General features: G+C 72.7%; 45 protein-coding genes and 2 tRNA genes. 16 read left to right on the plus strand and 31 right to left on the minus strand.

The window, feature by feature from the left end; all coding sequences use genetic code 11:
• The first annotated feature begins 78 nt into the window (after positions 1-78).
• On the plus strand, positions 79-402 hold the full coding sequence (locus ABZ842_RS00990) for a multidrug efflux SMR transporter (protein WP_361529442.1): 324 nt from the start codon (positions 79-81) through the stop codon (positions 400-402).
• 17 nt (positions 403-419) lie between these two features.
• Here the strand turns inward: ABZ842_RS00990 and ABZ842_RS00995 are convergent, their stop codons facing one another.
• The gene (locus tag ABZ842_RS00995) at positions 420-1,100 is read right to left on the minus strand and encodes a helix-turn-helix domain-containing protein (RefSeq protein WP_361529445.1); all 681 of its coding nucleotides are present in this window, start codon (positions 1,098-1,100) and stop codon (positions 420-422) included.
• A 172-nt stretch (positions 1,101-1,272) separates the two neighbouring features.
• Between ABZ842_RS00995 and hisN the strand changes: the two genes are divergently transcribed.
• Positions 1,273-2,076, plus strand: coding sequence for a histidinol-phosphatase (gene hisN, locus ABZ842_RS01000; protein WP_361529448.1), 804 nt, complete (start codon positions 1,273-1,275; stop codon positions 2,074-2,076).
• Between the two features lie 154 nt (positions 2,077-2,230).
• Positions 2,231-2,632 (plus strand): CBS domain-containing protein, encoded by a 402-nt coding sequence (locus ABZ842_RS01005; RefSeq protein WP_361529451.1) that lies wholly within the window; start codon positions 2,231-2,233, stop codon positions 2,630-2,632.
• A gap of 104 nt (positions 2,633-2,736) precedes the next feature.
• On the opposite strand, the gene ABZ842_RS01010 is transcribed toward ABZ842_RS01005, so the two are convergent.
• Complete coding sequence (locus tag ABZ842_RS01010) at positions 2,737-4,209, minus strand: catalase (protein WP_361529454.1); 1,473 nt, start codon at positions 4,207-4,209, stop codon at positions 2,737-2,739.
• Positions 4,210-4,335: 126 nt separating this feature from the next.
• Between ABZ842_RS01010 and ABZ842_RS01015 the strand changes: the two genes are divergently transcribed.
• A complete protein-coding gene (locus ABZ842_RS01015; protein ID WP_361529457.1) occupies positions 4,336-4,746 on the plus strand; it encodes a Fur family transcriptional regulator in 411 nt (136 codons plus the stop codon).
• 115 nt (positions 4,747-4,861) lie between these two features.
• Here ABZ842_RS01015 and ABZ842_RS01020 read toward each other — a convergent pair.
• From ABZ842_RS01020 to ABZ842_RS01035, 4 genes are all read right to left on the minus strand, one after another.
• Positions 4,862-4,935, minus strand: a tRNA-Met gene (locus ABZ842_RS01020).
• Between the two features lie 96 nt (positions 4,936-5,031).
• A complete protein-coding gene (locus ABZ842_RS01025; RefSeq protein WP_361529460.1) occupies positions 5,032-7,113 on the minus strand; it encodes a tetratricopeptide repeat protein in 2,082 nt (693 codons plus the stop codon).
• Between the two features lie 241 nt (positions 7,114-7,354).
• Positions 7,355-7,428, minus strand: a tRNA-Met gene (locus ABZ842_RS01030).
• 59 nt (positions 7,429-7,487) lie between these two features.
• Entirely contained in the window at positions 7,488-10,472 is a 2,985-nt protein-coding gene (locus tag ABZ842_RS01035; protein ID WP_361529975.1) for a UPF0182 family protein, read from the minus strand.
• Between the two features lie 207 nt (positions 10,473-10,679).
• On the opposite strand from ABZ842_RS01035, the gene ABZ842_RS01040 reads away from it, so the two are divergent.
• The gene (locus ABZ842_RS01040; RefSeq protein ID WP_361529463.1) at positions 10,680-11,294 is read left to right on the plus strand and encodes a PPA1309 family protein; all 615 of its coding nucleotides are present in this window, start codon (positions 10,680-10,682) and stop codon (positions 11,292-11,294) included.
• 71 nt (positions 11,295-11,365) lie between these two features.
• On the opposite strand, the gene ABZ842_RS01045 is transcribed toward ABZ842_RS01040, so the two are convergent.
• The 4 genes from ABZ842_RS01045 to ABZ842_RS01060 all read right to left on the minus strand — a co-directional run bounded on the left by ABZ842_RS01045 (position 11,366) and on the right by ABZ842_RS01060 (position 14,888).
• A complete protein-coding gene (locus ABZ842_RS01045) occupies positions 11,366-12,454 on the minus strand; it encodes a PDZ domain-containing protein (RefSeq protein WP_361529466.1) in 1,089 nt (362 codons plus the stop codon).
• A 205-nt stretch (positions 12,455-12,659) separates the two neighbouring features.
• Complete coding sequence (locus ABZ842_RS01050) at positions 12,660-12,839, minus strand: hypothetical protein (protein WP_361529469.1); 180 nt, start codon at positions 12,837-12,839, stop codon at positions 12,660-12,662.
• 344 nt (positions 12,840-13,183) lie between these two features.
• Positions 13,184-13,642 carry a molybdenum cofactor biosynthesis protein MoaE gene (locus ABZ842_RS01055; RefSeq protein WP_361529472.1) on the minus strand — a complete coding sequence of 153 codons (459 nt, stop codon included), beginning with the start codon at positions 13,640-13,642 and terminating at the stop codon, positions 13,184-13,186.
• Positions 13,643-13,760: 118 nt separating this feature from the next.
• Complete coding sequence (locus ABZ842_RS01060) at positions 13,761-14,888, minus strand: SDR family oxidoreductase (RefSeq protein WP_361529475.1); 1,128 nt, start codon at positions 14,886-14,888, stop codon at positions 13,761-13,763.
• Positions 14,889-15,083: 195 nt separating this feature from the next.
• Here ABZ842_RS01060 and ABZ842_RS01065 point away from each other — a divergent pair, with 195 nt between their 5' ends.
• Positions 15,084-16,586, plus strand: coding sequence for a zinc-dependent metalloprotease (locus tag ABZ842_RS01065; protein WP_361529478.1), 1,503 nt, complete (start codon positions 15,084-15,086; stop codon positions 16,584-16,586).
• On the plus strand, positions 16,583-17,152 hold the full coding sequence (locus ABZ842_RS01070) for an NUDIX hydrolase (RefSeq protein ID WP_361529481.1): 570 nt from the start codon (positions 16,583-16,585) through the stop codon (positions 17,150-17,152). Before ABZ842_RS01065 ends, ABZ842_RS01070 begins: the two co-directional genes overlap by 4 nt.
• A 97-nt stretch (positions 17,153-17,249) precedes the next feature.
• Here the strand turns inward: ABZ842_RS01070 and ABZ842_RS01075 are convergent, their stop codons facing one another.
• The 4 genes from ABZ842_RS01075 to ABZ842_RS01090 form a co-directional block, all read right to left on the minus strand.
• Positions 17,250-17,990 (minus strand): AIM24 family protein, encoded by a 741-nt coding sequence (locus ABZ842_RS01075; RefSeq protein ID WP_361529484.1) that lies wholly within the window; start codon positions 17,988-17,990, stop codon positions 17,250-17,252.
• Between the two features lie 19 nt (positions 17,991-18,009).
• The gene (locus tag ABZ842_RS01080; protein WP_361529487.1) at positions 18,010-18,690 is read right to left on the minus strand and encodes an AIM24 family protein; all 681 of its coding nucleotides are present in this window, start codon (positions 18,688-18,690) and stop codon (positions 18,010-18,012) included.
• Positions 18,691-18,704: 14 nt separating this feature from the next.
• Entirely contained in the window at positions 18,705-20,333 is a 1,629-nt protein-coding gene (locus ABZ842_RS01085; RefSeq protein ID WP_361529490.1) for a TerD family protein, read from the minus strand.
• Between the two features lie 137 nt (positions 20,334-20,470).
• On the minus strand, positions 20,471-21,067 hold the full coding sequence (locus tag ABZ842_RS01090; protein WP_361529978.1) for a M48 family metallopeptidase: 597 nt from the start codon (positions 21,065-21,067) through the stop codon (positions 20,471-20,473).
• 405 nt (positions 21,068-21,472) lie between these two features.
• Here ABZ842_RS01090 and ABZ842_RS01095 point away from each other — a divergent pair, with 405 nt between their 5' ends.
• Both ABZ842_RS01095 and ABZ842_RS01100 read left to right on the plus strand, forming a co-directional pair.
• Positions 21,473-22,627 carry a ThiF family adenylyltransferase gene (locus ABZ842_RS01095; RefSeq protein ID WP_361529981.1) on the plus strand — a complete coding sequence of 385 codons (1,155 nt, stop codon included), beginning with the start codon at positions 21,473-21,475 and terminating at the stop codon, positions 22,625-22,627.
• Positions 22,628-22,689: 62 nt separating this feature from the next.
• Entirely contained in the window at positions 22,690-24,144 is a 1,455-nt protein-coding gene (locus tag ABZ842_RS01100) for an AarF/ABC1/UbiB kinase family protein (protein ID WP_361529493.1), read from the plus strand.
• 19 nt (positions 24,145-24,163) lie between these two features.
• Here the strand turns inward: ABZ842_RS01100 and ABZ842_RS01105 are convergent, their stop codons facing one another.
• From ABZ842_RS01105 to ABZ842_RS01125, 5 genes are all read right to left on the minus strand, one after another.
• The gene (locus ABZ842_RS01105) at positions 24,164-24,361 is read right to left on the minus strand and encodes a hypothetical protein (RefSeq protein WP_361529496.1); all 198 of its coding nucleotides are present in this window, start codon (positions 24,359-24,361) and stop codon (positions 24,164-24,166) included.
• Positions 24,362-24,470: 109 nt separating this feature from the next.
• A complete protein-coding gene (locus ABZ842_RS01110) occupies positions 24,471-24,797 on the minus strand; it encodes a hypothetical protein (RefSeq protein WP_361529499.1) in 327 nt (108 codons plus the stop codon).
• On the minus strand, positions 24,794-25,171 hold the full coding sequence (locus ABZ842_RS01115; protein ID WP_361529502.1) for a WhiB family transcriptional regulator: 378 nt from the start codon (positions 25,169-25,171) through the stop codon (positions 24,794-24,796). The genes ABZ842_RS01110 and ABZ842_RS01115 overlap by 4 nt, the downstream gene beginning before the upstream one ends.
• A gap of 188 nt (positions 25,172-25,359) precedes the next feature.
• Entirely contained in the window at positions 25,360-25,716 is a 357-nt protein-coding gene (locus ABZ842_RS01120) for a hypothetical protein (protein WP_361529505.1), read from the minus strand.
• Between the two features lie 165 nt (positions 25,717-25,881).
• Positions 25,882-28,050: an ATP-dependent DNA helicase UvrD2 gene (locus ABZ842_RS01125; protein ID WP_361529508.1), complete on the minus strand. Its 2,169-nt coding sequence runs from the start codon at positions 28,048-28,050 to the stop codon at positions 25,882-25,884.
• 205 nt (positions 28,051-28,255) lie between these two features.
• Here ABZ842_RS01125 and ABZ842_RS01130 point away from each other — a divergent pair, with 205 nt between their 5' ends.
• Positions 28,256-28,513, plus strand: coding sequence for a mycoredoxin (locus ABZ842_RS01130; protein ID WP_361529511.1), 258 nt, complete (start codon positions 28,256-28,258; stop codon positions 28,511-28,513).
• An 89-nt stretch (positions 28,514-28,602) separates the two neighbouring features.
• Here ABZ842_RS01130 and nudC read toward each other — a convergent pair whose 3' ends face one another.
• From nudC to ABZ842_RS01155, 5 genes are all read right to left on the minus strand, one after another.
• Positions 28,603-29,553, minus strand: a complete 951-nt coding sequence (nudC, locus tag ABZ842_RS01135; protein ID WP_361529514.1) for an NAD(+) diphosphatase — start codon at positions 29,551-29,553, stop codon at positions 28,603-28,605.
• Between the two features lie 131 nt (positions 29,554-29,684).
• The gene (locus tag ABZ842_RS01140; protein WP_361529517.1) at positions 29,685-31,082 is read right to left on the minus strand and encodes a dipeptidase; all 1,398 of its coding nucleotides are present in this window, start codon (positions 31,080-31,082) and stop codon (positions 29,685-29,687) included.
• A 54-nt stretch (positions 31,083-31,136) separates the two neighbouring features.
• Entirely contained in the window at positions 31,137-34,652 is a 3,516-nt protein-coding gene (locus ABZ842_RS01145; protein WP_361529520.1) for an ATP-dependent DNA helicase, read from the minus strand.
• Between the two features lie 440 nt (positions 34,653-35,092).
• Positions 35,093-38,470: an ATP-dependent DNA helicase gene (locus tag ABZ842_RS01150; RefSeq protein ID WP_361529523.1), complete on the minus strand. Its 3,378-nt coding sequence runs from the start codon at positions 38,468-38,470 to the stop codon at positions 35,093-35,095.
• Positions 38,471-38,745: 275 nt separating this feature from the next.
• Entirely contained in the window at positions 38,746-39,168 is a 423-nt protein-coding gene (locus tag ABZ842_RS01155) for an MGMT family protein (RefSeq protein WP_361529984.1), read from the minus strand.
• A 271-nt stretch (positions 39,169-39,439) separates the two neighbouring features.
• Between ABZ842_RS01155 and ABZ842_RS01160 the strand changes: the two genes are divergently transcribed.
• The 3 genes from ABZ842_RS01160 to ABZ842_RS01170 all read left to right on the plus strand — a co-directional run bounded on the left by ABZ842_RS01160 (position 39,440) and on the right by ABZ842_RS01170 (position 45,862).
• A complete protein-coding gene (locus tag ABZ842_RS01160) occupies positions 39,440-42,475 on the plus strand; it encodes a lysylphosphatidylglycerol synthase transmembrane domain-containing protein (RefSeq protein ID WP_361529526.1) in 3,036 nt (1,011 codons plus the stop codon).
• 90 nt (positions 42,476-42,565) lie between these two features.
• Positions 42,566-44,179 carry an alpha/beta hydrolase gene (locus ABZ842_RS01165; protein ID WP_361529529.1) on the plus strand — a complete coding sequence of 538 codons (1,614 nt, stop codon included), beginning with the start codon at positions 42,566-42,568 and terminating at the stop codon, positions 44,177-44,179.
• An 87-nt stretch (positions 44,180-44,266) separates the two neighbouring features.
• Complete coding sequence (locus tag ABZ842_RS01170) at positions 44,267-45,862, plus strand: alpha/beta hydrolase (protein WP_361529532.1); 1,596 nt, start codon at positions 44,267-44,269, stop codon at positions 45,860-45,862.
• Positions 45,863-45,937: 75 nt separating this feature from the next.
• Here the strand turns inward: ABZ842_RS01170 and moeZ are convergent, their stop codons facing one another.
• The 7 genes from moeZ to ABZ842_RS01205 all read right to left on the minus strand — a co-directional run bounded on the left by moeZ (position 45,938) and on the right by ABZ842_RS01205 (position 55,646).
• On the minus strand, positions 45,938-47,116 hold the full coding sequence (gene moeZ / locus ABZ842_RS01175) for an adenylyltransferase/sulfurtransferase MoeZ (protein WP_361529535.1): 1,179 nt from the start codon (positions 47,114-47,116) through the stop codon (positions 45,938-45,940).
• 63 nt (positions 47,117-47,179) lie between these two features.
• Positions 47,180-47,962, minus strand: coding sequence for a spherulation-specific family 4 protein (locus ABZ842_RS01180; protein WP_361529987.1), 783 nt, complete (start codon positions 47,960-47,962; stop codon positions 47,180-47,182).
• A 77-nt stretch (positions 47,963-48,039) separates the two neighbouring features.
• Positions 48,040-49,122 (minus strand): NAD-dependent epimerase/dehydratase family protein, encoded by a 1,083-nt coding sequence (locus ABZ842_RS01185; protein ID WP_361529538.1) that lies wholly within the window; start codon positions 49,120-49,122, stop codon positions 48,040-48,042.
• A 344-nt stretch (positions 49,123-49,466) separates the two neighbouring features.
• Positions 49,467-50,894 carry a hypothetical protein gene (locus ABZ842_RS01190; protein WP_361529541.1) on the minus strand — a complete coding sequence of 476 codons (1,428 nt, stop codon included), beginning with the start codon at positions 50,892-50,894 and terminating at the stop codon, positions 49,467-49,469.
• Complete coding sequence (locus ABZ842_RS01195) at positions 50,891-52,798, minus strand: DUF3492 domain-containing protein (protein ID WP_361529544.1); 1,908 nt, start codon at positions 52,796-52,798, stop codon at positions 50,891-50,893. Before ABZ842_RS01195 ends, ABZ842_RS01190 begins: the two co-directional genes overlap by 4 nt.
• 304 nt (positions 52,799-53,102) lie before the next feature.
• A complete protein-coding gene (locus ABZ842_RS01200) occupies positions 53,103-54,671 on the minus strand; it encodes a DUF3152 domain-containing protein (RefSeq protein ID WP_361529547.1) in 1,569 nt (522 codons plus the stop codon).
• A gap of 9 nt (positions 54,672-54,680) precedes the next feature.
• Positions 54,681-55,646 (minus strand): alpha/beta hydrolase, encoded by a 966-nt coding sequence (locus tag ABZ842_RS01205; protein ID WP_361529550.1) that lies wholly within the window; start codon positions 55,644-55,646, stop codon positions 54,681-54,683.
• A 254-nt stretch (positions 55,647-55,900) separates the two neighbouring features.
• Between ABZ842_RS01205 and ABZ842_RS01210 the strand changes: the two genes are divergently transcribed.
• From ABZ842_RS01210 to ABZ842_RS01220, 3 genes are all read left to right on the plus strand, one after another.
• Complete coding sequence (locus ABZ842_RS01210; RefSeq protein WP_361529553.1) at positions 55,901-56,167, plus strand: hypothetical protein; 267 nt, start codon at positions 55,901-55,903, stop codon at positions 56,165-56,167.
• Between the two features lie 211 nt (positions 56,168-56,378).
• Positions 56,379-57,032, plus strand: coding sequence for a TetR/AcrR family transcriptional regulator (locus ABZ842_RS01215; RefSeq protein ID WP_361529556.1), 654 nt, complete (start codon positions 56,379-56,381; stop codon positions 57,030-57,032).
• A gap of 149 nt (positions 57,033-57,181) precedes the next feature.
• The gene (locus tag ABZ842_RS01220; protein WP_361529559.1) at positions 57,182-57,409 is read left to right on the plus strand and encodes a DUF3107 domain-containing protein; all 228 of its coding nucleotides are present in this window, start codon (positions 57,182-57,184) and stop codon (positions 57,407-57,409) included.
• The last annotated feature ends 262 nt before the right edge of the window (positions 57,410-57,671 follow it).

Raw genomic sequence — 57,671 nt, forward strand, 5'->3', positions numbered from 1 at the left:
GGGCTACTGATGTTGGTAAGTGCATAATCGCATCAAAGTCCGACGAAGCAGTCACAGACTGTTGGGGAGGCACTGTCCATGGCGTGGCTGCTGGTGGTGGTCGCCGGGATTCTCGAAACCGGCTTCGCGGTCTGTCTGAAGCTCTCCCACGGATTCACCCGACTGTGGCCCACCGTCGCCTTCGCCGCCTTCGCCCTCGGCAGCTTCGGCCTGTTGACGCTGGCGCTGAAGCGGCTGGACGTGGGTCCGGCGTACGCGGTGTGGACCGGCATCGGCGCGGCCGGCACGGCGATCTACGGCATGATCTTCCTCGGCGACCTGGTCTCCACCCTGAAGATCGTCTCCATCACGCTGGTGATCGTGGGCGTCATCGGCCTCCAACTCTCCGGTTCCACGCACTGACCCTGGGCGCCCCGCGCTCAGAAGGGGCGCCCCACCGCGGTGCGCACGATCGAGCCGACGCCGTCGCCGTCCGGGGCCATCACGTACGACAGCGCCAGCCGGACCGCGACCTCGCAGCGGTACGCGAGCACCGCGACCTCCTCCGGCGTACGACCGCTCCCGCCGGCGTCCCAGCCCCCGCCCCGCACCTTGGACAGCACCGCCAGCGACCGGTCCCGTATCGCCGCGGCCAGGTCCGCGGGGTCGGGCGGGCCCGCGTCGGCACGGCGCTGCGCGGGAGCCCCGCCCGGCGGCGCACCGGGGCCGACGGGTCTGGGGACCGGCAGCCGTTCGCCCCAGCAGCCCGTGAGCAGCGCGTGCAGCAGGGGTCTGGAACGCGCCTGGGCGACCGTCCACTCCGCGACGGCGACCAGCCGGTCGACCACACCGCCGCCGTTGGCTCCGTCGAGGGCGGCGGTGCCCGGGAGGCCGCATCCGGGCCGGTCGTGCAGCAGGCGGTCCACCCCGTGGAAGTACGCGTCGGCCTCCCGCCGCACCAGCGCACGCGCCAGGCCGTCCTTGCCGCCGAACTCGTTGTACAGCGTCTGCCGGGACACCCCCGCGGCTGCCGCGACGTCCACCATCCGCACCGCCGACCAGGGCCGTTCGTCGAGCGCCAGCAGTGCGGCACTCAGCAGGGACTCTCGCGCTGTGGGCACCGGCACCTCCAGACCGCAGGGCACTGCGCCCAGAGTTGACGGGCCGTCGGTGGGTGTCAAGGGCCGCGGCGGGGGCGGAGGGGGGCCTGCGGGAGCGACCCCGGGCGGCCTCCGCGCGACCCCCGCGACGAGCGCCGGCGCGGGGCCGCAAGGGGTCGATAGAGTGAGGATCATGGCCGATTACCACGATGACCTGCGCCTCGCCCACGTGCTCGCGGACGCGGCCGACGCCGCCACCATGGACCGCTTCAAAGCGATCGACCTCAAGGTCGAGACCAAGCCGGACATGACCCCGGTGAGCGAGGCCGACCGCGCGGCCGAGGAGCTGATCCGCGGCCACCTCCAGCGGGCCCGGCCGAGGGACGCCGTCGTCGGCGAGGAGTACGGCACCGAGGGCACCGGCCCGCGCCGCTGGGTCGTCGACCCGATCGACGGCACGAAGAACTACGTCCGCGGCGTGCCCGTGTGGGCGACGCTGATCTCCCTCATGGTGCAGGGCGACGACGGGTACGAGCCGGTCGTCGGGGTGGTCTCCGCGCCCGCGCTGGGGCGGCGCTGGTGGGCCGCGCGGGGCGCCGGCGCGTACACGGGCCGCTCCCTGACCTCGGCGTCCCGGATCCGGGTGTCCCGGGTGGGCCGGATCGAGGACGCCTCGTTCGCGTACTCCTCGCTCGCCGGCTGGGAGGAGCGGGGGCGGCTGGACGGCTTCCTCGACCTGACCCGCACCTGCTGGCGGACCCGCGGGTACGGCGACTTCTGGCCGTACATGATGGTCGCCGAGGGCTCGGTGGACATCTGCGCGGAGCCGGAGTTGTCGCTGTGGGACATGGCGGCGAACGTGATCGTCGTGCAGGAGGCCGGCGGCACGTTCACCGACCTCGACGGCCGCCCCGGCCCGCACGGCGGCAACGCCGCGGCGTCGAACGGCCTGCTCCACGGCGACCTGCTGCGGTACGTGGGCAGCGGCGGCGCCTGACAAACGCCCCGGACGTGTCGTGGGCCCGGTCGGAAAGGCCGGGCCCACCCCCTTGCTGCCGCCTTCCTGACCTGCGACTCTGAAAGTCACCCCACTTGTGAACTTGTGAATCGGTTCTCTAGGGGACCGATCCCCCTAGGAGGTGGCTCCATCCATGCTCGTCCGTGACGCCATGAGCACGGTGGTCCTCACCATCGGGCCAGCTCACACCCTCCGTCAGGCCGCCCGCCTGATGGCCGCGCGCCGGGTCGGCGCGGCCGTCGTCCTCGACACCGACGCCGAGGGCATGGGCATCATCACCGAGCGCGACATCCTCACCTCGGTCGGCACCGGGGAGAACCCGGACCTGGAGACCGCGGGCGCCCACACCACCACCGACGTCGTCTTCGCGGCGCCCTCCTGGACCCTGGAGGAAGCCGCGGAGGCCATGTCCCACGGCGGCTTCCGACACCTGATCGTGCTGGACGACGAAGGGCCCGTCGGCGTCGTCTCCGTGCGCGACATCGTCCGCTGCTGGGCCCCGACCCGTCGCCACCACACCACCCTGGTGGGCTGAGCCCGGCCGTAGGGAGTGCCTTCGAAGTAGCGGCGCATGCGGGAGGGCCGGGCCCCGTCGCGATCCGACGGGCCCCGGCCCTCCCCTCCTACGACAAGCGCCCGTCAGCCGCGCAGGGCCTGGACCGCGGCCTCCAGCCGCTTGCCGAAGTCACCGTCCGCCTGGCGGAAGTTGTTGATCGCGCGCTCGGCGATGTCGTCGCGCGACACCCCGGCGATCCCGCCGGCCAGGTTCTCGATCAGCCGGGCCTTCTCGTCCTCCGACATCAGCCGGTAGAGGTTGCCCGCCTGGACGAAGTCGTTGTCCTCGGCGTGGCTCGGCGCCTCGTGGGTCCCCGTCGCGCCGGCGACCTGGGTGGCCGCCCACAGCGGACGGTCGGTCTGGAACGGGCCGCCGAAGCTGTTCGGCTCGTAGTTCTTCGCTCCCTTGTGCCGGCCGTCGTAGAGGAAGCCGTCCCGGCTGTTGGTGCGCGCCTCGGTGGCGTGCGGACGGTTCACCGGCAGGTGGTCGGCGTTGATGCCGACGCGGTAGCGGTGGGCGTCGCCGTACGCGAAGAGGCGACCCTGGAGCATCTTGTCCGGGGACGGGCCGATGCCCGGCACGAAGTGCGCGGGGCTGAAGATGGACTGCTCGACCTCGGCGAAGATGTTCTCCGGGTTCCGGTTGAGCTCCAGCTTGCCGATCTCGATCGGCGGGTAGTCCTCGTGCGGCCAGACCTTGGTCAGGTCGAACGGGTTGAAGCGGTAGTTCGCCGCCTCGTCCGCGGGCATGACCTGCACCTGCACGGTCCACGACGGGAACTCGCCGCGCTCGATCGCCTCGCGCAGGTCGCGCTGGTGGCTGTCCGGGTCCTCACCGGCGAGCTTGTTGGCCTCGGCCGCGGTGAGCGTCTTGATGCCCTGGTCGGTCTTGAAGTGGTACTTGACCCAGAAGACCTCGCCGGCCTCGTTCGTCCACTGGTAGGTGTGCGAGCCGTAGCCGTTCATGTGGCGGTACGAGGCGGGGATGCCGCGGTCGCCGTGCAGCCAGGTCACCTGGTGCGTCGACTCGGGCGACAGGCCCCAGAAGTCCCAGACGTTGTCCGCCTCCTGCGAGCCGGTGTACGGGTCCCGCTTCTGGGTGTGGATGAAGTCCGGGAACTTGATGGCGTCCTTGATGAAGAAGATCGGGGTGTTGTTCCCGACGAGGTCGTAGTTGCCCTCTTCGGTGTAGAACTTCAGCGCGAAGCCGCGCGGGTCGCGCACCGCGTCCGCCGCACCGAGGTTGCCCGCGACCGTCGAGAAGCGGAGGAACGTCTCCGTCTCCTTGCCGACCTCGGAGAGGAACTTGGCGCGCGTCCACTGCGAGACGTCCCTCGTGAGCGTGAAGGTGCCGTAGGCCCCCGCGCCGCGCGCGTGGACGACGCGCTCCGGGATGCGCTCGCGGTTGAAGTGCGCCAGCTTCTCCAGCAGCAGCTGGTCCTGGACGAGAACAGGCCCGCCGACGCCCGCGGTCTCGCTGTTCTGATTGTCGGCGACCGGCGCCCCGGCCTCCGTGGTAAGCGGTCCCTGCGTCGTCACGTGCGCCTCCTGCGTCATCCGCGTGTGTACCTGTCCCTTGGCGTTCGCCGGTCTCGATCCTACGATGGACTTTGTCTAAGTCAAGTGAGCTTCCAAAGTCACACCCGTTCGGGACTTGTTCCCACCACTGTTAGGCTGGTCCTTATGAGTGACCTGTTGGAACGACTCCGCGGACGCGGCTGGCGCATGACCGCGCAGCGGCGCGTCGTCGCGGAGGTCCTCGACGGCGACCACGTCCACCTGACGGCCGACGAGGTGCACGCACGGGCGACGGAGAAGCTGCCGGAGATCTCCCGCGCGACGGTCTACAACACTCTCGGTGAGCTGGTCTCGCTGGGCGAAGTCCTGGAAGTGGCCACGGACCGCCGCGCCAAGCGGTACGACCCGAACGCCCACCGCCCGCACCACCACCTGGTCTGCGCCCGCTGCGGCGCGATCCGCGACGTGCGCCCGGCCGGCAATCCGCTGGCGGACCTGCCCGAGTCGGAGCGCTTCGGCTTCACGGTCTCGGACGTCGAGGTCACGTACCGCGGCGTCTGTCCGAACTGCGCGTAGCGCCCCCGACGGAAACACCCTCCGCGCCGCACCCGCGGCGCGGCGCTGACGTGTGCCCGCACGCACACATGACTCAGGCCCGGTACTCGTTGGAGTACCGGGCCTGAGTCTTCAGTAGCGGGGACAGGATTTGAACCTGCGACCTCTGGGTTATGAGCCCAGCGAGCTACCGAGCTGCTCCACCCCGCGTCGGTGAACACCACACTACGTGGATCCGACCGGCCAGTGCAAATCGCTTCGATCGGCCCGACCGGCCGGACACGGCACGCCCCGCTCACGGCGGAGCTACGCGGTGAGCTCCTGGTGCAGCGCCTCCCGGAGGCGGGCCGCCCGCTCCGCGACCTCCGCAGGGCCCAGCTCCACCGCCCGGGCGCACCAGCGCTTGCCCTCGGCCAGCTCGCCGCGGCGGGCGGCCAGCAGCGCCAGGCGCAGCGCGGCACGGCCGTGGCCCGCGCGGGCGGCCCGGGTCCACCACAGGGCGGCCTCCCGCTCGTTCCCCTCGCGGGCGAGCAACAGCCCGAGGTTGAACGCGCCGTTGCGGCTGCCCGCCTCGGCGGCCTCGCGGTACCACCGCGCGGCCTCGGTCAGATCGCCCCGCCCGGCGGCGAGCATGCCGACCCGCACCTGCGCCCGGCGGTGCCCCTGCTCGGCGGCGCGCTCGTACCACTCCTCGCACTCGGTCTTCTCGCCCACCGCCGCCTCGCCCAGCACGGGCCGGCTCTGCGGCGGCTGGCGCGCGTCCAGGAGCGTGGCGAGGCGGAACGCCGCCTCCGCGCTCCCGCCGCCGGCGGCGCACCGCAGATGGCGCTCGGCGGTCCGCTCGTCGCCGTCGCGCAGCCGCGCTATGCCGACCTGGAGCGCGGCCTCGGTGTGCCCGGCCGCCGCGGCGCGCTCGTACCAGACCAGCGCGGTGCGGTCGTCGTCCCGGCCGACGTAGAGGATGCCGAGGTTGAACGCCGCGTCCACGCTGCCGGCCTCCGCCGCCTTGGAGAACCAGGGCTCGGCGCCGAGCGCGTCGCCCGCCTGCAGCAGCAGCACGGCGATCGCGTTCGCCGCCTCGCGGTGGCCGGCGTAGGCGGCCTGGCGGTACCACTGCTCGGCCTGCGCTATGCGGCCCTGGGCCGCGCAGAGCAGACCGAGGTTGTACGCGCCGTTGACGTCGCCCGCGGTCATGGCGGCGCGGTACCAGCGCTCGGCGGTCTGGGGCTCGCCGCGGGCGGCGTGCAGCGCGCCGAGCGCATTGGCGGCGTTCCCGTCGCCTTCCTGCGCGGCGCGCAGCCACCAGATCGCGGCGCTCTCCTCGTCGCCCGCGTCGCGCAGCAGGAAGCCGAGGGCGCAGGCGGCCCGGGCCTCGCCGTCCTTGGCGGAGGTGAGGTACCAGCGACCGGCCTCCTTCAACTCCCCGCGCTTCTCCAGGATGGCGCCGAGGTGCAGCGCGGCGCGCCGGTGGCCGCGCGCCGCGGCCTGCCGGTACCACTGCGCGGCCTCGTCGAGCGGGGAGAGCGGTCCCTTGGGCCGGTTCCGGGTGGACGTGTCCGTGTTCGCGTCCGTACGGTCCTTGTCGCCCTCGACCGCCACGGGAGCGGGCGCGTGGACCGGGATGTCGGTACGGGATCCGGGCTCGCCGCGGAAGCCGGTCTCGGCACGGAAGCCGAACTCGGTGCGTATCCCCGACTCGGTGCGAACACCGAGCGCGGCGCGGGACGCGGGCTCGGTGCGGCCGAGAGCGCCGGGCCGGACTTCCTCGGCCGCCCGCTGCTCCAGGATCCGGGCGAGACGGTACGAAGCCTCCCGGTGCCCCCGCTCGGCGGCGGCGCGCAGCCAGCGCTCGGTCCCCACGTCACCGCGGTGCTCCAGGAGGTCGGCGAGGGCGTACGCGCCCAGGGCGTGCCCCTGCTCGGCGGACTGGCGCAGCCAGTACTCGGCGGCGGGCTCGTCGCCGCGCTCGCGGAAGTGCCGCCCGAGTGCGTGCGCCGCGGCGGCGGACCCGGCGACGGCGGCGACCCGCCACCAGCCGGCCGCCTCCTCCGGATAGCCCCGCTGGTGCAGCAGGACACCGAGGTTGTTCGCGGCGGCCCGATCGCCCGCGGCCGTCGCGGACCGCAGATACGGCTCGGCGTCGTCGAGGTCGCCGCGGCGCAGCAGCAGCGCACCGAGCACGCTCATGGAAGCGGTGTCGCCGCCGTCTGCCGCACGGCGGTGCCGCGCTTCCGTACCGGCGGTCTCCACAGCGTCAACACTGGCACCGCCAGCATCAGGAGCACCAGTGTTCGTCGTCACATGCGGTGCATCTGCTGCGGTTCCAGCATGACGCTGCACAAACCGCCCTGTCTCCAACAGAGTTGCCCTGTCCCCCATAAATTCCATCGTCGCACCACCCGCAACCCGCGTACATCTGGTATATCGCAGCCAGTGAGGTCACTTCAGCGTTTTGTCGACATGCCCACAGAGAGATAAGTCAAACACTCTCGGGCCCAACTTGCCCGTCGGCGCGCGCAGTTCTCGGTGTCGAGTTCTCCGCTTCCGACCCCCGCACCCTCCCGTTCGAGTGCACATACGCACGAAGAGGGCCCGGATCCTCAAAGGATCCGGGCCCTCTTCGATTCAGTAGCGGGGACAGGATTTGAACCTGCGACCTCTGGGTTATGAGCCCAGCGAGCTACCGAGCTGCTCCACCCCGCGTCGTTGTGTTCTGACACTATCACGACGCGGGGTGGCGCCTGCTCACGGCATCGGCGTCGCTATGACGCCTTGGTCGGCGGTGGCGACTTCCCGTCCGGAGACTTGCCGTCCGACGGCGTCGAGGCCGGCGGTGCCGCCGCGCCCCGTTGGGCCGCGGCCAGCCGCTCCAGCGCCGCGTCGAGTTGGTCCTCCGCCCGACCGACGGCCTCACGGTCCGTCGGGTCCTTCTTCAGGACGGAGTTCACCTCGTCGTACGCCTTCAGCACTTCCTCGATCGCCTTCTTCGTCGCCGGGTCGCTCGCCCCGGGCGGCGTCGTCGGCGGCGTGGTCGGCGGCTTGGTCGTGTCCTCGCCCGGTGGTGGCTCCTCGGCCGTCTGCTGTCCGAAGGCCGCGTCCAGCGACTCGGTCAGGCTGTCCTTGAAGACCGGTTTGCCACCGCCGTAGGCGACGGCCACCTTCTTCAACAGCGGATAGTTGGCGCTGCCACCGCGTGCGTACACCGGCTCGACGTACAGGAATCCGCCGTCCAACGGGATCGTCAGCAGGTTTCCGTACTCGATGTCCGAGTCGGTGCCTCTGAGGTCACGGACGAAGGTGGCGACTTCGGGCACGCCGTTCAACTCGCTCTGCACCTGCGAGGGACCCTGGACCGTCCCGGTGACTCTCAGGAGTCTGATGGAGCCGTAGTCGGGACTGTTGGCGTCCGCGTCCACCGCCATGTACGCGCTGAGGTTCGGGCGGCCGGACGGCGTGAACGTCGTCGTCAGCGAGAACTTCTGTTCCTTGTCGCCCGGCATCTTCAGGCTGAGGTAGTACGGCGGGACCGCGCTGGTGTCCTTCTTGTTCGTCGGGTCGTCCGGCACCTGCCAGGCGTCCGAGCCGCTGTAGAACTGGTCGGGCTCGGTGACGTGGTACCGGGTCAGCAGCTCGCGCTGCACCTTGAACATGTCCTGCGGGTAGCGCAGGTGGGACTTCAGCTCCGGGCTGATGTCGCCCTTGGGCTTCACCGTGCCGGGGAACGCCTTCATCCAGGTCTTGAGCACCGGATCCTTGGTGTCCCACTGGTACAGCTTCACCGAGCCGTCGTAGGCGTCAACGGTGGCCTTGACGGAGTTCCGGATGTAGTTGACCTGGTTCTGCTGGGCCACGACCGCGCGTTGGCTGGTGGTCAGCGAGTCGGCGGTGGTGTCGCCGAGGGTCGTCCGGGAGGCGTAGGGGTAGCCGTTCGTCGTGGTGTACGCGTCGACGATCCACTGGATCCGACCGTCGACGACCGCCGGATAGGCGTCTCCGTCGATCGTCAGCCAGGGGGCGACCGCCTCCACCCGCTCCTTGGGCGTGCGGTTGTAGAGGATCTTCGAGCCCTCGCCGATGGCGCCCGAGTAGAGGATCCGGGGCTCGCTGAAGGACACCGCGTACGCCGCGCGGTTCAGGGTGTTGGAGAGGCTCACGCCGCTCTTGCCCTTGTAGCTGGTGTACTGCGTGTCACCGCCGGTCGGCTCGTAGTCCAGCTCCCGCTGGGGGCCGCCGACGATCGAGTACTGCGCGGTCTTCTCGCCGTAGTAGATCCGCTGCTCGTGCTTGGGCAGCTGGCCGGTGGTCGGCAGCCCGGCCTCGGTGAAGTCCGGCGACCCCACCGTGCCCTTGTTGGGATCGGTGACCACGCTGGTGCCCTTGGCCGCGATCGCACCGTAGCCGTGGGTGTAGTTGAAGTGGTCGTTGATCCAGTTCCGCTTTTCCTTCGGAATGGCGTTGAGGTCGAGCTCGCGCAGACCGATGACGGTGTCCTGCGGCTTGCCGTCCGGGCCCGGGTAGCGGTCGACGTCCAGCGTCGTCGGGAACTGGTAGTACTCGCGCTGCTGCTGGAGCTGCTGGAAGGCGGGCGAGACCACGTTGGAGTCCACGACGCGGTAGCTGGCGGCGGAGTTCGCCGCGGCCCGCTGCTGCGCCTTGCGGTTCGGATCGACCTTGCCGTCGTAGTCCTGTTGCTTCGCCTGGTCGATCCCGTACGCCTCGCGCGTGGCATCGATGTTCTTCTGGATGTACGGGCTCTCCTTGGCCAGCTCGTTCGGCTGGACCTGGAACTTCTGCACGATGGCCGGGTACAGCCCACCGATCAGGATCGCGGAGAGGACCATCAGGCCGAAGCCGATGACCGGCAGCTGCCAGGTGCGCCGCCACAGCGTCGCGAAGAAGAGCACGGCACAGATGACGGCGATGCAAAAGAGGATCGTCTTCGCCGGGAGGTAGGCGTTGGCGTCGACGTAGCGCAGGCCCGTCCAGTTGTCCGTGGACTTGATGTCACTGGACTTCACGGCCAGGCCGTAGCGGTCGAGCCAGTACGCCACGGCCTTCAGCGAGACGAAGAGGCCGAGCAGCACCGACAGGTGCCCGGTGGCCGCGGCGGTGGCGCGCGCGCCGGGGCTGGTGATCCGCAGCCCGCCGTAGAGGTAGTGCGTCAGCGCGGCGGCGATCAGGGAGAGCACGACGGCCGCGAAGCCGAAGCCCAGCATGAAGCGGTACCAGGGCAGGTCGAACGCGTAGAACGACACGTCCATGTCGAACTGCGGGTCCTTCTGCCCGAACGACACTCCGTTGACCCACTGGAGCCAGGTCTTCCACTGGCCGGTGGCGGAGGCGCCGGCGATCAGCCCGACGAGGGCGGTGATCGCGAGCAGCACCCACTTCTTGTACGGGGCGATGCCCATGCGGTACCGGTCGAGGCTCTGCTGCTCCAGCGACATCGCGCTCAGCGGCGGGCGCAGCCGGTGCGCGAGCCAGATGTTGAGGCCGACCGCGATCGCCATCAGCAGGCCGAAGACGGCGAACAGGCCGATCTTGGTCCACAGGGTGGTGGTGAACACCGACGAGTAATTGACGGAGCGGTACCACAACCAGTCCGTCCAGAACCCGGCGAACATGACGAACGCCATGGCCAGCACCGCCAGCACGCCGAGTGTCATGAGCAGGGTGCGGATGCGCCGGGAGGGCCGGCCCACTCTGATCCGTGGCCCGGTCGGGGGGCCTCCGCCGCGGTCCGGCATCTGGAAAGCCAACGTGCGCACCTCGAAGTTCGCGGTCGTATGACCGCCCGGCGCGCTGCCGGACGGTACGGGTCAAGCGGGCCCCGCGATCGTAGAGCCCATTACTGCAACTTACTGAGGCTTTACCTAGTTCCCGTACCGGGGGTCCAGTTCGCCCCGAGCGTGGCCGATTCTCGCCACCGGGGGGAAAGGAGGCAGGATGAGGCCATGCCGAACGAATCCCCCACGTCCCCCTCCGCCTCCGCCGCGTCCTCCCGGCCCACCGGCCCGTCCGGTCCGGGGGCGGGCGGCCCGATCGCCGCTTCTCCGCTGACCAGGGCCGTGCTGGAGATCGACGAGTACGCGGCCAGGCTCGGCTGGGACCAGCCCGCCCGGCTCTTCGCCCTCGTCGACACCGCGCGGCTGCGCACCCAGGAGCCCGCCCTCGCGCAGCAGCTGGGCCTGGACGGCGACGAGGAGGCGGCGCCGCTGACGCCGATCGAGCAGGACGAGATCCCGGCCGGCGCTCCGCTCGACGAGTTCCTCGCCACGATCGCGTGGCCGGACGCGGTGGCCGGGTGCGCGCTCACCGTGGAGCGCCAGATGCTGCCGCCGTCGGCGGAGGCGTCCGTGCCGCAGGACCTCAATCAGGCGGCGCTGGCCCGCTGGGTGGCCAAGCACCCCGACCGGCAGGAGGTACGGATGACGGTGGCGGTGCTGCGCGACGGTGCGCGCGAGTCCGCGCTGCGGCTGCGCGAGAAGGACTCGGCGACGGACGTCCTGACCGGTTCGGACCTGGTGCCGGGGCTCGCCGAAGCGCTGGCGGCGACCTTCGAGGCGTGAGAGCGCATCCCTGAAGCGCAGTCCCCCGGGCGCCTCGGGCAGCTCAGGCACCTCGGGCGGCGGGCCCGGGGTCAGCCCTTGGCGCAGGTGGGCAGGTCCGCGGTGTCGCCCGCCTTGATCTTCGCCAGGGAGTCGGTGGCGTCGGCGATCGTGTCGACCTTCACCAGCTTCAGTCCACTGGGGATGTCGGAGGCCGCGGTGGCGCAGTTGTCCGCGGGCGTCAGGAAGTACTGGGCGCCCGCGTTCCGCGCTCCGACCAGCTTCATCGCGATGCCGCCGATGGGGCCGACCTTGCCCTCGTCGTCGATCGTGCCGGTGCCGGCCACGAACTTGCCGCCCGTCATGTCGCCGGGGGTGAGCTTGTCGACGATGCCCAGCGCGAACATCAGGCCGGCGCTGGGGCCGCCCACGTCGGCGAGGTTGATGTCGATGGTGAAGGGGAAGGTGTGGTCCGTCCCGGCCTGGATGCCGACGACGGCCCGGTCCCCCGACTCCGCCTTCGCGGTGGTGATGGTGACCTGCTCGGTGGAGTCCGGCTCCCGGCCGGCCTTCTCGGCCGCCGCCGCTTCCTTCGCCGGGACGATGGTGAAGACGACGTCCTCACCGGGCTTGTGCTTGGTGACGAGCTTCGCGACGTCGCCGGGCTGCTTGACGGCCGTGCCGTCGACGGCCTTGATGACGTCGCCGGCATGCAGCGCGTCCTGCGCCGGCGAGTCCTTGAGCACCGTGGCCACCACGACCCGGGACTGCACCGGGATGTCCAGCTCCTTCAGGGCGGCGACCTTCGCGCTCTCCTGGGACTGGCTGAACTCCTCGGCGTTCTCCTGCGTGGACTGCTCCTCGGTCTGGCCGTCCGGGTAGAGCGTGTCGTGCGGTACGACCACGTTGTCGTGGGCCAGCCAGCCGTACAGCGCCTCGACGAGGTTCATCCGGTAGTCGGCGCCGGTGACCCGGACCGTCGTCATGTTGAGGTTGCCGGAGGCGGGGTACGTCTTGCGCCCGGTGATCCGCAGAACCGGTTCCCCGCCCGCGTCGCCGAGGGTGTTCACCGTGGGCCCGGGAGACATCTCCGAGTACTTCACCGGGATGAGGATCCCCGCGAACAGCAGCGCGACGAAGATCAGCGTGGCGGTGAGCATCGTCGTAGTGCGGCGTGGCATGGAACGACAGTACGGGACGAGGCCGTCAGCGCACCGTCCGGGCCGGTCCGTCCGGGGGCGGCCCTGGGGAAGTCGACGAAATCGGATCGGTCGGCGCGCGCCCGCGGTGGAGCGGGGCGTGCCGCGGTGGTCCGGCCGGGTGGTGATCCGCCCCGCCGGCCCCTGCGGAGGGCCTCCCGGCCCCCGCTCCCCCGCGGCGTACGACCTACTGGCCGGAGCCGCTGCCGGCGCCTGCGCCGGCCTTCTCCATGGCGTCCCGGAACCGCGCGTAGCCGGCGAGTTCCGCCACGTCCCCGGCCGTTCGACTGCGCGAGGCCCAGCCTCCCCATATCGCGGCTCCGACGACGGCGAACAATGGAATCAGCAACCAGGCGAGCGCTGCCATCGCGACCTCCCTACCCCAGAAAAGAAACGCAACCGGACCGAGCCCGGCTGAGTGATCAACAGATTAATCATCCACTGCTCCAACGCTCGGCGCAGGGACCTGGTTACGCAAATCGGGCGCCTTGGGCCGATCGGGGCCGGACCGATGCCGGGACGTGACCCGACTCGGCCCGCACGGGGCCCCGTTGGGCTTCGGCGCGGTGACGCATCGCGGCGGGATCGCCGCGCCGTCGGAGTGTCGCGCGGTACGCCTCGCCGGTTCCGCTACTCGCCGAGGTCCGCTCTCCGCCGGGTCTGCTCACGGCCGGGTCTACTCACGGCCGGCGCGGGGCCGGCACGGGCCCCTCAGACGCCCACCCACTCCTCGGTGCCGTCCGAGAACGTCTGGTGCTTCCAGATGGGAACCTCGCGCTTGAGGTCGTCGATCAGCCTGCGGCAGGCGTCGAACGCCTCCGCCCGGTGCGGACACGACACCGCCACGATCACGGCCAGGTCGCCCACGGCCAGCTCGCCCACCCGGTGGACCGCGGCCATGGCCCGTACGGGGAAGTCCGCCGCGACCTTCTCCGCGACGCGGCGCAGCTCCTCCTCTGCGCTGGGGTGCGCCGAGTACCCGAGGGCGGCGACGTCCGCTCCGCCGTCGTGGTTGCGCACGGTGCCGACGAAGAGGGCGGTGCCGCCCGCCGCGTCGTCGCCGACCGCGCGGAAGACCTCGTCCACCGAGAGCGGCGTGGCGCGGACGGCGAGGAGGCGCAGGGGATCGCCGGCCGCCCGCTCCCCCGGGTGATCGTGGGTGCTGGTCATGGTCTCATCGTGCCGCACGCCACTGACAACGGGAAACGGCCGTCGCCACGGACCCGGTGGGCGCGGGGTGGGAGCTTCCTCCGGGGCCGCCGCGCCGAGTCGAGTCACGTCGCCTCGTTCACAGCCGCCGGCGCGCCTTGCGGGCGCGGCGCACCAGGGCCGCGGTGCCCAGGAGGGCGACGGTCGCCCCCGCGGCGCCCGCCGCGGCGGCGTCCTTGCGGCCCAGCCGTCGGCCCGCCACCGTGTGCCGGCCCTCCACCTCCTCCAGGAGGGCGGCCAGCACCTCCTCGTTGGTCCACTGCGGGCGCCAGCCCGCGTCGTGCAGCCGGCTGACGCTGACCACCCAGGGGTGCATGGTGTACGCGAGGTCCCCGGCCGGCGAGGGCGTGACGCCGATCCGGTGCAGTCGCGCGGCGGCGCCCAGGGCGACTGCGGACGGCAGCTCCATGCGCCGGATGCCGCTGAGCTCCTCGACCTCCTCCTGCTCCAGCCAGCCGTCGCAACCGACGGCCAACTCGCCCTCCACCTTCTCCAGGGCGGCGTACTCCAGCGCGCTGACCAGGTCCTCGACGTGGCAGAACTGCCAGGTGGGCCGGGATCCTGCGACCACCAGGAGGCGCGGCGACTCGAAGTAGCGGGTGAGCGCGGTGTCCGTGCCGCCGACCAGGACGGTGGGGCGCACCACGGTCACGTTGAGGCCGGGGTGGGCGCGCGGCGCGCGGCGGCCCAGACGTTCGATCTCCAGCAGGTCGCCGAGGGCGGTGGCCTCGGCCGTGGCCCGGAGCTCGGCGTCCTCGGAGAGCGGGATGTCGTTGTCCGGCAGCGCGCCGTACACCATGGCGGAGGTGCACAGCACGACCCGGCGCACCCCGGCGGCGGCAGCGGCCGTCAGCACGGTCTGGGTGCCGCGTACGTTGTACGCGGTCCGGGCGGCGTCGTCCGTCTCCAGGTCGAGGTCGAGGGCGAGGTGCACGACCACGTCGACGCCGCGCAGCTTCTCGGCGATGGCCGGATCGCGAACGTCGAGGATGTGCCACTGCGCCTCGGGGACGTCGCCCAGTCGTTCGTCGACAGCGATCACCCGCTTGACCTCGTCGGACGCGACGAGCCGCCGGGTCAGCAGTTCGCCGGTGCCGGTGGCGGCACCGGTGACCGCGACGACGGGTCCGCGTCCCGCGGGTCCGTCGCCGGGGGTCGGGGTTGAGCGGTTTCGCGCTCCGCGAACCTGCGGATCTGGGGAACTCACCAGGCGTCTCCAGCGGTTGTCTTTAGTACGTACTCGAATGACGCGTACGGACCAGGTGGCGTCCATCCTGCCGCAGGCCGCGAGCCGACGGAGCACCGAGCCCATATGCGGGCCGGGATGTCTACGCTGGGTGGTGTTGTGGAGGGCATTTCGCCGTCGGCCCGGAGCCGGCGGCCCTAGGAGCCGAGGAAACCCGTGAGTGACACCCCATTCGGATTCGGCCTTCCGCCGGAGGAGCCGGAGCCCGGCGACGAGGGCAAGAAGAAGGATCCCGCTTCCGGTGGCAGCGGCGCCGGCGGTTCCTCGCCCCAGAATCCCTTCGGATTCGGCACGGGGCCCGGCGGCGGGGACAATCCGTTCGCGGCCATGTTCGGGTCGTTGAACCCCAATGACCTGGGCGCCGCCTTCCAGCAGCTCGGCCAGATGCTGAGCTATGAGGGCGGCCCGGTGAATTGGGACATGGCCAAGCAGATCGCCCGCCAGACGGTCTCCCAGGGCACGTCCGACGGCGTCAAGGACGAGTCCGTGAGCGCCACCGACCGCACGGCGGTCGAGGAGGCCCTGCGCCTGGCCGATCTGTGGCTGGACGGCGTGACGTCCCTGCCCTCCGGTGCGAACACCGCCGTGGCGTGGAGCCGCGCCGAGTGGGTCGAGGCGACGCTGCCGGCGTGGAAGCAGTTGGTCGACCCGGTCGCGGAGCGCGTGGGGACCGCCATGGGCGGGGTGCTCCCGGAGGAGATGCAGGCCATGGCGGGCCCGCTGATCGGCATGATGCGCTCCATGGGCGGCGCCATGTTCGGCCAGCAGATCGGCCAGGCCATGGGCGTGCTCGCCGGTGAGGTCGTCGGCTCGACGGACATCGGGCTGCCGCTGGGCCCCGCGGGCAAGGCGGCGCTCCTCCCGCTGAACGTGGCGGCGCTGGGCAAGGACCTCGGCGTCCCCAAGGAGGAGGTGCGCCTGTACCTCGCCCTGCGGGAGGCGGCCCACCAGCGCCTCTTCGCCCACGTCCCGTGGCTGCGCTCGCACCTCTTCGGTGCCGTCGAGGGGTACGCCCGCGGCATCAAGGTCGACACCAGCAAGCTGGAGGACGTCGTCGGGCAGTTCGACCCGGCGAATCCGGAGCAGCTCCAGGAAGCGCTCCAGCAGGGCATGTTCCAACCGGAGGACACCCCGCAGCAGAAGGCCGCCCTGGCCCGTCTGGAGACGGCCCTGGCCCTCGTGGAGGGCTGGGTGGACGCAGTGGTGCACGAGGCCGCTGCGAGCCGGCTGACGTCCGCGGGGGCGCTGCGGGAGACGCTGCGGCGCCGGCGTGCGTCCGGTGGGCCCGCCGAGCAGACGTTCGCCACGCTGATCGGCCTCCAGCTGCGTCCGCGGCGGCTGCGGGACGCCTCCCGGCTGTGGGCCTCGCTCACGGACGCCCGCGGTGTGGACGGCCGTGACGCCCTGTGGGAGCACCCGGACATGCTGCCGACGGCCTCGGACCTGGACGATCCGGACGGTTTCGTCCACCGCGAGCAGTTGGACTTCTCCGAGCTGGACAAGATGCTCGGCGAGGCGGCGTCCGGTGGCACCGGCGCCCAGGGCGCCCAGGACTCCAAGGGCAAGGCCGAGGACAGCGCCGAGGACAAGGCCGAGGAGAAGAAGGACGACGAGGGCGGCCAGGACGGTCCGGCCGGTCAGGGCGGCTCCGATCGATGAGCCTGCACGATGACGCCGTCCTCGTACTGAAGGGTTACGAGGGCGAGGGCGAGGGGGACACGGCCCAGGCGGCGCTGCGCCAGCAGTATCTGGACCACCTGACGGCCCACCCGGACGGCATGTGGAAGGCGTGCGGGGCCGGTCATGTCACGGCCAGTGCCCTGGTCGTGGACCTGGCGCGCGAGCGGGTGCTGCTGACGCTCCACAAGAAGCTCGGCATGTGGCTCCAGATGGGTGGCCACTGCGAGCCCGAAGACTCGACGCTGGCTGCCGCGGCGCTGCGGGAGGCCACGGAGGAGTCGGGCATCGAGGGGCTGACGCTGCTGGGCGTGGGCTCCGACGCCGCCACCCCGATCAGCCTGGACCGGCATGCGATCCCGGCCCCGTGCCACTGGCACCTGGACGTGCAGTACGCGGCGCTCGCCCCGGCCGGCGCCCTCGCCGCGATCAGCGACGAGTCCTTGGACCTGCGCTGGTTCGGGTACGACGAGGTGCCGGACGTCGCGGACGGCTCCGTCGTGCGGCTGGTCGAGCGGACCCGAGCGGCGCTGGAGCGACGGCGCTGACGTAACGTTCCGCATGCGCAATCCGTATGTGTAAGGGGCGCCCTCCATTGGAGGGCGCCCCTTACACATTGGTTGGTTCAGGTCCGGTTCAGTCGGCTCAGTTCCAGGAGTTGTTCCGGTTCTGGCCGTCCGCGCCGAACTGGCCGCGCAGTCCGCTGCCGATGGACGCGTTCTGCGGCGGCATGACCTCGCTCGGCTGCACCAGGACGAATCCGTGGCCGAGGAAGCTCAGCTCCCAGCCCTCACCGGTGCTGCCGCGCCGGGTGCGGACGCTCGTGGAGGTGGTGGGCGCCTGCATCTGCACCCGCAGCCCGGTCGACCAGGCCACGATGGCGTCCGAGTCCACGTTGACGTACGACTCCGGCGTGACGGTCAGCATCAGCGGCTGGCCCGAGGTCATCAGCGCGACCTTGCCCTGACCGGTGATGTTGAGCTGGTACTTCCCGGACCCCGAGATGCCGTACTCGCTGTCGACGGCCAGCACTTCGGTGTTCAGCTGCGAGTCCAGCGCGAGCACGTAGGAGCTGTCGACCGTCATGCCCTCGCGGTCGACGTCCACGAGGTGGATGTGCTGCGCGAGGTTGGCCAGGAAGACCGTGCCCTGGCCGGAGCAGCGCATCAGGTCCAGTCCTTCGCCGGTCCGGGCGCGCGAACGCCGCTGGCTCGACGACTGGTACTCGCCGTCGAAGTCGACCATCCCCTGGTAGGCGACCATGGCGCCCTTGCGGGCCAGGACGTCGTCGCTGCCGTTGAGGGCGACCCGCAACAACTGCGGGCTCTGAATGGCGAAGCGCTCTTGGGTCTGCTGCTCGCCGTAGGTGAAAAGTGGGCTCTGCATGGCTGTTCTTCGCTCCCCCTCAGCCCCGGATCCGCAACCGGTCGGTGTTGTCCTCGCTCGGCTGGACGACGACGATGCCCTCCCCGGAGAAGGCCATCTGGTACGCCTCGCCGGTGCCGCGCCCGATGAGCGCGCTCGCCTTGAGGCTGCGCTTGGCCTTCACCTTCAGGTTCGGCGACCAGGCCACGAGTGCGTCCGGGTCGACGAAGGTCTCGTCCTGTCCCCGGCCGCAGTCCACGACGATCGGGGTGCCGCGCGAGGTCAGCGCCACCCAGCCGGTGCCCGCGATCTCCACGTTCCACAGACCGGTGCCGGCGAGCTTGGCCATGCCCTTGACCTTCTCCACGCTCCACTGGAGGTGGGCGTCGAAGGCGAGCACGTTGCTGCCGTTGACCGAGAGCGAGTCGTTGTTCAGATAGATGACGACGACGTCGGCGCCGTAGTCGGCGAGGTAGAGCATGCCGTCGCCGTGACAGCGCATGATGGGCGCGCCCTCGCCGGTGGCCCACTGCGCCACGGCCTGCCGGGCGGCCGGCGGGTTGGCCTCGTACTGGACGAAGCCCTCGTAGGCGACCATCGAGCCGGTGCGGGCGAACAGGTCCTGGCCGGTGGCCATGGCGACCTTGAGCATGGTGCGGCCGTGGTTCTCCATCCGGGCCGCGACGGGGGTCGGGGCGAAGCCCGCGAGTTGCTGGTTCATGTCTTCGGGCTCCCTCAGACCTCGTAGGGCTGGACGACGATGAAGTTGCCGGGCGCACCCCGGAACTGGAGGTTGACCGTCTCCCCGCTGTGCCCCGGGTACGAGTTGCGGCGCAGCCGCACCTGGCTGGCGAGGATCACCTGGGACGCCGCCGACCAGGCCACGATGGCGTTGGCGTCGGCGAAGGTGGTCGGGGTGACGGGGAGGACGACGGGGGTGCCGTGCGTCTTGACGACGACGGTCCCGGTCCCCTGGAACTGCAGCGTGAACAGGACGCCGCCGGGGATGCCGTGGCCCTCGATCCTGCGCACCTCGTACTGGAGGGACTCGTCGAAGGCGAGGACGTTCTCCGCCGAGACGCAGATCGCGTCGCCCTGGAGCTCGATGGGGTGCAGATTGGCGTTGTTCTCGGCGAGGAAGACCTGGCCGCGGCCCGTGCAGCGCATCAGCTGCATCTCTTGCCCGGTCGCGTTGCCCACGATCCGGCTGGCGAACCCGCCGCTCTTGTGACTGAAGTCGACCTTGCCCTGGTACATCACCATGCTGCCGGAGCGGGCGAGGACCCCGGTGCCGCCCATGGAGACGTCGGCCCGTATCAGATACGGGTTCTGCGGGGTCCAGCGCTGGCCGGTGGGGGTCTCCCGGTACGCCTGGAGCGCGGCGTTCAGCCCGGGGCCGGCGGCCGGCATCCCCTGGGGGACGCCGCCCGGCTGGGGGGCGCCGCCCTGCACGCCGGTCTGGCCGTACGCGAAGGGCGCCTGCTGGACGAAGGGCGCGGAGGCGGGGGCACCCGGCGGCGGGGCCATGCCCGGCATCTGTCCCGGGACTTGGCCGGGGGCCTGACCCGGAACGTGGCCCGGCACCTGGCCGAACTGCGGTTGCACGGGCTGCGGTGGCTGTCCGTACGGCGCCGGCGGCGCGGGCGGAGCCGGCGGCACGACGCCCTGCGGCATCGGGGCGGCCACGGGAGCGGGCACCGGCGCGGGAGGCGCGGGGGGCACGGTCGGGGAGCCGAAGGTGGGGGCCGGCTGCGGTGGCTGAGGTGCCGTCGGAGCGGCGGCGGGGGCGCCGAAGGCCGGCGGCGCTGCCTGGGGCGCGGGCGCCGCGGCCTGCTCCTCGGCGACCTCGCCGCCGAAGTTCTTCAGGAGCGCTTCCAGACCGCCGTCGAAGCCCTGCCCGACGGCGGCGAACCGCCACACGTCCTTCAGGTAGAAGTCGCCGAGCATCACGGCGCGCTCGGTGGTGAACTCCGAGCCGTTGAACGGGTAGCGGGCGACTTCCTCGCCCCCCGCCACGATGCGGATGTACCCCGGGCCGACCTGGGACATCTGCCCCGCGCCGTCGATGGTGGCGGTGAAGGAGAGCTTGGTGATGTTCGCCGGGATGCGGTCGAGCGTCACCCGGAACGACTCGGTGTCGCCGGATTGTGCGCCCAGCAGCTGAAGGGACTCCTCCGGTGACTTCGGCTGGTTGAAGAAGATGAAGTACCGGTCGTCCGAGAGCCGTTCGGCGGCGTCGAGTCCGAAGCAGCTGATGTCGAAGGTGAGGCCGGGCGCGGCGATCTGCACGCCCACGTACAGATCCGTACCCGAAGTCAGATCACTGATCTTGGCCTTGTGGCCCCGTTGGAATTCCCTGGCCATGCGTAACGACCGTCCCCCATCCCGATAAGAACATTGCGTCGCGCCAGGCTAACGGCTTGGTCGTCGATTCGGCCAAGGGGCTGTGGCGTGCCGGGACGAATTCGATACGTGAAGATCGACGGTCGGTCGCCGTCCCCTCACTCCTGGTCGGCGCCGGGGCGGTGAGGCAGCCGCTCGGCGGCGACGACGCCTTCCAGATAGCCCCTGGCCCGCTCGGTGCGGGGATACGCCTCCAACAGCTGCCAGAAGCGGGGGCCGTGGCCGGGGACCAGGAGGTGGGCCAGCTCGTGGACGAGGACGTAGTCAACGACGTACTCGGGCATGCCCTGGAGGCGGTGGGAGAGGCGGATGCTGCCCTCGGCCGGGGTGCAGGAGCCCCAGCGGGTGTTCTGGTTGGTCACCCACCGCACGGACGCGGGGCGGGCGCGCCCGTCGAAGTACTGGGCGGACAGTCGCCGGGCCCGGGCGGCGAGCTCGCCGTCGCCGAGGGTCCGCTTGCTCTCCTGGGCGGCGAGCTTGTCCAGCATCACGCCGACCCAGCGGCGCTCCTCCGCCTCCGACATGCGGGCGGGGATCAGGACGATGGTGCGGTCGCCCTCGCGGTAGGCGGAGACGGTCCGCCGGCGGCGGGGGCTCCTGCGGACCTCGACGGCGCTGGTGCTCGACCCCCTGGCCGCTCGCGGCGTCCCGGTCGGCGGCGCGGTCCGCTCCGGCCGATCCGCGGGAACGGGCAGGTCGGATGGATCGGGTGGTTCAGGCGGGTCGGGCAGGTTGGATCGACCGGGCGGACGGATCGGGGCCGGGGCGCCGGTCACCTGGGGCTGCCCCGCCGAGTCGATCGGACCCGTTGCGCCGTCCTGCGGGCCTTCTACACCGCGCTGCGGGGTCTCCCCAGCGACGCGCGGGGAAGGATCGACGGACACCCCACGACCGTACCCGCTGAAGCCCCGGGAATCACCGCCTCCGCAACGGTTCTCCGCTGAACCACTCCTTGGCGGCAGCATTTGAACGACTAATGCGCACCCCTGTGGATAACTTTCCTCCCACCGTCGCACAACTGGGCATTCTGTCGTCACAAGCGCTCGACGGGGCGCATTCCGTAGGGACGTTTCACAGTGACGGGGGTTGGGATCGTGGAGATGCACCCGATGGTGAAGCCGGCCTTGCGACGGGCCTGGCGGGAGCGGCAGACCGTCCAGTTCGGCGTGGCACCGGCGCACGCGGTGTCCCTCGGCCCGGTCGACACGGTCACCGGCTCCTTCCTCCAACTGCTGGACGGGACTCGCGGCATGCCGCTGCTGCGCGAGGAGGCGCGGGCGATGGGCCTGCCCGAAGACCGGGTCGATGCCCTGGTCGAACGGCTGACGGAGGCGGGCCTGCTGGACGACACGGCGTCCGGCGGCCCCGGGGTCAAGGCGCTCGCTCGGCGGCCGTGCGCCGTCGATCGGCTGCGGGCGGACGCCGCCTCGCTGTCGCTGGTGCACCCCGAGCCGGGCGGCGGGATGCGTCGGTTGGCGGCCCGCAGGGCGATGCGCATCCAGGTCAGGGGTGCGGGTCGGGTCGGCGCGACGGCGGCGGCGCTGCTCTCCGGTGCCGGTGTGGGCCACGTCGAGGTGGTGGACGGCGGCAGCGCCGCGCCGTGGGACGTGGCGCCCGGCGGACTGCCGGAAGGGGCGGTCGGCCAGCGGCGCGATGCGGCGGCCCGAGGTCTGGTGCGGCGTTCGGCACCGCTGCGCCCGCCGCGTTCGACGGCCCGCGGCGGTACCGGCGCCGTCGCCGGCGGTGAGCCGGCGCTGGATCTGGTCCTGGTGTGCCCCCGTGACGGCCTGGCGGCGTACGCCCCGGATCCGGCGACCTCCGCGGGCTGGGTCTCCACCGGCGTCCCGCATTTGTACGCGGGGGTGATCGAGGCCACAGGGGCGGTGGGCCCGCTGGTGGTGCCCGGGGAAACTCCCTGCGCCGGCTGCTTGGAGCTGGAGCGGGTCGAGAGCGATCCGGGGTGGCCGCGGCTGTTGGCGCAGTGGCGCTCGGGCGGGCGGCGGACCCCGGTGCCCGCCTGCGACCTCGCGCTGTCAGCGGTGGTGGCGGGGCTGGCGGTGGCCCATGCGCTGTCCTTCCTCGACGGCGGGTCGCCGCTGAGCAAGGGCGCGCGGTGGGAGACCTCCCTGCCCCGGCTCGGCTGGCGTTCGCAGCAGTTCGTGCCGCACGTCGACTGCGTGTGTGAAGCCTCAGGGAAAAGTGAGGGGCGGGACGCCTCCGGCTTCGGGCCGGCACACGAGACAATGGCCGGGTAACCGCTTCGGCGCCACGCCGTTGGGCTCACGCGGCACAGCTTGTCTGGGATTTGGAGGGGCGTATGTCTGATCTTCCCCGGAAGGCGGTCACCCGGACCGCCAAGTTGGCCGCCCTGCCATTGGGGTTCGCCGGCCGCGCCACCTGGGGGCTGGGCAAGCGGATCGGTGGCAGATCCGCGGAGATCGTCACCCGGGAGCTGCAACAGCGCACGGCCGAGCAGTTGTTCAAGGTGCTCGGCGAGCTCAAGGGCGGGGCGATGAAGTTCGGGCAGGCCCTGTCCGTCTTCGAGTCCGCCCTCCCCGAGGACATCGCCGGCCCCTATCGCGCCGCGCTCACCAAGTTGCAGGACGCCGCTCCCCCGATGCCGACGCGCACGGTCCACGCGGTGTTGGCTGAGCGGCTGGGCGAGGAGTGGCGGGAGCTCTTCGAGGAGTTCGAGGACAAGCCGTCGGCAGCCGCCTCCATCGGCCAGGTGCACCGTGCGGTGTGGCACGACGGCCGCGAGGTCGCCGTGAAGGTGCAGTATCCGGGGGCGGGGGACGCACTGCTCTCGGACCTCACACAGCTGAGCCGGTTCGCCCGGCTGCTGGGGCCGCTGATTCCGGGGATGGACATCAAGCCGCTGATCTCGGAGTTGCGCGACCGGATCTCGGAGGAGCTGGACTACGGCCTGGAGGCCCAGGCCCAGCGGGAGCACGCGGCGGAGTTCGCCGACGATCCGGACGTGCTGGTGCCGGACGTGGTGCACCAGTCGGACCAGGTGCTGGTGACGGAGTGGATCGAGGGGATACCGCTCGCCGAGGTGATCTCCGGAGGATCGCAGGAGCAGCGGGACCGCGCGGGTCAGCTGCTCGCCCGGTTCCTGTTCTCGGGTCCCGCGCGCACGGGCCTGCTGCACGCGGACCCCCACCCGGGGAACTTCCGGCTGCTGCCCGACGCCGACGGCGGGAGCTGGCGGCTGGGGGTGCTGGACTTCGGGACGGTCGACCGGCTGCCCGGTGGTCTGCCGTCGACGATCGGCGACTGCCTGCGGATGACGTTGGAGGGCGAAGCCGAGGCGGTGTACGCGATGCTCTGCGAGGAGGGCTTCGTCAAGGAGGAGATCGACCTCGACCCGGATGCGGTGCTGGAGTATCTGCTGCCGATCATCGAGCCCGCCGAGGTGGACGAGTTCACCTTCACCCGGAGCTGGATGCGTACGCAGGCGGCCCGGATCGCCGACATCCGCTCCCCCGCGCACCAGCTCGGCAAGCAGTTGAACCTCCCGCCGTCGTATCTGCTGATACACCGGGTGACGCTCAGCACGATAGGCGTGCTGTGTCAGCTGAACGCGACCGTGCGGCTGCGGGACGAGCTGGAGGGGTGGCTCCCCGGCTTCCTCCCCGAGTACGACGAACACGACATCGCCGATGACCTCGAAGAGATCGCCGACGCCGAGGGCGTCGAGGGCGATGTCGAGGCGGGCAAGGAAGAAGCTGACGGCGAGGAGGTCGTCAAGGCAGCGGCGGCACCGTAGGAGGAGGGGCCGGGGTGCCTCACCACCAGGTGGAGTCGAGCCGGCCCTCGATCGCCCTGATGTTGGCACGGGCGCAGTCGTCGCAGAAGTAGCGGCGGGTGCGGTTCTCCACCGAACAGGTCCAGGTGGGCTGGGCTCCCTTGCCCTTCTTGCCGCACCGGGCGCACACGACGGTGGCGCCCTTCCCGTCCGGGAGGGGGTTCTGCTGCTGTTCCACCTCGTGACGATAACCCCACCGAGGAGCGGGGCGGGGACAACGCACCGCGGGGGCCGATCCGTTAGGACCGGCCCCCGCGGGGTGAGTGTCGGCGTCAGCGCACGGTGCGTCAGTTCATGACGGCCATGGCGAGCGCGCGACGGGCACGCATCGAGACGCGCTCGGCGCGACGCTGCATGCGTCGGGCGGCGATCAGGTGCACCGCTCGACGTTCCGTCTCGGCTTCACGTAGGCGCTCGTGCATATGCGCACGCGCGAGGGCTTCTGGGATGAGTTGCATGGCGCGGGTCCTGTTCTGGCGCGAGGCGGTCGCACCGGTGATGGTCACTGCTGGAGTCGCGGAGCCCGAGGGCTCGTTCGTGGAAGGGGCCATGGGGTCCTGCTTCTGAAGGGGGTCGTGCGCGTAGGGGCGGTCGATGGTTCCGTTGGCTTTCATGCCGAGACCGGGTTCTTGCGCGGACGACCACGGGGCCGCTTGCGGGCGACGACGACTCCCTGGACGAAGAGCTCTCCGCCCCAGACGCCCCAGGGCTCGCGCCGGTCCTTGGCGCCGGCGAGGCACGCCTCCATCAGCGGGCAGGTGCGGCAGAGGGACTTGGCGTACTCGACGTCGGCCGGCGACTCGGCGAAGAAGACCTCCGGGTCGTAGGAGCGGCACGGGACGGGGACATCGAGGTTCTCGATGGCGTCGTCGAGTGCGGTCAGGGCGGTGGGCGCGGTCGGCGCGGTCAAAGCGGGGTCCTCCGTGTGGGCGGGCGGGGAGAGCGTCTGGGCAGGCGGTACGGACGGGGCGTGCGCTTCGAGTTGCACGGTTGTGTCTTTCCTCGTCTTGTCGGTCCGGCTGGTGGCCGGTTGGTGGTCCCCCGACGGATCCGGGGGGCTGGTACCGGGTGTTGCTGTCCCGAGGCCCCTGGGGCTGCCTTCCCGGTCCGGGAAAGCAGAAGGGCCGCGGATCCCGAGTGGGATTCCGCGGCCCTGAAGGCGCCGGCCTGATCTCGTCAGGCTGGATCGCTCCAGGGTTCGAGCCCACGGAAGGCCCACTTGGTGTGGTGCTGCGTCTGCTTCGGGGTGGTGACGGCACTGGCTGCCGCAAAGGCATAGACCTGGGCCTGTGCCAGTCCTGCTTCCAGTGCCTTCGTCGGTCGTTCGGCGCGCTCCAGGCGCAGGACGGGGAGTCCGGCCACGGAGGTGGCGGGAGCGCCGACCAGGCCACCGGGCATACCGGTGCCCTTGTCGATGCCGCTGCCATTGGCGGCGAGCAACGACGCGGAGAAGCCGAGCGAGCAGGCGGAGACGACGGCCGAGCGATCGGCCACGGACTGGAAGTTGATGAAGCTGGTGTTGTTGCTGATCACTGGACTCGCCTCCTCTCGGCGTCTCGGGGACCGGCCGGGGCCGGTCACGCGTATTCGGATAAGTACATCACGAGCACAGGGCTTCAGAGAAGCGCCTGTTCTCGTGGTTAAGAACCTATGGGGACGGTCGGGGCATGCGCAAACTATTTTTCCGACGAGTTTTTCTCAGGGTTCCTCGGACTCGATCTCCACGTCCTGGCCTGCGCAGATGGTGAGGACGTCGGCTCCGAACCGGTCCAGTTTGCGGGCGCCGACTCCGGCGATCATGGACAGCTCGCTCTCGTCCTCGGGGACGGCCTCGGCGATCGCCATCAGCGTCTTGTCGGTGAAGACGCAGTAGGCGGGCTGGCCGAGCTGCTTCGCCTGGTCGGAGCGCCACTCACGCAGCCGCTCGTACAGCCCCTCGTCCATGTCGGAGGGGCAGTCCTCGCAGCGCATCAGCTTCATCTCGCCGGCGTCCGTGAGCGTCTTGCCGCAGACCCGGCACAGCACGGGGCCGCGGCGCTTGCGGCGGCTGCCACGTTCGACGCCGCCCGCGCCGCCGGCTCCCCGGGAGCCCGGGGCGGCCGAGCCGGGCCGCAGCCCGTTCAGGAAGCGGGTGGGGCGGCGGGAGGCCCGGCCGCCCGGGGCCCGGGACAGCGCCCAGGACAGCGAGAGGTGGAGCCGGGCGCGGGTGACGCCGACGTAGAGCAGTCGGCGCTCCTCCTCGACCTGCTCGTCGGTCTTGGCGTGGGTGATCGGCATCATGCCTTCGGTGAGCCCGACGAGGAAGACCGCGTCCCACTCCAGGCCCTTGGCCGCGTGCAGCGAGGCCAGGGTGACGCCCTGGACCGTGGGGGCGTGCTGGGCGGCGGCGCGCTCGTCCAGCTCGGCGACGAGGTCGGCGAGGGTCGCGTCCGACTTGGCCCGGGCGAAGTCCTCGGCGAGGCGCACCAGGGCGGCCAGCGACTCCCAGCGGTCGCGGACGGCTCCCGAGCCCGCGGGGGGCTCCACGGTCCACCCCTTGGTGGAGAGCACCGCGCGCACCTGCGACGGCAGGTCCTCGGCGTCGTCCAGCAGGGGGTCGTTGCCGCCGGCGCGGGCGGCGCCGCGCAGGGCGACGCCGGCCTCCCGGACCTCCTGGCGCTCGAAGAAGCGCTCGGCGCCGCGGAGCTGGTAGGGCACGCCGGCGTCGGCGAGGGCCTGCTCGTAGACCTCCGACTGGGCGTTGATCCGGTAGAGGACCGCGATCTCGCCGGCGGGGACGCCGGCGGCGATCAGATCGCGGATGCGGTGGGCGGTGCCCTCCGCTTCGGCGGGCTCGTCGGCGTACTCGGTGTAGCCGGGCTCGGGGCCGGGGTCGCGCTGGGAGATCAGCTCCAGGCGGTGCTCGGCGGCCCTGCCGCGGGCCTGGCTCAGCAGGCCGTTGGCCAGGTGGACGACCTGGGGGGTGGAGCGGTAGTCCCGGACCAGCTTGACGACCGTCGCCGAGGGGTGGCGGGTGCGGAAGTTCAGCAGGTGGTCGGGGGTGGCTCCGGTGAAGGAGTAGATCGTCTGGCTCGCGTCGCCGACGACGCACAGGCTCTCCCGGTCGCCCAGCCACAGGTCCAGCAGGCGCTGCTGGAGGGGGCTGACGTCCTGGTACTCGTCGACGACGAAGTGCTGGTACTGCCGGCGGATCTGGTCGGCGATGTCGTGGCGGTCCTGGAGGATGCCGACCGTCAGGAGCAGCACGTCCTCGAAGTCAATCACCGCGCGATCGCGCTTGAGCTGCTCGTACAGCCCGTAGATCTGGCTGATTTCCGATGGGTCGCGGGGGATGTCACGCAGCGCCTTGGCGGCGGCAGCCGCATAGTCGGCCGGGACGGTCTGGGTGACCTTGGCCCACTCGATCTCGCTGGTCACATCGCGGAGCTCATTGCGGTCGAGCCGGATTCGACAGCGGGCGGCGGCCTCCGCGACGAGCTGGATCTTGCGCTCCAGCAGTCGAGGTAGCTCGCCACCGATTGCTTTCGGCCAAAAATACTGGAGCTGTCGCAGCGCGGCGGAGTGGAAGGTGCGCGCCTGGACGCCGCCGGCGCCGAGCTGGCGCAGCCGCCCGCGCATCTCGCCCGCGGCGCGGGCGGTGAAGGTGACGGCGAGCACGCTGGCGGGCGGGAGTATGCCCGCGCGCACCCCGTAGGCGATGCGGTGGGTGATCGCACGCGTCTTGCCCGTGCCGGCGCCGGCCAGCACGCACACCGGGCCGTGCAGGGCGGTCGCGACCTCGCGCTGCTCGGGGTCGAGCCCGTCGAGCACCGCGTCGGCGGACGCGGGGACCTGAGGGAAGAGGGAGGAGTGCGTTGCTGCTGTCACCCCGCCATGCTGCCAGGTCCCGCGGGGCGGGTGCGGCCGTTGTCCACAGCCGTCGCCGGATTGTCGTACCGGGGCGGACGGGACCCCGGTGCCGGTGCGGGAATCGTCAGCAGGTCACGTACGTTCTACGCGGTGCGGAACCGCACCCGAAGGGGTGCGGGGCCGGCCCAGCGAGACCCCAGCGAGCCAGAGGAGCCCAGAGACGATGTCGGGGACAGTGACGATGTACAGCACCACCTGGTGCGGCTACTGCCGTCGGCTGAAGAGCCAGATGGACCGTGAGGGGATCGCGTACACCGAGGTCAACATCGAGCACGACCCGGACTCCGCCGCCTTCGTGGAGAAGGTGAACGGCGGCAACCAGACCGTGCCCACCGTGCAGGTCGTGCCCGTCGGCGGCGGCGCCGAGGTCGTCATGACGAACCCGAGCCTCGCGCAGGTCAAGCAGGCGCTCGGCGCCTGACGCCGCGCCCGGCGGGACCGAAGGCCCCGTAAGGCGGAGGTCCCGCGCACCGAGGGCCCGTCCTCCTGTCGGAGGGCGGGCCTCGTGCGTCAGGCCGCGGCGCCGCCCTGCCTGGGCAGCGGCCGGCCGTACCACGTCTCGATCAGCCGGGCGGCGATGGAGATCCCGTACGGCGGCAGCACCTCGCCCGACGCGAAGGCGTCGGCCAGCTCCGTGCGGGAGAACCAGCGCGCCTCGTGCAGCTCCTCGCCGTCGACGGTGATCTCCGACGAGGTGGCCCGGGCCGTGAAGCCGAGCATGAGGCTCGACGGGAAGGGCCACGGCTGGCTCGCCACGTACGCGACCTCGCCGACCGCCACCCCCGCCTCCTCGTGCGCCTCCCGCCGTACCGCCTGCTCTATCGACTCGCCCGGTTCGACGAAGCCGGCGAGCGTCGAGAACCGCCCCTCCGGCCAGTGCACCTGCCGGCCGAGCAGGGCGCGGTCCTCGGCGTCGGTGATGAGCATGATCACGGCCGGGTCGGTGCGCGGGTAGTGCTCCGCCCCGCACGCCGGGCAGCGGCGGATGTGGCCGGCCGCCGCGATCACGGTGCGCTCCCCGCAGCGCGAGCAGAAGCGGTGGTTGCGCTGCCAGTTCTCCAGGGCCACGGCGTGCACCAGCAGGCCTGCGTCGCGCGGCGACAGCAGCAGCCCCGCCTCGCGCAGCCCCGCGGGCCGCGCCGACTGGTCCATGCGGCCCGGCAGCGAGTCCTTCTGGAGCGCGAAGTAGCGCACCCCGTCCTCGTCGGTGCCGAGGAAGTAGCGGTGGGTCTCGGTGACGGGCGCCTCGAAGGTCGGGGTCATGACCAGTTCGGTGCGGCCGTCGGGGGTGTCGTCGATCAGCGCCCGGCCGCCGGAGACCACGAACACCCGCGTCGTCGGGTGGCTCCACGCCGCCGCGAGCCACGCCTCGTCGAGGCGGTGGTGCGCCTCGCGGTCGATCCCGGAAGGGGCGGTCAGGCTGATGGGCCGATCTACGGTGACTTGGCTGTCGGTGCTCACGTGCTTCCAACTCCCCCGGACGGGTTCCAGTTCAGCGGTTCAGCGGTCGAGCGGCCCGATCGGTCGGGCTGCTCGACCAATCGGCTCGGCTCGGTGCGACTCGGCTCGGTACGGCTCGGTGTGGGTCGGGCTCAGCGCAGCGCCTGCCCCAGGTCCGCCCACAGGTGAGCGGCCGTCTCCACCCCCTTGAGGAGCAGGTCCACCTCCACCTTCTCGTTGGGTGCGTGCCAGCCGTCGGACGGCACGGAGATCCCGAGGAAGAGCACCGGCGCGCCCAGCACGTCCTGGAGGTCGGCCGCGGGGCCGGAGCCGCCGGTGCGCGTGAAGCGGATCTTCTGGCCGTCGAAGGCGCGGCCCATGGCCCGTACGACGGACTGGAGCGCCGGGTGGTCCAGCGGGGTGAGGCAGGGGCGGGTGGCGGCGGCGAAGGTGAGGTCGTAGCGGATGCCGTCGGGCACGCGCTCCGCCACCCAGCGGCTGACCGCGACCTCGACCGCGTCCGTCTGCTGCCCCGCGACCAGCCGGAACGTCAGCTTCAGCAGCGCCGAAGCGGGGATGATCGTCTTGCCGCCGGTGCCCTGGTAGCCCCCGCCGATGCCGTTGACCTCGGCGGTCGGCCGGGCCCAGATGCGCTCCAGGGTGGAGTAGCCGGCCTCGCCGAGCGTGCCGGAGGAGTGCGCCGTCTTCAGCCACTCCGCCTCGTCGAAGGGCAGTTCGGCGAAGAGCTCCCGCTCGGCGTCGGTCAGCGCGGTGACGCCGTCGTAGAAGCCGGGGATCGCGACCCGCTCGTCGGCGTCGTGCAGTGCGCCGGCGAGCCGGGCGGCGACGGTCGCCGGGTTGGGCACCGCGCCGCCGAAGGCGCCGGAGTGGATGTCCTGCTCGGGCCCGTACAGCTGGATCTCGCAGTCGACCAGGCCGCGCATGCCGGTGCAGACCGTGGGCGTGGTCTCGGACCACATGCCGGTGTCCGAGATGACCACGACGTCCGCCGCGAGCTGCGGCAGGCGCTGCTCGACCAGGGCGCGGAAGTGCGCGGATCCGGTCTCCTCCTCGCCCTCGACCAGCAGCTTCAGATGGACGGCTGGCGCGGTCCGGCCCGTCGCCGCGAGATGGGCCCGTACGCCGAGGGTGTGGAAGAAGACCTGGCCTTTGTCGTCGGCGGCGCCCCGGGCGTACAGGCGGCCGTCGGCGAACCGCGGCTCGAACGGGTCCGAGTCCCAGCCGTCGGCCAGCTCCGCGGGCTGCACGTCGTGGTGTCCGTAGACGAGCACGGTCGGCGCGTGCGGATCGTCCGAAGGCCACTCGGCGAACACCGCGGGAGCACCGGCCGTCGGCCACACCTCGACGACCGGGAACCCGGTCTCCGTCAGCTTGGCCGCGAGCCAGTCGGCGCTGCGTCGCACGTCCGCCTCGTGCTCGGGCTGGGCCGACACGGAGGGGATGCGCAGCCACTCCGCGAGGTCGCCGAGGAAGGCGTCGCGGTGCTGCTGGACGTACGTACGGACGGCGCTGTCCGGGGTCTCGCTCATGCGTATGAGCCTAACGGGCCTCCCCGCCCCCTCCCGCAGCCGTCCGCACCTCGGTCACCGCCCGGCGGCCGGATCCGGCTCCGTCTCCGCTTGCCCTTCGGCTGCCCCGGGCTCAGGCTTGGGCGGCCCGCCCAAGAGGATGCGTTCCAGTTCCGCACGGCCGGGCAGCGAGGCCGGCCGGACGACCTCTCCGCTGCGGACGAAGACGAACGCCGCGCCGACGTCCTCGGGCGCGAGACCGTGCTGCTCCGCCCAGGCGAGCCGGTAGATCGCGAGCTGGAGCGGGTCGGCGGCCATGGTCCGGCCGGTCTTCCAGTCGACGATCTCGTAGCCGCCGGCCGGACCGTCGGGGCCGGGCGGGGTGCGGTACACGGCGTCGATGCGGCCCCGGACGACCCGGCCGCCGAGGGTTATCTGGAACGGGGACTCGACGCGGTACGGGGTGCGGCGGGCGTACGGGGTGTGCTCGAACGCCTCCTTCAGCTCGGCCAGATCCCGCTCGTCGTCGATCTCGACGGCGTCCGGACCGCGGTCGTCGCCGGGCAGCTCCTCCGGGTCGAGCAGGGGCAGCGGCAGCGCCTCGAAGCGGGACTCCACCCAGGCGTGGAAGCGGGTGCCGCGGCGGGCGGCGGGCTGCGGCGGGCGCGGCATGGGGCGCGCCAGCTCTTGGGCGAAGCCGTCGGCGTCGGCGGCGAGGCGCACCAGTTGGGACGCGGTGAGCGAGGCCGGCAGGGGGACCTCGCGCACGGCGGCGCGGGTGCGGCGCAGCTCACCGGCGAGCGCGTCGAGGTCGCGGTCCCAGGAGGCGATGGCGCGCGCCTCTTCGGGGGTGAGTTCCCCGGGACCTGAGGGGTCGTCGCCGTGCTCGTACGGGAGCGGGTCCGCCTGGTGGGGTACGGGGGCCGGGGCGGGGGCGTCGTACGGTTCGAACTCCGGCTCCTCTAGTTCCGCCGGCTCCTCCAGGTCGTCAAGGCCCTCCGGGAACAGTTCGTCTTCCGATGCCGGGGGCCACCCGTGGTCCTGCTCCTGCTCCCGCGCGGGTTCCCGTAGATACGCCAGGACGGTCTCCGCCGCCTTCTTGCGGCGGTCGAAGGAGACCGGGTCCAGGGGCAGCGGCCAGGCCCGGTCCGGCCCGGTGTCCTTCAGGGAGGGGTTCTCCGCGTCCTTCTCGGGCTCGTCGGCCCACGCCTCGATCTCGCCGTGTCCCGCGGCGCAGTGCTCGTACAGCGCCTGGAGGAACGCGGACGGCCCGCGCCGGCGCTTCTGCGTCGGCCCCCACCAATGGGCCGAGCCGAGCAGGAGGGAGCGGGGGCGGGTGAAGGTCACGTACCCGAGGCGCAGTTCCTCGGTGTGCTGGTGGTCCTTCATGGACTCCTTGAAGGACTTCAGCCCCTTGGCGTCCCAGGCCGCCACGTCCGGGAGGGTCGCGGCGTCGCCGCGCAGCGCGTGCGGCAGCACCTGGGGGTGGGACGTCCACGCCTCCCGCCCGCGGTCGCTCGGGAACTGCCCGGCGACCAGGCCGGGGACGGCGACGACGTCCCACTCCAGCCCCTTGGACTTGTGGGCGGTGAGGATCTTGACGGTGTTCTCGCCGCCCGGCAGGGCGTTGTCCAGGCCCTTCTCGTACTGGGCTGCGGTGCGCAGGAAGCCGAGGAAGGCGAGCAGTGAGGCCTCGCCGTCCAGCGCGGCGAAGCCGGCGGCGACGTCGAGGAAGTTCGCCAGGGTCTCGCGGCGGCGGGCGGCGAGCGCGTGCGGGGACGCTGACAGCTCGACGTCGAGGCCGGTGGTGCCGAGGACCCGGTGCAGCACGTCCATCAGCGGGTCGGCGAGGGACCGGCGCAGCTCCCGCAGCTCCGCGGCGAGGTGGGCGAAGCGCACGCGGGCCTCGGCCGAGAAGGGCAGCCCGTCCTCGGTGCCGGGCCCGGCGTCGGCCTCTTTGTACGGGTCGAGGAAGGTGTCCAACGCATCGGCGAGGGAGACCACCTCGGCCGGGTCGGTGCCCTCGACGGCCGCGGCGAGCCGTTCGTCCGCGGCGGCGGGGTCGGCGGGGTCGGCGGACCGTGCGCGGTGCACCAGCAGCCGGGCGCGCCGGCCGAGCAGGGCGAGGTCCCGCGCGCCGATCCGCCAGCGCGGTCCGGTGAGCAGCCGTACGAGCGAGGCGTTGGCCCCCGGGTCCTGGAGGACCTCGCAGACCGCGACCAGGTCGGCCACCTCCGGCAGGTGCAGCAGCCCGGACAGCCCCACGACCTCGACCGGCACCTCCCGCGCCACCAGGGCGCCCTGGATCTCGGGAAAGTCGCCGGCCGTGCGGCACAGGACGGCGATCTCGCCCGGGGGCGTGCCGGTGTGCACCAGGTGGGCGATCGAGTCGGCGAGCCAGGCGATCTCCTCCTCGTGCGTCGACAGCAGGGCGACGCGGACCGAGCCGTCGGCTTCCGCCCCGGGGGCGGGCCGCAGCGCGGCCACGCCCGCGTGCCGGGCGCGCAGCGGGGCGGCGAGGTCGTTCGCGAGCTTCAGCAGCCGGCCGCCGCTGCGGCGGTTCTCGCTGAGCGCGTACCGGGCGGCGGGGGTGCCGTCGCGGTGCGGGAAGTGCTCGGGGAAGTCGTCCAGGTTGGCCACGGACGCGCCGCGCCAGCCGTAGATCGCCTGGCAGGGGTCGCCGACGGCGGTCACCGCGTGGCCGGCGCCCCGGCTCTGGCCGAAGAGGCCGGAGAGCAGCAGGCGCTGTGCGACGGACGTGTCCTGGTACTCGTCGAGGAGGACGACGCGGAACTCGTCCCGCAGGATCCGGCCCGTCTCGGGCCGGGTCAGCGCGAGGCGCGCGGACAGCGCGATCTGGTCGCCGAAGTCCAGCAGCTCGCGGGAGCGCTTGGCCCGGCGGTAGCGGACGGTCAGCTCCAGCAGCTCTCGGCGGGCGGCCACGGCTTCGGGGACCTTGCGCAACTCGGCGTTGCTGAGCCGTACGCCGCCGCCGGCCAGGTCGTCGGCGAGCTCCGCGTCGTACGCGGCGAGGCGCTCGGGGTCCACCAGGTGCTCCGACAGCTCGGCGTCGAGCGCGAGCAGATCGCTGACGAGGGTGGGGAACGAACGGGTCAGCGCGGGGTACGGCCCCGGCGCCTCGCGCAGCACGCGGGCGGCGAGCTGGTAGCGCGTGGCGTCGGCGAGGAGCCGCGCGGTGGGTTCGAGCCCGATGCGCAGGCCGTGGTCAGTGAGGAGCTGCCCGGCGAAGGCGTGGTACGTGGAGATGCGGGGTTCGCCGGGCGGGTCGTCCGGGTCGATCGCGTCGGGGTCGGTGACGCCGGCGCGGACGAGGGCGGTCCGTACGCGTTCGGCGAGCTCGCCCGCGGCCTTGTTGGTGAACGTGAGCCCGAGGACCTGCTCGGGGGCGACCTGCCCCGTGCCGACGAGCCAGACGACCCGGGCGGCCATCACCGTCGTCTTCCCCGACCCGGCACCGGCGACGATGACCTGCGGGGCGAGGGGGGCGGTGATGCAGTCGATCTGCTCGGGCGTGAAGGGAATGCCGAGGAGCTCTTTGAGCTGCTCGGGGTCGCGGAGGTTCCTGTTCACGGGAAAAGGCTAAGCGGCCCCACTGACAGGCTGCGGGGCCGCTGGACGTATCCGCCGTTGCTCCGCAGGTGCGATTGCTCTCTGCGGCCCGGTGGTGGGCTGAGCGCGCAGTTCCTCGCGCCCCCGGACAGACCCGCCGCTTCCCCCCGGGTGCGTCGGTCTCTGCGGGCCGTCCGTGGCTGTTCGCGCAGTTCCCCGCGCCCCTGATTCGCTGCCCCCGTCATGTGACTGCGGGCTCAGGGCAGGGGTTTTAGGAGCGCGGGGAACTGCGCGACCAGCCCACCACGGCCCGCGGAGACCGACGCACCCGCAGGGGACGCCACAGGCGGTCCCAGTCGGCAGGGCGCGACAGTACAGCCACGGCTGAATCGCGGGACCGGTCCGGGGAGGGGAACCACCGGGGTCTTGTGAGCGCCACAGCCCGCAGGGGTGCCAGGAGGTCACTCCACCACGTGGCGGCCCTCGGGATGCGCCGTGCACGACGCCTTGAACGTGCACGTCGCACAGTGCGCGCCCGTCGTGGGTGTGAAGCGTTCGTCCAGCACCCGGCCCGCCGCCGTGGCCAGCAGGTCGCCCACCCACTCGCCCGCCAGCGGCTCCTGCGCCTGGACCTTCGGAGCCGCGTCGCCACCCTCCTTGCGGGGGGCCGCTTGGCGCAGGTGGACCAGTTCGGCGCCGCCGGGTTCGGGGCGGCGGCCGTCGAAGACCTCGTCGACCGCGCCCTCGCGCACCGCGAGCTGGTACACCGCGAGCTGCGGGTGGTGCGCGACCTCCTCGCCCGTCGGCGCCTGCTTGCCCGTCTTGAAGTCGACGACGTACGCCCGGCCCTGCGCGTCCCGCTCGACGCGGTCCATGGAGCCGCGGATCCGCACCTCGTACTCCCCCGCCTCCAAGGTCACGTCGAACTCGCGCTCCGTCGCCGCGGGGACGCGCCCCGCGCGGTCCATCACGTGCCAGCGCAGGAAGCGTTCGATCGCCGCGCGCGCGTGGCCCTTCTCCTGCTCCGACTTCCAGGGCGCGTCGAAGGCGAGCGCGTTCCAGACCGAGTCGAGGCGTTCCATCAGGACGGCGAGGTCGGCCGGGGTGCGGCCGGACGCGACCTCGTCCGCGAGCACGTGGATCACGTTGCCGAAGCCCTGTGCCACGGTGGCCGGCTCGTCCGCCCGTACCTCGCGTCCCAGGAACCACTGGAGCGCGCAGGTGTTGGCGAGCTGGTCCAGGGCGCTGCCGGACAGGGCCACGGGGCGGTCGCGGTCCCGCAGCGGGGCGGGGCTCCGGGTGGGCTCGTGCAGGCCCCACCAGCGCTGCGGATGCGCCGCGGGAGCGAGCGGCAGACCCTCGTCGTCCTGGAGCGCGGCGAGCTTGGCCAGACGTCGGGCGGCGGCGTCCCGCAGCCCGGGCGAGGCGGCGGGGTCGACGGTGGTGGCGCGCAACTCGGCGACGAGCGCGGCGACGGCGAGGGGCCGGCGGGGCCGGCCGGCCACCGCGACCGGGGGGACGCCGAGTTCGGCGAGGAAGCGGGACGGCTGGTCGCCGTCGTCGGCGGGCGCCTGGACCGCGGTGACGACGAGACGTTCGCGCGCGCGGGTGGCGGCGACGTAGAAGAGCCGTCGTTCTTCGGCCAGCAGCGCGCCGGGCGTGAGCGGTTCGGCGAGGCCGTCGCGACCGATGCGGTCGGCCTCCAGGAGCGAGCCGCGGCGGCGCAGGTCGGGCCAGAGCCCCTCCTGCACCCCGGCGACCACGACCAGGCGCCACTCCAGGCCCTTGGAGCGGTGCGCGGTCATCAGGCGGACCGCGTCGGGGCGCTCCTGGCGGCCGGAGAGGGTGCTCGCGGCGATGTCCTGGGCCTCGATCTCCTCGATGAAGTTGAGCGCGCCGCGCCCGCCGGTGCGCTCCTCCGCGCGCGCGGCGGTGTCGAACAGCGCGCACACGGCGTCCAGGTCGCGGTCCGCGTTCCGGCCGGCGGCGCCGCCGCGCAGCGCCGCGTTCTCCAGCCGCTGCGGCCAGTACGTGCCGTTCCACAGCGTCCACAGGGTCTCCTCCGCCGTGCCGCCGCCGTCGAGGACGGCGCGGGCCCGGGCCAGCAGCTTGCCGAGTTCCTGTGCGCGGCGGGCGTACGAGGGGTCGTGGGCGACCAGTCGTTCGGGTTCGGCGACGGCCCGGGCGATCAGGAGGTCGGACGGCGGGGGCAGACGATTGCCCGCGGCCCGTTCCTCGTCGCGCAGGGCGCGGCCGAGTTTGCGCAGGTCGGCGGCGTCCATCCCGCCGAGGGGGGAGCTCAGCAGGGTCAGCGCGGTCTCGGTTTCGAGCCAGCCGCCCACCACCTCCGGGACGCCGTCGGCACCCGCGTCGGAATCCGAGTCGGAACCCTCTTCGGCGTCGTCGGCGTGCTGCGTCGCCATCGCCCGCAGCGCCGTCAGCAGCGGCGCGACCGCGGGTTCGTGGCGCAGCGGCACGTCCGCGCCGTCGACCTCCAGCGGCACCCCTGCCGACGTCAGGGCGCGTCGGATCGCCGGGATGGTGCGGTTGCCCGCGCGGACGAGGACGGCCATGTCCTGCCACGGAACGCCGTCCTCCAGATGGGCGCGGCGCAGGATGTCGGCGACGTTGTCCAGCTCGGCGGAGGCCGTGGGATAGGTGTACGCCTCCACGCGCCCGCCTCGGCGCGTCGCCGCGAGGTCCCGGTGGGCGCGGACCTTGTCGCCGGGCAGCCGGGTCAGCGGCATCCGTCGGGTGAGCAGCCGGGTCGCTTCGAGCAGCGTCTCGCCGCTGCGCCGGGACGCGGTGAGGACGGCGACGCCCGCCGGGGCGCCGTCCGCGCGCGGGAAGGCGGTCGGGAAGTCGAGGATGCCGTTCACGTCGGCACCCCGGAAGGCGTAGATGGACTGGTCGGGGTCGCCGAAGGCGACCAGGGTCCGACCGCCGCCGACGAGCGCCTGCAGCAGCCGGACCTGCGACGGGTCGGTGTCCTGGTACTCGTCGACGAACACCGCGTCGTAGGGGAAGTCGTGCGGGAAGGCGCGCGCGGGCGCCGTGCGCTCCGCGAGGAGGACCGCCCGGTGCACCAGTTCGGCGTAGTCGAGGACGCCCTGCATGTCGAGGACGTCCAGGTACTCCGCGAGGAAGGAGGCCGCGGCCCGCCAGTCGCGCCGTCCGGTGCGGGCGGCGAACCGCGCCAGGGACTCGGGGTCGAGACCCAGCTCCCGGCTGCGGGCGAGCACGGCCCGCACCTCGTCGGCGAATCCGCGGGTGGTCAGACAGGCCCTCAGCTCGTCGGGCCAGCGGTTGCGGGCGAGCCCGTCGGCCTCCAGGTCGAGCTGGCCGGTGAGCAGCTCGCGCACGGCGACGTCCTGTTCGGGGCCCGACAGCAGCCGCAGCGGCTCGGCGAACAGCTCGGCGTCCTGGTGGGCGCGGACCAGGGCGTAACAGAAGGAGTGGAACGTGGTGGCCTGCGGGGCGCGCGCGCCGCCGAGTCGCAGCGCCATCCGGTCCCGCAGCTCCACGGCCGCCTTGCGGCTGAAGGTGAGCACCAGGATCCGCTCGGGGTCGGCGCCCTTGGCCAGCCGGGCGGAGACCGCCTCGACGAGGGTGGTCGTCTTGCCGGTGCCGGGGCCGGCGAGGACGAGCAGCGGGCCGTGACCGTGGTCAACCACGGCGCGCTGCGCGGCGTCCAGAAGAAGGGGATCAGCGGTACCGGGCGGGGTGCGGACCAGCCGGTACGCACTCGTGCCCCGCCCCCGGTGCCCCTGTGGGCGCGGGAAGCTCCCCTGCCGTCCCTGTCGCGGGTGCGGCGTGCGCCCTGTGGTGGAGGAGGTCACGTGGATCGCCGGTCCTGGTGGGTGTGGTGGTGCTGATGGAGCTGGAAGTGAAACGGAAGGGGAGTCGGAGGGGAGGGTGGGAAGGGGTACGGGAGGAGTCCCGTCGGGTCGTCCCCGCACGGCCGGGGGCGCGCCCGCACGACGCTACCTCGCCGCCGCCGGGCGCCCGGGAGCACCCGGTGCCGACGCCACCACGCGCCCGGACCGCCGTCCCCCGCCGCCGTACTCCGTACGGCCTCGGCCTCGCCCGCGCCGCCGTCGCGTGCCGGAAGCTGTCAGGTGTGGGCGTCGTCCACCGCACCACCAACGTCGCCACCGCCCTCCGCGCCGCCGCCCTCGCCACCACCGCTGCCGTCACCACCGCCGTCGGCGCCGTCCCAGCGGGCCCGCCTCATGTTGATCCGCGGTACGTGCCCCTCGGCGCCGGCCGGGGCCTCGCGCAGCGGGGTGCCCTCCGCGCGGTAGTTCCCGAGGGCCTCCGGCTCGTGGCCGGGCAGCAGCGTGCCGTCCGAGCGGACCACGCGCCACCAGGGCACGCCGCCGCCGTACAGCGCCATGACGCGGCCCACCTGGCGCGGCCCGCCCTCGCCGAGCCACTCGGCGATGTCGCCGTACGTCATCACGCGGCCGGGCGGGATCAGCTCCGCGACGTCGAGGACCCGCTCCGCGTACTCCGGAAGCTCTTCCATCCGGTCCATCCTGCCCCACCCCACCGACAGTGCCGCCGACGCCGCCGACGCCGCCGACGCGGCCGGAGCCCGGCCCTTGAGAATGGTCCGGACCATTACGAGCGGCAAAGCAGACAAAAGCCGAAGTATCATCCGGGCGACGTCCGCGCGATGCCCCCTGATGCCCTCGTCCGCCGTCCGGTCGTGCCACCATCGTGCGGACGGTGACCGGTGAGGCGCGCTCAGCAAGAGCAGCAGGAAGTGCAGGAAGAGACAGAAGAGACGGCGAAAGGGGGAGGGCGTGCAGCCCAGGACGACGGCTGACCCCTCCGGGACCGGGCCGGAGCGGACCGACCGCGCGGGCCACCGGGAGCACCCGGGTCCCGGCACCCCCGCCGCACCCGCCGACGGCGCCCCGTCCAGGAAGGCGCCCCCCACCAAGGACGTAGGACCGATCGAGGACAAGAAGCACGTAGACGACGCCGGCGCCGACAGCGGCGACAACGGCCGGCGCACGGGTGCGGGCGAACGCTCCCCCGACGTCGACGGTGCCCACGACGCCTCCGCGGCCCACGACGCCCCCGCCTCACCCGCCTCACCCGCCTCCTCCGACGCTTCCGACGCTTCCGACGCTTCCGAGGGCGGCAAGGCCGCCAAGGGCCGCGGGGACGACAAGGACGGCGGCAAGCGCGGCAAGGACGACGCCTGCACCGACGGCGTCGACGGCGTGTCCGGCGACGAGCCCCTGCTCGCGGCCCGCGTCCACCGCCCCTCCGACCTCATGCGCTTCCTCGTCGGCATCCTCGCGATCGCCGTCGTCCTCGCCATCGCCGCGTTCGCCCAGGGCACCACCACCGGCCTGGAGAACGACATCAACAAGGGCACCGGCCAGGCCCCCGACCTCCTGGTCAAGCTGGCCGGCCTGGTGTCCTCCATCGCCGTACTGCTCGTCCCCATCGCCTTCGCGATCGAACGCCTGATCAAACGGGACGGGCTGCGCATCGCCGACGGCGTCCTCGCCGCCGTGCTCGCCCACGGCGTCACCCTCGCCACCGACCTCTGGGTCGCCCGGGTGGCGCCCGCCAGCATCCAGGACGCCCTCACCCAGTCCCAGAGCGGCGGACTCACCGACCCGGTCCACGGCTACCTGGCCCCCGTCATCGCGTACATGACGGCCGTCGGCATGGCCCGCAGACCCCGCTGGCGGGTCGTGTTGTGGGTGGTGCTGCTGCTCGACGCCTTCGCGATGCTGGTCGCCGGGTACACGACACCGTTCTCGATCATCCTCACCGTGCTGCTGGGTTGGACCGTGGCGTACGGCACGCTGTACGCCGTCGGCTCGCCCAACGTGCGCCCCACCGGGCAGACCCTGCTGGCGGGCCTGCGCCACGTCGGGTTCCGCCCGGTCACCGCGATGCGCGCCGAGGACGTGCCGGAGACCTCCCCGCTGCGCTCCGCCGGCAGCGGCGGCGCCGAGCAGGGCGACCGGGGCCGCCGCTATCTGGTCACCCTGGAGGACGGGCCGCCGCTCGACGTCACCGTCGTCGACCGCGAACAGCAGGCCCACGGCTTCTTCTACCGACTGTGGCGACGGCTGACGCTGCGCTCCATCACCACGCGCCGCTCCTCTCTCCAGTCCCTGCGCCAGGCGCTGGAGCAGGAGGCGCTGCTGGCGTACGCGGCGATCGCGGCCGGCGCGAACGCCCCCAAACTGATCGCCACCTCCGAGTTGGGCCCGGACGCCGTGATGCTCGTGTACGAGCACCTGGGCGGGCGCAGCCTGGACGACATGGCGGACGAGGAGATCACCGACGACGTGGTGCGGGGGGCCTGGCGACAGGTCAAGGCGTTGCAGTCGCGTCGCATCGCGCACCGCAGGCTGACCGGGGACGCCATCTTGGTGGATCGTTCCGGCAAGGTCATCCTCACCGATCTCAGGGGCGGTGAGATCGCCGCGGGCGACCTGGTGCTGCGGATGGACGTCGCCCAACTGCTGGTCACCATCGGGCTGCGGGTCGGCGCCGAACGCGCGGTCTCCGGCGCCCTGGAGGTGCTGGGCCCCGACGCCGTGGCGGACTGTCTGCCGCTGCTCCAGCCGATCGCGCTCAGCCGCTCCACCCGGGCGACCCTGCGCAAGCTGGCCAGGGAGCGGGCCGAGCGCGAGCGGGAGGCCGTCCTGGAGGCGTCCGCCGCGGATCGCCGCGCCCGCGCCGAAGCGGCCGACGAGCGCACGGCAACGGCCGGCAAGAAGGCCGTGCGCAAGTCCGAGCGGGCGGAGAAGCAGGCCAACAAGCGGGCCATAGACGAAGCGCTCGACGAGGCGCGCGAAGAGGACCTCCTCACCCAGATCCGCCACCAGGTGCTGCTGATCCGCCCCCAGGCGCCGGTGGAGCCGGTCCGGCTCGAACGCATCCGACCGCGCACCCTGGTGAGCCTGATCGCGGGCGCGATCGCGGCGTACTTCCTGCTCTCGCAGATCGCCGGCAACAACCTCGCCGCCGACTTCGGCAGCACCCAGTGGGTGTGGGTGGCGGTCGCGGTCGCGTTCTCGGTGCTCAGCTACGTGGCGGCGGCGATGAGCCTGCTGGGGTTCGTGCCCGAACGCGTGCCGTTCCCCAAGACGGTCCTCGCCCAGGTCGCCGGCTCCTTCGTCAAGATCGTCGCCCCGGCCGCGGTCGGCGGCGTCGCGCTGAACACCCGGTTCCTCCAGCGCTCGGGCGTACGGCCCGGCCTCGCGGTGGCGAGCGTCGGCGCGGCGCAGCTCTTCGGCCTCGGCGCGCACATCCTGCTCCTGCTGACCTTCGGATACCTCACCGGCACGGAGAAGACGCCGTCCCTGAGCCCGTCCAGGACGGTGATCGCCGGTCTGCTGACGGTCGCCGTGCTGGTGCTGGTGGTGACCGCGATCCCGTTCCTGCGCAAGTTCGTCTCGACGCGGCTGCGGTCGCTGTTCGCCGGGGTCGTGCCGCGGATGCTGGACGTGCTCCAGCGCCCCGGCAAACTGCTGACGGGCATCGGCGGACAGCTCCTGCTGACCTTCGCCTTCGTGATGTGCCTGGACGCCTCGATCCGGGCGTTCAACGACGGCGCCCAGCCGCTGAGCTACGCGAGCCTCGCGGTGGTCTTCCTGGCGGGCAACGCGCTGGGGTCGGCCGCGCCGACGCCCGGCGGCGTGGGCACGGTCGAGGGCGCGCTGATCCTCGGTCTGATCGCCGCCGGAGTGCCGCGGGACGTGGCGACGGCCGCGGTTCTGCTGTACCGGATCCTGACGCTCTGGCTGCCCGTACTGCCCGGTTGGTTCGCCTTCAACCACCTCACGCGCAGAGGCTCGCTCTAGCCCGGGTTCGCTCTCAGGGATCCCGGCCGGAAACCACCCGCATGGACCGCCGCGGGGGCGCCCGGCAGCGCCACCGCGCACGATGGCGGCATGCCCACCACCGCCAGCGCCGTCCGCGCCGCCGCCCTCGTCGCCTCCCTGTCCGTGCTGCTGGCGGCGGGCTGTTCCGAGAGCGGCGAGAAGGGCAAGGGGAAGGATCCGGCCGGCGGGAAGGCCAGTACGGTCTCCCCCGAGACCGGCGCCTCGCCCCTGGGGAAGAAGCTCACCGGGCAGAAGCTGACCTGGAAGCCGTGTCCGGCGCCCTCCGAGGCCGAGGGCGGCGGCCCGGCGCCCGTGCCGCTGCCCGGCGGCTCGGAGTGGGAGTGCTCCTTCATGAACGCGCCCCTGGACTACGCCGAACCGGACGGCAAGACGATCGAGCTGGCACTGATCCGCGCGAAGGCCACCCGGGCGGCGGACCGCATCGGCTCGCTGATCTTCAACTTCGGCGGGCCCGGCGGCTCCGGCGTCGCCACCCTCCCCGCCGCCGCGACCGACTACGTCGCCCTGAACACCCGCTACGACCTGGTGAGCTTCGACCCGCGCGGGGTCGGCCGCAGCGACGCCGTGGTGTGCGAGGACGACAAGCAACTGGACGCCTTCTACGCCCTCGACGCCACGCCCGACGACGCGGCCGAGATCACGGCGTACGAGAAGGGCCTGAAGTCCTACGCTGCGGCCTGCGAGAAGAACTCCGGCGACGCGCTCCCCCACGTCGGCACCCTCAACGCGGCCCGCGACATGGACCTGATGCGCCAGGTGCTCGGGGACTCCAAGCTGCACTACTTCGGGATCTCGTACGGCACGGAACTCGGCGGCGTGTACGCCCACCTCTTCCCCAAGAACGTCGGCCGGGCCGTCTTCGACGCCGTCGTCGACCCCACCAAGGACTCCGAACAGAGCTCCCTCGGCCAGGCGAAGGGCTTCCAACTCGCCCTCGACAACTTCGCCCGGGACTGCGTGGACCGCGGCGACGAGTGCCTGCTCCCCGGCACCACCGTGCAGGAGGTGGAGGCCGGCATCGTCGACCTGCTGGCACGGCTCGACCGCAAGCCGATCCCCACCGGCAGCGGTCGGGAGCTGACCCAGACGCAGGCGCTGAACGGCATCGCGCAGTCGCTGTACTCGCAGGAGTTCTGGGAGTACCTGGAGGCGGGCGTCAGCGAGGCGGACGGCGGCGACGGCTCCCTGCTGCTCGCCCTCTCCGACGCGATGACCGGCCGCAACGCGAACGGTCAGTACAGCAACTCGGGCGCGGCCTTCAACGCCATCAGCTGCGCGGACTCCAAGGACCGCTACTCGGTCGCGCAAACGAAGGACGAACTGCCCACGTTCCGCCAGGCGTCGCCGGTCTTCGGCGACTACCTGGGCTGGGGCATGATCAGCTGCACCAACTGGCCCGTCGGCGGCACCTGGAACACCCCCGACGTCTCCGCACCGGGCGCCCCGCCGATCGTCGTCATCGGCAACACCGGTGACCCGGCGACCCCGTACGAGGGCGCCAGGGCGATGGTCGAGGCGCTCGGGCCGGGCGTCGGCGTCGAGGTGACCTACCGGGGCCAGGGGCACGGGGCGTACAACGCGACCAGCACGTGCGTGAAGGGCGCCGTCGACGCGTACTTGCTGGAGGGACGCGTCCCCGCGGCCGGGACAGTGTGCCAGTAGGACGCGTACGGCCGCTGCGTTGTCAGTGGGGGCACCTACGATGGAACGCGTTCGGCACCGGCCGGGCACGGACCACGGGGGGTTCGCATGGGGCACAGCAGATGGCGGGCGGGGGCGCTGGTCGCAGCGGCCGTCCTCCTCGCCGGGACTGCCGTCAGCTGCACCGACGACGGCGAAGGCGACGGCAGCGGCGGCAAGTCAGGGAAGAGCCCGGCCACGACGCCGTCGAGCGCCCCGCCCGACAGCCCGGCCGCGAGCCCGTCGGCCGGCGCCCTGCCCGCCTCCGTCACCGGGCAGTTGCCCGTGTGGCGCCCGTGCAAGGCGCCCGCGGACGATCCCGGCGCGGACGCCCCGGGCGGGCGGTGGCAGTGCGCGTCGATCCGTGCGCCGCTCGACTATGCCAAGCCCGACGGCGAGACGATGGCCATCGCCCTGATCCGCGCCGAAGCGAAGGACGAGAAGCGCCGCATCGGCTCCCTCGTGTTCAACTTCGGCGGGCCCGGCGCATCCGGCGTCGCCGTGCTCCCGGGCTTCGCCGAGGACTTCACCCAGCTCAACGACCGGTACGACCTGGTGAGCTTCGACCCGCGCGGCGTGGCGGGCAGCTCCAGCGTGGTGTGCCGCAACGACCGGGAGACCGAAGCGTCCCACCGGGTCGACAACACCCCCGACACGGCCGCCGAGGAGAAGGCGTTCCTCGCGGACTCCGCGGCCTTCGGCGCCGGCTGCGCCCAGCGCTCCGGCAAGGTCCTCCCCCACGTCAGCACCGCGAACACCGCCCGCGACATGGACCTGATCCGACACGTACTCGGCGACGCCAAGCTGCACTACTTCGGCTTCTCGTACGGCACGGAACTCGGCGGCGTGTACGCCCACCTCTTCCCGAAGAACGTGGGCCGACTGGTCATGGACGCGGTCGTGGACCCCACCGCGGACTTCGCCGGCGGCGCGCGGAACCAGGCACTCGGCTTCCAACGCGCCCTGGACAACTACTTCACGAGCCGCGGCACCGGCGCCAAGGACGGCACGGCCAAGGTCGCGGCGCTGCTGAAGCGGCTGGACGGCAAGCCGCTGCCGGCGACGCCGGGCCGCGAGCTGACCGAGTCCCTGGCGCTCACCGCCGTCGTCTTCTCGCTGTACAGCGAGGAGCGCTGGCCGCTGCTGACGGAGGGGCTGGCAGCCGCCGAGCGGGGCGACGGCACCGAACTGCTGCGCCTCGCCGACAGTTACAACTCCCGTGACGCCGAGGGCCGCTACTCCACGAAGAGCCACTCGCAGCGGGCGATATCGTGCGCCGACGCCCGGGCCAGGCCCACCGCGGACGACGTGAAGTCCCGCCATCTGGCGGACTTCACCCGGGTGTCCCCGGTGTTCGGCCCGTACCTGGCGTGGGACGTGGCGGGCTGGTGCGCGCAGTGGCCGGTCGAGGGTGTGTGGGAGAAGCCGGAGGTCTCGGCGAAGGGGGCGCCGCCCGTCCTCGTCATCGGCACCACCGGCGACCCCTCCACGCCCTACGAGGGCGCGCAGCGGATGGCGGACGGACTGGGCACCGGAGTCGGGGTGCTGATCAGCAGCAAGGGCCAGAACCACGGTTCGTACGGCTTCTCCCCCTGCGTCACCCGCCTCGTGGACGCCTATCTGCTCGGCGGCAAGGTCCCGAAGAGCGGCACGAGCTGCGGGTAGGGCCTGGGCACGGCGCGGCCCCGGCCGCGCGCCGCGTCGGGAGGACGTCGGTGCGCGACCGGGGCCGTAAAGGCCCTAGTACACGGGCTTGCTGGGCTCGATCTGGTTCACCCAGCCGATGACGCCGCCGCCCAGGTGGACCGCGTCGGCGAAGCCCGCCGACTTGAGGACCGCGAGGACTTCCGCACTGCGGACACCCGTCTTGCAGTGCAAGACGATCTTCCTGTCCTGCGGCATGCTCTCCAGGGCCGTGCCCATCAGGAACTCGTTCTTGGGGATCAGCTTGGCGCCCGGGATGGAGACGATCTCGTACTCGTTGACCTCGCGGACGTCGATGATCTCGATGTTCTCGCCCTCGTCGATCCACTCCTTGAGCTGCTTGGGAGTGATCGTCGCGCCGGCCGCGGCCTCCTGCGCCTCCTCGGAGACGACGCCGCAGAACGCCTCGTAGTCGATCAGTTCGGTGACGGTGGGGTTCTCGCCGCAGACCGCGCAGTCCGGGTCCTTGCGCACCTTCACCTGGCGGTACTGCATCTCCAGGGCGTCGTAGATCATCAGCCGGCCGACCAGGGGCTCGCCGACGCCGGCGAGGAGCTTGATCGCCTCGGTGACCTGGATGGAGCCGACGGAGGCGCAGAGCACGCCGAGGACGCCGCCCTCGGCGCAGCTCGGGACCATGCCCGGCGGCGGGGGCTCGGGGTACAGGCAGCGGTAGCAGGGGCCGTGCTCGGACCAGAAGACCGACGCCTGGCCGTCGAAGCGGTAGATGGAGCCCCACACGTACGGCTTGTTGAGCAGCACGCACGCGTCGTTGACCAGGTAGCGCGTGGCGAAGTTGTCCGTGCCGTCGACGATGAGGTCGTACTGGCCGAAGATGTCCATCACGTTGTCGGCTTCGAGCCGCTCTTCGTGCAGGACGACGTTGACGTACGGGTTGATGCCCAGGACCGAGTCCTTCGCGGACTCGGCCTTGGAGCGGCCGATGTCGGCCTGGCTGTGGATGATCTGGCGCTGCAGATTGGACTCGTCGACCTCGTCGAACTCGACGATGCCGAGGGTGCCGACTCCGGCGGCGGCGAGGTACATCAGCGCGGGGGACCCCAGGCCGCCCGCGCCGACACAGAGCACCTTGGCGTTCTTCAGCCGCTTCTGCCCCGCCATCCCGACATCCGGGATGATCAGGTGGCGGGAGTACCTGCGGACCTCGTCGACGGTGAGCTCAGCAGCTGGCTCGACCAGGGGTGGCAGCGACACGGGGACTCCGTTGCGTCGGTAAGTCAGTACGGTTGTTCCCTGGTAACACTGCCACGCGCCTACTCATTCCGAGACACCCGGTCCGATCCGCGAGACGATTTCGTCCCAGTAGCCGGGCAGCGCCTCAAATGCCATCTTTCGTCCCCGATCCGGCTCCTCGGGCTCGACCGGTTCCCCGGGTCCGACCGCGTCGACGTGGTCCGCGGGGGCGCGGTCCGGGCGGTCGGTGAAGAAGATCGTCCCGGCGCCCTGCCAGCGGGCGATCCGCACGGCCTCGTCCAGGTGGGTGCGCGGCACCCCGTGGACGAAGTGCACGAACCGTTCCGGCGGGTACCCGGCCGTCCACTGGGCCACCTGTGACCAGCGGTACTCAGTCCAGGCGCCGGAGAAGGTCACCAACTGGTCCGCGGCCTCCGCGTATCCGGGGTACGGATGGCCGCCGTGCCCCAGGACGAGGTGCCCGTCCGAACCGCCGGGCCCCCGGCCCTCCAGGAGCGCGCTCAGGGTCGCCGTCACCCGGCGCACGCCCGCCAGCTCCGGGCGCTCGACCGGGCAGCGGTCCAGCAGGAAGCCGCCGACCCGGTACCACTCCAGGTAGTGGTGGGCGTCGGCGATCAACTCGGCGAAGGGGCGGGCGCCGCGGGCCAGGTCGAGGTGGCCTATGACGCGCACGCCCGCGTTGGTCAACTGACCCGCGGCGGACAGGCAGTGCGGGTCGGGACGGGCCCCGGGTCCGTTCGCCACGTTCAGCACCACCCAGTCCAGCGGGGTGCCGGGCCGGGTCAGCTCGGCCCACTCCGTGGGCGCGACGAGCGGGTGCGCGTAGCCGGGGATGCCGATGCGCAGCCGGCCCCAGGCGCCGTCGCAGAGCGCCTGCGCCGGTCCGGATGCGGCGGGGACGAAGCGCCGCAGGGCCCGAGCGGTCAGATGCGACACGCCGCCTCCATCCAGATGTCGGCCAGCGACTCCTCCAGGTTGATCCGGGGACGCCAGCCGAGGCGGTCGCGGGCGGTGCGGATGTCCGCCTGCTGCCAGCTGCCGCAGCCGTCGGGGTACGGGACGGGGGTCGAGGAGAGCTGCTCCAGGACGGACTCGGTGCGCTGCGGCCCGATGCCATGGCTGGGGCCGTGGCCGGGACCCGGGCCGTGCCCCGGGTGGCCGGGGTGAGCGGAGTGACCAGGATGACCGAGGTGACCGGGGTGGGCCTGGTGGCCGATGGGACCGCCCCCGAGCGCCCCCGGCCGCCCCTGCGGCACGTCCAGCTCGTGCAGCGCACCGGCGTACCCGGCGACCCTGGCGAGGACCGCCGCCGCGTCTCTGAGCCGTACGGCCCGGCCCGTACCGATGTTGACGATGCCCTGGGCGGCGGAGAGCGAGGCGGCGTGCACGGCCCGTGCAACGTCGCGTACGTCCACGAAGTCGCGCTGCACGCCGAGGCCGCTCAGCTTCAGCTCGCCGTCGCCGGACTGCATCGCGCGGCGCATCGCCTCGGCGAGCCGTCCGAGCGGGGAGCCGGCCGGGGTGCCGGGGCCGACGGGCGAGAAGACCCGCAGCACCACGGCGTCCAGACCGGAGCCGAGGACGAGTTCGGTCGCGGCGAGCTTGCTCACGCCGTACGGGCCGCCGGGCCGCGGCACCGCGTCCTCCGCCGTCGACGAGCCCTGTTGGGACGGCCCGTACTCCGATGAACAGCCCACCTGGACCAGCCGCGCCCCGCAGCCGCTGCGGCGCAGCGCCTCGCAGACGGTGGCGACGGCGACGGTGTTGTGCCGGGTCAGCTCGCGGGCGCCGCCGCGGGTGGCCCCGGCGCAGTTGATGACGACGCCGGGGTGGACGGCGGTCAGGAAGCGGGTGAGCGCGCCGGGGCTTCCGCCGGCGAGGTCGAAGCGCACGTCGGCGTCGTCCCCGCGCCCGAGGGCGGTGAGGTGGACGGCGGGGTCGGCGAGCAGTCGGTCCGCGACGAAGCGGCCGAGGAATCCATTGGCACCGAGCAGCAGCACCCTCATCGCGCGACCCTTTCGTACCGACGGTTCATGGCTGGGGACTGGCGGATCATGTCGGGTCTCTCCTTAGGGCGTCGCCAGGGCTCGACGACGGCTGATTCAGCGGATGACGACTGGTACGGGTAGGCGGGTTCGCCTGGGTGGTGCGCGTGGTGCGAGTGGTACGGCTTGTGCGGGAGGTGCGACGGGTACGGCCGGGGCCACGGCACGGCCGGTGGTGCGCCCGCGGTGCCTGCACGACCGACCCGTCCGGTCCGGCTGGTGGGGCCGGCGTCTCCGGTACGGCTCATCCGGTACGGCTCAGAGGTCCGGCGCCGGCCGGCCCGGCGGCCGGGGCGCGGCGCAGCTCATGAGGCGTGGGCGGAGGCCCGGGACAGTGCGCCCGCGGCCCGCACCAGCAGCCCTGCCGCGGCCACCCCGCACACCAGGGCGGACGCCGTGCCAGCGCCCCACGCCGTCAGCGCCGCCTCCACCGGCCGGGCCAGGGCATCGCAGCCCGGCAGCCGGCCGACCGCCAGCAGCACCGGCCCCAGGGCGTGGCCCGCGCAGGCGGCGCCCAGCCCGACGGCCGCGGCCCGCGCGAAGCCGTGCGCGCTCAGCAGTCGGGCCACGAAGAGCAGCAGCCCGAGGGCGCAGGTCGCCGCGAGGACGCCCCCGTCGACCTCTCCTTCGCCGACCGTCACGGCGGCCACCGCGACCGCCGCGGCCAGGGCCGCCGCGTACAGCGCGACGACGCCGAACAGCAGCGGGCGCACCCCGGACGCGAAGGCACCGAGCGCCCTGCTCACCCCCAGCCGACGCCGTGCACGCACGGAGAACAGCCGGACGCACCAGGCTGCGGGCGCGACCGCGAGCGCGAGGCCCACCAGCGGCGCGGGCGTGAAGGGGGGCACGTCGAAGGGCCCGCCGGCGGCGAACTCGTCGAGCAACCCGGTCCCGTACCCGACGCAGCCGAGGAGGAGCGGCGCCCACACGGCGGTGGTGCGCGCCGCGCGCCCCCGCGCCCGCAGGGGTCCGTGCCGCAGACAGAGGAGTACGGCGGCGGCGACGGCGAGCGCGCCGAGCAGGGCGACGACGGTACGGGGGGTGCCGTCGAGCAGCCGCCAGCCCGCGCCGGTCAGGGCCGCGAGGCCGGCGGGCAGCAGCGCCCAGGGGGCGCCCGGCGGGGGCGCGGGCGCCGGCCCGGAGGGTCGCGGCGGCTCGTCGTCCCGCGGCACCCGCGCGTACAGCTCCTCGGCGAGCGCGAACACGTCGCGGTGGCGGAAGCGCGCGGCCGTCCGGTCGGTCACGCCGTGCGCTTCGAGCCCGGCGGCGATCTCCAGGGGGTCGACGGCGCGTTCGCACAGCCCGCGGTGGCGGTGCAGCAAGGTCTTCACGGGGTCGACGGGGCCTCGGCGCGGCGCGCTCCGGCCCGCCGCGGCGCCCGCGCCGGCGGACTGCCTCGGGGGCGTGGCGGACCGGCCCCAACTCGCCGCGCCCGCCCTCGCGCCGGCGCGAGGGCCCCGGTGCGGTGCGCGCCCGGCACCGCCCGCGCTCGGCCCCCCTCCCGAACTGAAGCCCGCGCCGGAATCGACGTCCGCCCCGGAGCCGAAGCCCGCGCCCGGGCCGATGTCTGCGGCGGTGCCGTTGTCCGCGGCGGCCCCGCCGTTCGCCCCGGTCCCGTCGACCGATGCCGTGCCGAGCAGCGCGTCCGAGCGCTCGTCCCAGCCCCCGGGGCTCGGCGGCGGTCCGGGCTCGTCCGCGTACGGCGGGTCGGCGATCCGTGACGTGGTCATGTGCGGGCCTCCTTGGTCGTCACCGGTTTGGCCGCCACCGGTGCGAACGGACCGGGCCGGGAGGTCTCGGCGGTCGACCCGGCGCGGACCGCGGCTTCCGACCCCCGCCACCCCACCGGGACCCGCGCCTCCGCGGGGTGGCCGAAGGGCAGGGGCCCGCCGGCCGCGTCGACGGCGTCCCGGTGGACCGGGGCGCGGGAGATGACTTCGAGGTAGAGGGAGCGGAAGGCGGCGATGTTCTGGTCGGCGGTGAAGAGTTCGAGTGCGCGGGCGCGCGCGGCGGCGCCGAGGCGGGCGGCGCGCGCCGGGTCGCGGATGAGGTCGAGACAGGCGTCGGCGAGGGCCCGGGGGTTGCGCGGCGGGACGACGAGGCCGGTGCCGCCGATCACCTCGACGACGGCGCCGGTGTCCGTGGAGACGGTCGCCCGGCCGCAGAGCATGGCCTCGACGAGCGTGTGCGGGAAGCCCTCCACGACGCTGGAGAGCACCACGACCCCGCCGGCGGCGTAGGCGTCCGCGGGCTCGGGCGCCTCCGGGCCGCCGAGCTCCTCGAAGGAGACCGGGTTGTCGCCGACGGTGTGCGCGTCGGCGGCCTCGTCCGGGAAGAGCTGTGCGGCCAGCGCCTTGCAGTGGGCGAGGTACGCGGTGGCCGCCGGCCCCTCGGCCGGCGGGGCGAACAGCCGCAGCCTGGCCAGGGGTTCGCCCCTGCGCACCTCGGCGAAGGCGTGCAGCAGGGCGATCAGGTCCTTGCCCGGGTCGACCCGCCCCACCCAGACGAGGGTGTACGGATCGCCGCCGTGCTCGGCCTCGCCGACGGCCGCGAACGGGTCGGCCGCGAGCCCGGGGTGGACCGTGCGCAGCTTCGCCCGGTCGGCGCCGCACTTCTCCTGCCAGCGGCGGGCGTGGTTGTTGCCGGGCGTGATGATCGACGCCTGGGTGTACACCTCGGTGGCGAGCCGGCGCTGGAAGGTGGCGAGCACGGCGCGTACGGGTGTGCTCAAGGGGGCGCGCCGTTCGGTCGGTTGCCCCCCGGCGTACGCGCCTTGGCCCGGGCTCCGGCGCGAGCCGCCGCGCCCCGCGCTCGGCCCGCCCAGGGCGCCGGCCGCGCTCGGGACGCCGTCCCGACCGAACCGTGCGGTCCATGCACCCTGACCGCCCCGCTCGGCGTACCCGGGTCGGTCCGCTTGCTCGGAGTGGCCGAAGTGACCGAAGTGACCAGCCTCCCGGAGGTAGTGCGCCCGCAGTTGGACGCCGTACTCCGTGACCAGCAGCGGAACCCCGAAGAAGCGTTTGGCCAAAAGCCCGGGCACGGCCGCTGCACCCCCGGACACGGCGTGGCAGAGGTCGACGGACCCGAGGGCGTCGTCCCCGTACCAGTCCAGGGAGAGCGGGCGCAGTCGGCGCTCCAGCGCATCGGCGACGGTGAGGTGGTCGAGGACGGTGGCGCCGTGCAGCGCGCGGTGCGCGCCGGGGGCGCGACAGGCGGACTCCAGGATGCGCACGGCGTGTTCGGAGCGCAGGTCCGCGCCGAGCGCGCCGTACTCGCGGGCGAGCGCGGCGAGGCCGTAGAGCCCGTCGGCAAAGTCGTCCGCCCTGGCCGGGCCGGGGGTGCAGATCGCGCTGGCGACCTGCGCGAAGTGGTCGACGAAGCGCCGGCGCCCGCGCCGCGGGAGCGGGTGCCCGCCGTCGCCGGGCGTCAGCGGCGGCGCGGTGCGGACCTGCCGCACCTGCGGCGGCAGCGAAACGGCGCCCCCGTCGTGCCGACCGTCCCGCGAGGGCGCGCCACCCAGCGCGTACACATGGAACTCGTGCTGTACGAGCCCGCGCACGAGCCGGTCGCACCACACCGACAACTCACCTGACGCATACGGATAACCACCCTCCGTGAGCAGTCCGACCCGCACGTGAACACCCCCGATCTCCCTTGCGAGCGGCCACCGTTGACTCGGCGACACGCGGCGGAACGACCGTAAGCCGCCGGGGCGGTGGCACGACGGACGGTTGTCCGCCGCGCCACCGGAAGGGGTGAATACACGTAACTTTCACAGCGCGATAGCGTTCCGTCGCGCTACAGATGCACTCCGTCACCGATCGTCAAGCTGGGGCCATTCCCTCCCGCCCGACGAAGCGCCCGAAATGGATAGAAACCCGGAAAAAGGGGGTCGCCGAAGCGGGTCCGCACGGAGCGAACCCGCCGTCGGGGCGCCGTCATCCCTTCGGGTACACCCAGGGGTTGGGCTTGCAGTCGATCCCGTCGATCTTCAGCGACTTCGTCTGCTGCTGCATCACCGGGGCGAGCGAGCCCTCGGTGCGACAGCTGACGTGCCCGTGGCCGAGCCGGTGGCCGACCTCGTGGTTGATGAGCATCTGCCGGTAGGCGAACATCGCGTCCGCCCCGTACGTCTCGGAGCCCTGCCCCCATCGGAACGCGTTGATCATCACCCGGCTCGTCGACGCCGAGTCGCAGCTGACCTTGTCGATGGAGGTGTTCAGCCCGGACTTGGCGCACCACACGTCCGTGGTGCCGGGGCTGGCCAGCGTTATGACGAAGTCGGGGTCCCCGGACGAGATCCGCTCGAAGCTCATGGCGCCCTTGCGGGCCCAGCTGCGCTCGTCGTTCAGGGTGCGCTGCACGGCGACGGCGAACAGGGCGCCGTCCATGTCGAGCCCCTTCTCGACGTCGACCCGGTAGCGGACCTTCTTGCCCGGGCCGGGCGCCTTGTCGAACCCCGGCACGACCTCGAAGGTGCCTTCCGCGGTCGAGTCCGGGTCGATGGGGAACCGGGTGGCCATCTGCTCTTCGTACGTGGGCGCCTGCGGCTTGCTGTCCTTCGCGTGCGGCTGCGGACCGCCCTGCCGGTCGTCGGAGCGGGACGCCGACTCGGCCGCGTCGCCGCGCTCGTCGCCCGTGGCCGGCACCTCCTTGCGGCGTTCGTTCTCGGCGGAGACCTGCCCGGCGACGACGACCGCGAGCACGGTGGTCACGGCCGCCGCGGCGATCCCGGTGAGGGTGCGGCCCTTGCCGCCGCGCCTGGGGCGGGGCACCGCGCCCGGCCCGTCGTCGACGCGCCCTCCGGTCCCGTCCGGGTCCGGAGCGGTCGGCGCGGGGGGCGCGGCGGCGCCGCCCGGCGGCTGCGCGGGGTCGAACGCGTCGACGAACTCCCGGCGGGGGCCCGGTATCCGGGAGCCCGCGGAGCCTGCATCGGGCTCGGCGCCGAGCGGCGCGTGCGAAGGCACGTGCGCCCCGTGTGCGTGTACGTGTTCGGGGTGGGCGTACTGCTCGGCCCCCGGGTGCTGCGGCACGTGCTGCTGACCATGTTGCCCGTGCTGCTGACCGTGCTGGCCGTGCTGCTGGCCGTGCTGACTGTGTTGCCCGACGTCGTACGCCGGGGGAGCCGCCGCGGCGCCGGCGCCCCAGCCGCCGCCCGCCTCGCGCTGCTCGGGGTGGCCGCCGCGGGCCGCCGGGACGCCGTAACCGGAAGCCGTGTGCTCGGCCCCGTAGCCGTACGCCCCGCCGTGGTGGTGCGGGGAGCCCTGGTCGTACGCACCGGGACCGGGCGCGTGCAGGGGAGCCTGTCCGTAGGGGTCGGCCACCGGGTGGCCACCCGCGTCGTACGCCGGAACGCCCCCCGGCCCGCCAGCGCCGCCGTACGCGTCGACGCCGGCACCGCCGCCGTCGACGGCGGTCTGCACCCGGGCGGCACCGGCCGCAGCGCCGCTCCCGCCGTCGGTGTTCGAGCCCTTGGGCCCGGGGCCCTTACGGCTGTGTCGTCCCACGGGCCCCGATCAGCTCCTGCCGCAGTCGTCTATCAATTCCCGGAACGCCTGGGCGACCGTCTCCGGGTATTCCATCATCGCCACGTGGCCGGCGTCCGGCAGCGTCAGCAACCGGGAGTCCCGGAAGGCCACCGCCGCCCTGCGGGCCATCCGGTACGAGACGAGCCGATCACGCCCGCCGTACACCAGCAGCGTCGGTGCGAGCACCCGCTCCGCCTGCCGCCACAGCCCGTGCTGTCCGCCCAGCGTGTACGCGTCGACGATACCGCGCGCCGAGCGGACCATCGCGTCCCAGAAGTACGGCAGTTGCAACCGCCGCTCCATCTCGGCCACGGCGTACCCGAACGCCTCGTCGGAAACCCGACCGGGGTCGCCGTAACAGAGCGCCGTGACCGCGCGGGTGCGCCGCTCGGCGCTCCAACCCGAGGTCAGCCGGCTGAAGCCGGCGCCCATGCCGGGCAGCGCGAGCAGGGCCGTGGGCACGGCGGTGCGCTGGACGCGCAGCTCGGGGAGGGCCGGCGAGACGAGGGCGAGGGTGCGCACCAGGTCGGGCCGGACGGCCGCGACGCGGGTGGCGACGGCGCCGCCGAGGGAGTTCCCGAAGAGGTGGACGGGGCCGCGGCCGGAGGCGTCGAGGTGCCGGATGACGGCCCTGGCGTGACCGGTCACCGAGTAGTTGCCGTCGTCCGGCGGCGGCGAGTCGCCGAAGCCGGGCAGGTCGACCGCCTCGCCGTCGACCACGTCCGCGAGCAGCGGCATGAGGGACGACCAGTTCTGGGACGAGCCGCCGAGCCCGTGCACGTACAGCGCCGGCGGCAGCCCGGTGCGGGCCGGCGGCCGGGACCGGACGGTGAGGGTGAGACCCGGCAGGGTGACGGAGCGCAGCTCCTCGCCTTCGGCGACCCGCACGGCGGCGACCTCGGGAACCGCGGCGACGTAGGCGGCACGGGCGCCGGGCAGCTCGGTCGAAGACATGCGGCAATGTTACGAGAGGATCACACCGCGAATCGTGTGTTCGGCGTCACAACGGGGTACGCGGACGCATAGCGCCACGGTTCGCAAGCTCCTACGCTCAAAGGGGAGGGCCCCGTTCCAGGGCGCTTCCAGTGCGTCGCGGAAACGGCGGAAAGCCTCCCCCGGAGCGCAGACGAGCCCGTAGCAGGAATAGAGGTGACAGGCGGGCGGGCCGGGCAGACCCGAAGACGGGCAGACCGAAGAAAAGGTGCCGCATGGCTGTCGATCCCACCGATCCGGAAACCACCGACCCACGGGCCAACGGCCCGGTGACCAGCGGTCCGGAGGCCGGCCGTACGGAGATGAGCGGTACGGAGAACATCGACGACGAGGTCCCGGAAGCGGACGCCGCCGAGCAGCACGCGGACGTGCGCCCCGAGGAGGACGGGCCGCCGCCCCGCATCGACCACGACGAGGCGAACGAGGCCGACGCCGTCGAACAGGCGCGCGTGGTGGCCTTGGACGAGGACGACTACCGGTGACGTCCCGCCGACGCCCGGTAACACCCGGTGCTGCCGGCGCTCCGCTTCCGTGCCGCCCTCCCCGACCTGCCCCCCTTTGCCCACGAATAGGGAGCTACCGCGACTGTCCGGTCCGTGAAATTCTGCGTCCGCGACGCGCACGGCCGGGTTACCCAAAAGTACGATGGCGGGCGCGGCGGAGACCGCGCACGGAACGATTTTGGGAGGCGGCGTGACAGCCATCGAGCAGACAGAGGCAGCGCGCCCGCGGGGCACGCGCCTGCCACGCCGAGCCCGCAGGAACCAACTCCTGGGCGCCGCCCAGGAGGTCTTCGTGGCCCAGGGCTACCACGCCGCCGCGATGGACGACATCGCCGAGCGGGCGGGCGTCAGCAAGCCGGTGCTCTACCAGCACTTCCCCGGCAAGCTGGACCTGTACCTGGCCCTGCTGGACCAGCACTGCGAGGCGCTGCTCCAGGCGGTGCGCTCGGCCCTGGCGTCGACGTCCGACAACAAGCAGCGGGTGGCTGCCACGATGGACGCCTACTTCGCGTACGTCGAGGACGAGGGCGGCGCCTTCCGGTTGGTCTTCGAGTCCGACCTGACGAACGAACCCGCGGTGCGGGAGCGCGTGGAGCGGGTCTCCTTGCAGTGCGCGGAGGCGATCTCCGATGTGATCGCCGAGGACACGGACCTGTCCAAGGACGAGTCGATGCTGCTGGCCGTGGGCCTCGGCGGCGTCGCCCAGGTGGTCGCGCGCTACTGGCTCTCCAGCGAGTCCGGCATTCCGCGCGAGCGTGCCGTACGGCTGCTGACGTCGCTGGCCTGGCGGGGCATCGCGGGATTCCCGCTGCACGGCGCCGATCCCCAGTCGGATCAGCTCTGATCCGTCGGCGCCTGTGCACCGTCGGTCTTCGCCGGTGTTCGCTGATGGCGTTCCCCGAGCGCGGCTGTGCGGGCACCCCTCCGGGCTAATGTGTGCTGGTACGGCGCGGTGACCGCGCAAACGCACTGACCGTTCGGAGGGACATAGCCGTGGAGGTCAAGATCGGCGTGCAGCACTCGCCCCGGGAGATCGTCCTGGAGAGCGCGCAGTCGGCCGAGGAAGTCGAAGACGCCGTGAGCAAGGCGCTGGCCGGCAAGTCTCAGTTGTTGAGCCTCTCGGACGAGAAGGGCCGCAAGGTCCTGGTGCCGGCCGACCGGATCGCGTACGTCGAGATCGGCGAGTCGTCGAGCCGGCGTGTGGGTTTCGGCGCGCTGTAAGACGGGCGGCCCGCTCGACGCGGGTGCGAAAGGGGTCCCGGTGGACGATCCACCGGGACCCCTTCGCGTGCCTGCGCACGGGCCCGGCCGTTCGAAGATCGACCGGCTCTTCTTCGCAGGTCGAGCCCCGGTCGATCACGGCTCGACGGCGGGCCGATCGCAGATCAATTCTTTCCGGCGGCATACCCGGGGTGGAGGGTTGCTTTCGACAACCGGGGGGTAGTACCGGCTGTAACCGTTCCACCCCCTTCCGCGTTCGCGA

This window comes from Streptomyces sp. NPDC047315, from assembly GCF_040643215.1.
In the GTDB taxonomy this organism is placed as follows: domain Bacteria; phylum Actinomycetota; class Actinomycetes; order Streptomycetales; family Streptomycetaceae; genus Streptomyces.

Coding starts and splice junctions, on each gene's coding strand:
- ABZ842_RS01035 (WP_361529975.1), bottom strand. CDS start 10,472: ATGCCGGACCGCGGCGGAGGCCCCCCGACCGGGCCACGGATCAGAGTG.
- ABZ842_RS01055 (WP_361529472.1), bottom strand. CDS start 13,642: ATGACCAGCACCCACGATCACCCGGGGGAGCGGGCGGCCGGCGATCCC.
- ABZ842_RS01205 (WP_361529550.1), bottom strand. CDS start 55,646: ATGTCTTCGACCGAGCTGCCCGGCGCCCGTGCCGCCTACGTCGCCGCG.
- ABZ842_RS01045 (WP_361529466.1), bottom strand. CDS start 12,454: ATGCCACGCCGCACTACGACGATGCTCACCGCCACGCTGATCTTCGTC.
- ABZ842_RS01110 (WP_361529499.1), bottom strand. CDS start 24,797: ATGAAAGCCAACGGAACCATCGACCGCCCCTACGCGCACGACCCCCTT.
- ABZ842_RS01075 (WP_361529484.1), bottom strand. CDS start 17,990: ATGCAGAGCCCACTTTTCACCTACGGCGAGCAGCAGACCCAAGAGCGC.
- ABZ842_RS01095 (WP_361529981.1), top strand. CDS start 21,473: ATGCACCCGATGGTGAAGCCGGCCTTGCGACGGGCCTGGCGGGAGCGG.
- ABZ842_RS01070 (WP_361529481.1), top strand. CDS start 16,583: ATGAGCCTGCACGATGACGCCGTCCTCGTACTGAAGGGTTACGAGGGC.
- ABZ842_RS01005 (WP_361529451.1), top strand. CDS start 2,231: ATGCTCGTCCGTGACGCCATGAGCACGGTGGTCCTCACCATCGGGCCA.
- ABZ842_RS01040 (WP_361529463.1), top strand. CDS start 10,680: ATGCCGAACGAATCCCCCACGTCCCCCTCCGCCTCCGCCGCGTCCTCC.
- ABZ842_RS01140 (WP_361529517.1), bottom strand. CDS start 31,082: ATGAGCGAGACCCCGGACAGCGCCGTCCGTACGTACGTCCAGCAGCAC.
- ABZ842_RS01010 (WP_361529454.1), bottom strand. CDS start 4,209: ATGACGCAGGAGGCGCACGTGACGACGCAGGGACCGCTTACCACGGAG.
- ABZ842_RS01100 (WP_361529493.1), top strand. CDS start 22,690: ATGTCTGATCTTCCCCGGAAGGCGGTCACCCGGACCGCCAAGTTGGCC.
- ABZ842_RS01170 (WP_361529532.1), top strand. CDS start 44,267: ATGGGGCACAGCAGATGGCGGGCGGGGGCGCTGGTCGCAGCGGCCGTC.
- ABZ842_RS01155 (WP_361529984.1), bottom strand. CDS start 39,168: ATGGACCGGATGGAAGAGCTTCCGGAGTACGCGGAGCGGGTCCTCGAC.
- ABZ842_RS01025 (WP_361529460.1), bottom strand. CDS start 7,113: ATGGAATTTATGGGGGACAGGGCAACTCTGTTGGAGACAGGGCGGTTT.
- ABZ842_RS01085 (WP_361529490.1), bottom strand. CDS start 20,333: ATGGCCAGGGAATTCCAACGGGGCCACAAGGCCAAGATCAGTGATCTG.
- ABZ842_RS01165 (WP_361529529.1), top strand. CDS start 42,566: ATGCCCACCACCGCCAGCGCCGTCCGCGCCGCCGCCCTCGTCGCCTCC.
- ABZ842_RS01015 (WP_361529457.1), top strand. CDS start 4,336: ATGAGTGACCTGTTGGAACGACTCCGCGGACGCGGCTGGCGCATGACC.
- ABZ842_RS00990 (WP_361529442.1), top strand. CDS start 79: ATGGCGTGGCTGCTGGTGGTGGTCGCCGGGATTCTCGAAACCGGCTTC.
- ABZ842_RS01130 (WP_361529511.1), top strand. CDS start 28,256: ATGTCGGGGACAGTGACGATGTACAGCACCACCTGGTGCGGCTACTGC.
- ABZ842_RS01210 (WP_361529553.1), top strand. CDS start 55,901: ATGGCTGTCGATCCCACCGATCCGGAAACCACCGACCCACGGGCCAAC.
- hisN (WP_361529448.1), top strand. CDS start 1,273: ATGGCCGATTACCACGATGACCTGCGCCTCGCCCACGTGCTCGCGGAC.
- ABZ842_RS01080 (WP_361529487.1), bottom strand. CDS start 18,690: ATGAACCAGCAACTCGCGGGCTTCGCCCCGACCCCCGTCGCGGCCCGG.
- ABZ842_RS01185 (WP_361529538.1), bottom strand. CDS start 49,122: ATGAGGGTGCTGCTGCTCGGTGCCAATGGATTCCTCGGCCGCTTCGTC.
- ABZ842_RS01050 (WP_361529469.1), bottom strand. CDS start 12,839: ATGGCAGCGCTCGCCTGGTTGCTGATTCCATTGTTCGCCGTCGTCGGA.
- ABZ842_RS01190 (WP_361529541.1), bottom strand. CDS start 50,894: ATGACCACGTCACGGATCGCCGACCCGCCGTACGCGGACGAGCCCGGA.